Origin of the sequence: Citrobacter sp. Cpo030, from assembly GCF_030333005.1 — a bacterium.
Classification (GTDB): Bacteria; Pseudomonadota; Gammaproteobacteria; order Enterobacterales; family Enterobacteriaceae; genus Citrobacter; species Citrobacter portucalensis.
Window position 1 is genome coordinate 55581 of the sequence record NZ_JAOWGT010000066.1, and the last position, 56402, is coordinate 111982.

At 52.6% G+C, this 56402-nt stretch carries 58 protein-coding genes (2 of these 58 cut by a window edge); 18 read left to right on the forward strand and 40 right to left on the reverse strand.

The annotated features are described in order from the left end of the window. Positions 1-73, forward strand: the final stretch of a protein-coding gene (gene fbp / locus OGY37_RS12420) for a class 1 fructose-bisphosphatase (RefSeq protein ID WP_148362529.1). 926 nt of this gene lie to the left of the window's left edge; only the last 73 of its 999 coding nucleotides appear in the window; its start codon lies off the left edge, out of view; it ends in the stop codon at positions 71-73. A 76-nt stretch (positions 74-149) separates the two neighbouring features. On the opposite strand, the gene OGY37_RS12425 is transcribed toward fbp, so the two are convergent. The 5 genes from OGY37_RS12425 to ytfQ all read right to left on the reverse strand — a co-directional run bounded on the left by OGY37_RS12425 (position 150) and on the right by ytfQ (position 5970). Further along, positions 150-1262 (reverse strand): methyl-accepting chemotaxis protein, encoded by a 1113-nt coding sequence (locus tag OGY37_RS12425; RefSeq protein ID WP_126319429.1) that lies wholly within the window; start codon positions 1260-1262, stop codon positions 150-152. 103 nt (positions 1263-1365) lie between these two features. Continuing rightward, complete coding sequence (yjfF, locus tag OGY37_RS12430) at positions 1366-2367, reverse strand: galactofuranose ABC transporter, permease protein YjfF (RefSeq protein WP_063941641.1); 1002 nt, start codon at positions 2365-2367, stop codon at positions 1366-1368. Next, complete coding sequence (gene ytfT / locus OGY37_RS12435; protein WP_003830397.1) at positions 2354-3376, reverse strand: galactofuranose ABC transporter, ATP-binding protein YtfT; 1023 nt, start codon at positions 3374-3376, stop codon at positions 2354-2356. The genes yjfF and ytfT overlap by 14 nt, the downstream gene beginning before the upstream one ends. Before the next feature lie 13 nt (positions 3377-3389). Next, positions 3390-4892, reverse strand: coding sequence for a galactofuranose ABC transporter, ATP-binding protein YtfR (gene ytfR, locus OGY37_RS12440; protein WP_286620949.1), 1503 nt, complete (start codon positions 4890-4892; stop codon positions 3390-3392). A gap of 121 nt (positions 4893-5013) precedes the next feature. After that, positions 5014-5970 (reverse strand): galactofuranose ABC transporter substrate-binding protein YtfQ, encoded by a 957-nt coding sequence (gene ytfQ / locus OGY37_RS12445; RefSeq protein ID WP_003025728.1) that lies wholly within the window; start codon positions 5968-5970, stop codon positions 5014-5016. A 309-nt stretch (positions 5971-6279) separates the two neighbouring features. Between ytfQ and ppa the strand changes: the two genes are divergently transcribed. The 3 genes from ppa (at position 6280) to OGY37_RS12460 (ending at position 10171) form a co-directional block, all read left to right on the forward strand. After that, on the forward strand, positions 6280-6807 hold the full coding sequence (ppa, locus tag OGY37_RS12450; RefSeq protein WP_003025726.1) for an inorganic diphosphatase: 528 nt from the start codon (positions 6280-6282) through the stop codon (positions 6805-6807). Positions 6808-7006: 199 nt separating this feature from the next. Beyond that, the gene (gene yncE, locus OGY37_RS12455; RefSeq protein WP_126319433.1) at positions 7007-8077 is read left to right on the forward strand and encodes a 7-bladed beta-propeller protein YncE; all 1071 of its coding nucleotides are present in this window, start codon (positions 7007-7009) and stop codon (positions 8075-8077) included. Between the two features lie 84 nt (positions 8078-8161). Beyond that, a complete protein-coding gene (locus OGY37_RS12460) occupies positions 8162-10171 on the forward strand; it encodes a TonB-dependent receptor domain-containing protein (protein ID WP_286620951.1) in 2010 nt (669 codons plus the stop codon). A 57-nt stretch (positions 10172-10228) separates the two neighbouring features. Here the strand turns inward: OGY37_RS12460 and OGY37_RS12465 are convergent, their stop codons facing one another. From OGY37_RS12465 to tamA, 3 genes are read right to left on the reverse strand one after another with little or no spacing between them, the layout of a single operon-like run. After that, positions 10229-10573, reverse strand: coding sequence for a gamma-glutamylcyclotransferase family protein (locus tag OGY37_RS12465; RefSeq protein WP_003025723.1), 345 nt, complete (start codon positions 10571-10573; stop codon positions 10229-10231). A 2-nt stretch (positions 10574-10575) separates the two neighbouring features. Next, on the reverse strand, positions 10576-14352 hold the full coding sequence (gene tamB, locus OGY37_RS12470; RefSeq protein WP_286620953.1) for an autotransporter assembly complex protein TamB: 3777 nt from the start codon (positions 14350-14352) through the stop codon (positions 10576-10578). Next, positions 14349-16082, reverse strand: a complete 1734-nt coding sequence (gene tamA, locus OGY37_RS12475; protein WP_003025718.1) for an autotransporter assembly complex protein TamA — start codon at positions 16080-16082, stop codon at positions 14349-14351. Before tamA ends, tamB begins: the two co-directional genes overlap by 4 nt. 212 nt (positions 16083-16294) lie before the next feature. Between tamA and msrA the strand changes: the two genes are divergently transcribed. Then, entirely contained in the window at positions 16295-16933 is a 639-nt protein-coding gene (gene msrA, locus OGY37_RS12480; protein ID WP_003830412.1) for a peptide-methionine (S)-S-oxide reductase MsrA, read from the forward strand. A 150-nt stretch (positions 16934-17083) separates the two neighbouring features. Continuing rightward, positions 17084-18424: a polyamine export protein PaeA gene (gene paeA, locus OGY37_RS12485; RefSeq protein WP_003830418.1), complete on the forward strand. Its 1341-nt coding sequence runs from the start codon at positions 17084-17086 to the stop codon at positions 18422-18424. Positions 18425-18490: 66 nt separating this feature from the next. Here paeA and OGY37_RS12490 read toward each other — a convergent pair whose 3' ends face one another. After that, a complete protein-coding gene (locus OGY37_RS12490; RefSeq protein WP_003025710.1) occupies positions 18491-18697 on the reverse strand; it encodes a DUF1107 domain-containing protein in 207 nt (68 codons plus the stop codon). A gap of 328 nt (positions 18698-19025) precedes the next feature. Here OGY37_RS12490 and OGY37_RS12495 point away from each other — a divergent pair, with 328 nt between their 5' ends. Then, positions 19026-19583 (forward strand): YtfJ family protein, encoded by a 558-nt coding sequence (locus tag OGY37_RS12495; RefSeq protein WP_003830421.1) that lies wholly within the window; start codon positions 19026-19028, stop codon positions 19581-19583. Here the strand turns inward: OGY37_RS12495 and cysQ are convergent. Continuing rightward, positions 19573-20313: a 3'(2'),5'-bisphosphate nucleotidase CysQ gene (cysQ, locus tag OGY37_RS12500; protein WP_286620954.1), complete on the reverse strand. Its 741-nt coding sequence runs from the start codon at positions 20311-20313 to the stop codon at positions 19573-19575. The two genes, OGY37_RS12495 and cysQ, sit on opposite strands and share 11 nt — an antisense overlap. A gap of 188 nt (positions 20314-20501) precedes the next feature. On the opposite strand from cysQ, the gene cpdB reads away from it, so the two are divergent. Continuing rightward, the gene (gene cpdB, locus OGY37_RS12505; protein ID WP_286620955.1) at positions 20502-22445 is read left to right on the forward strand and encodes a 2',3'-cyclic-nucleotide 2'-phosphodiesterase; all 1944 of its coding nucleotides are present in this window, start codon (positions 20502-20504) and stop codon (positions 22443-22445) included. A gap of 47 nt (positions 22446-22492) precedes the next feature. Here the strand turns inward: cpdB and OGY37_RS12510 are convergent, their stop codons facing one another. Further along, positions 22493-22873 carry a winged helix-turn-helix transcriptional regulator gene (locus tag OGY37_RS12510; protein WP_032934267.1) on the reverse strand — a complete coding sequence of 127 codons (381 nt, stop codon included), beginning with the start codon at positions 22871-22873 and terminating at the stop codon, positions 22493-22495. 90 nt (positions 22874-22963) lie between these two features. Between OGY37_RS12510 and OGY37_RS12515 the strand changes: the two genes are divergently transcribed. The 3 genes from OGY37_RS12515 (at position 22964) to OGY37_RS12525 (ending at position 25760) form a co-directional block, all read left to right on the forward strand. Further along, positions 22964-23812: an SDR family oxidoreductase gene (locus tag OGY37_RS12515; protein WP_286620956.1), complete on the forward strand. Its 849-nt coding sequence runs from the start codon at positions 22964-22966 to the stop codon at positions 23810-23812. Positions 23813-23893: 81 nt separating this feature from the next. Then, on the forward strand, positions 23894-24718 hold the full coding sequence (locus OGY37_RS12520) for an AraC family transcriptional regulator (protein ID WP_126319443.1): 825 nt from the start codon (positions 23894-23896) through the stop codon (positions 24716-24718). Between the two features lie 76 nt (positions 24719-24794). Beyond that, positions 24795-25760 carry a DMT family transporter gene (locus tag OGY37_RS12525; RefSeq protein ID WP_063941648.1) on the forward strand — a complete coding sequence of 322 codons (966 nt, stop codon included), beginning with the start codon at positions 24795-24797 and terminating at the stop codon, positions 25758-25760. Between the two features lie 68 nt (positions 25761-25828). On the opposite strand, the gene OGY37_RS12530 is transcribed toward OGY37_RS12525, so the two are convergent. Beyond that, a complete protein-coding gene (locus OGY37_RS12530; protein WP_286620958.1) occupies positions 25829-27400 on the reverse strand; it encodes a methyl-accepting chemotaxis protein in 1572 nt (523 codons plus the stop codon). 244 nt (positions 27401-27644) lie between these two features. Here OGY37_RS12530 and ytfE point away from each other — a divergent pair, with 244 nt between their 5' ends. Beyond that, positions 27645-28307: an iron-sulfur cluster repair protein YtfE gene (gene ytfE / locus OGY37_RS12535; protein ID WP_003025690.1), complete on the forward strand. Its 663-nt coding sequence runs from the start codon at positions 27645-27647 to the stop codon at positions 28305-28307. Between the two features lie 158 nt (positions 28308-28465). Here the strand turns inward: ytfE and cycA are convergent, their stop codons facing one another. Further along, positions 28466-29875 carry a D-serine/D-alanine/glycine transporter gene (gene cycA / locus OGY37_RS12540; RefSeq protein WP_003830438.1) on the reverse strand — a complete coding sequence of 470 codons (1410 nt, stop codon included), beginning with the start codon at positions 29873-29875 and terminating at the stop codon, positions 28466-28468. A 308-nt stretch (positions 29876-30183) separates the two neighbouring features. Next, a complete protein-coding gene (gene bamJ / locus OGY37_RS12545; protein ID WP_032934269.1) occupies positions 30184-30804 on the reverse strand; it encodes a BamJ family beta-barrel-assembly machinery protein in 621 nt (206 codons plus the stop codon). A gap of 219 nt (positions 30805-31023) precedes the next feature. Between bamJ and OGY37_RS12550 the strand changes: the two genes are divergently transcribed. After that, complete coding sequence (locus tag OGY37_RS12550) at positions 31024-31674, forward strand: LysM-like peptidoglycan-binding domain-containing protein (protein WP_003830442.1); 651 nt, start codon at positions 31024-31026, stop codon at positions 31672-31674. A 64-nt stretch (positions 31675-31738) separates the two neighbouring features. Here the strand turns inward: OGY37_RS12550 and OGY37_RS12555 are convergent, their stop codons facing one another. The 6 genes from OGY37_RS12555 to OGY37_RS12585 form a co-directional block, all read right to left on the reverse strand. Next, positions 31739-32662, reverse strand: a complete 924-nt coding sequence (locus OGY37_RS12555) for a DMT family transporter (protein WP_008786017.1) — start codon at positions 32660-32662, stop codon at positions 31739-31741. A gap of 142 nt (positions 32663-32804) precedes the next feature. Further along, positions 32805-33254 carry a 50S ribosomal protein L9 gene (rplI, locus tag OGY37_RS12560; protein WP_003025676.1) on the reverse strand — a complete coding sequence of 150 codons (450 nt, stop codon included), beginning with the start codon at positions 33252-33254 and terminating at the stop codon, positions 32805-32807. A gap of 41 nt (positions 33255-33295) precedes the next feature. Then, positions 33296-33523, reverse strand: a complete 228-nt coding sequence (gene rpsR, locus OGY37_RS12565) for a 30S ribosomal protein S18 (RefSeq protein WP_000135199.1) — start codon at positions 33521-33523, stop codon at positions 33296-33298. Between the two features lie 4 nt (positions 33524-33527). Next, positions 33528-33842, reverse strand: a complete 315-nt coding sequence (priB, locus tag OGY37_RS12570) for a primosomal replication protein N (protein WP_003025674.1) — start codon at positions 33840-33842, stop codon at positions 33528-33530. Positions 33843-33848: 6 nt separating this feature from the next. Beyond that, entirely contained in the window at positions 33849-34244 is a 396-nt protein-coding gene (gene rpsF, locus OGY37_RS12575) for a 30S ribosomal protein S6 (RefSeq protein ID WP_003025672.1), read from the reverse strand. 158 nt (positions 34245-34402) lie between these two features. Continuing rightward, positions 34403-35167, reverse strand: a complete 765-nt coding sequence (locus tag OGY37_RS12585) for a TSUP family transporter (RefSeq protein ID WP_003830447.1) — start codon at positions 35165-35167, stop codon at positions 34403-34405. Positions 35168-35466: 299 nt separating this feature from the next. On the opposite strand from OGY37_RS12585, the gene yjfY reads away from it, so the two are divergent. Beyond that, positions 35467-35742 (forward strand): DUF1471 family protein YjfY, encoded by a 276-nt coding sequence (yjfY, locus tag OGY37_RS12590; RefSeq protein ID WP_003025668.1) that lies wholly within the window; start codon positions 35467-35469, stop codon positions 35740-35742. A 131-nt stretch (positions 35743-35873) separates the two neighbouring features. On the opposite strand, the gene OGY37_RS12595 is transcribed toward yjfY, so the two are convergent. From OGY37_RS12595 to ulaA, 6 genes are read right to left on the reverse strand one after another with little or no spacing between them, the layout of a single operon-like run. Further along, on the reverse strand, positions 35874-36560 hold the full coding sequence (locus OGY37_RS12595; RefSeq protein ID WP_286620960.1) for an L-ribulose-5-phosphate 4-epimerase: 687 nt from the start codon (positions 36558-36560) through the stop codon (positions 35874-35876). After that, on the reverse strand, positions 36560-37414 hold the full coding sequence (locus OGY37_RS12600; RefSeq protein ID WP_003830452.1) for an L-ribulose-5-phosphate 3-epimerase: 855 nt from the start codon (positions 37412-37414) through the stop codon (positions 36560-36562). The genes OGY37_RS12595 and OGY37_RS12600 overlap by 1 nt, the downstream gene beginning before the upstream one ends. Positions 37415-37423: 9 nt before the next feature. Then, positions 37424-38074: a 3-keto-L-gulonate-6-phosphate decarboxylase UlaD gene (gene ulaD / locus OGY37_RS12605; protein WP_218659603.1), complete on the reverse strand. Its 651-nt coding sequence runs from the start codon at positions 38072-38074 to the stop codon at positions 37424-37426. Between the two features lie 12 nt (positions 38075-38086). Then, the gene (ulaC, locus tag OGY37_RS12610; RefSeq protein ID WP_003830454.1) at positions 38087-38554 is read right to left on the reverse strand and encodes a PTS ascorbate transporter subunit IIA; all 468 of its coding nucleotides are present in this window, start codon (positions 38552-38554) and stop codon (positions 38087-38089) included. A gap of 10 nt (positions 38555-38564) precedes the next feature. Beyond that, entirely contained in the window at positions 38565-38870 is a 306-nt protein-coding gene (gene ulaB / locus OGY37_RS12615; protein ID WP_003025655.1) for a PTS ascorbate transporter subunit IIB, read from the reverse strand. 15 nt (positions 38871-38885) lie between these two features. Further along, entirely contained in the window at positions 38886-40283 is a 1398-nt protein-coding gene (ulaA, locus tag OGY37_RS12620) for a PTS ascorbate transporter subunit IIC (protein WP_003830456.1), read from the reverse strand. A gap of 367 nt (positions 40284-40650) precedes the next feature. Between ulaA and ulaG the strand changes: the two genes are divergently transcribed. Together ulaG and ulaR are read left to right on the forward strand one after the other, a co-directional pair. After that, positions 40651-41715 (forward strand): L-ascorbate 6-phosphate lactonase, encoded by a 1065-nt coding sequence (gene ulaG / locus OGY37_RS12625; RefSeq protein WP_003025649.1) that lies wholly within the window; start codon positions 40651-40653, stop codon positions 41713-41715. A 106-nt stretch (positions 41716-41821) separates the two neighbouring features. Then, positions 41822-42577, forward strand: a complete 756-nt coding sequence (ulaR, locus tag OGY37_RS12630; RefSeq protein WP_003025646.1) for an HTH-type transcriptional regulator UlaR — start codon at positions 41822-41824, stop codon at positions 42575-42577. Here ulaR and yjfP read toward each other — a convergent pair. Then, positions 42574-43323: an esterase gene (gene yjfP, locus OGY37_RS12635; protein WP_063941654.1), complete on the reverse strand. Its 750-nt coding sequence runs from the start codon at positions 43321-43323 to the stop codon at positions 42574-42576. The genes ulaR and yjfP overlap by 4 nt on opposite strands. A 181-nt stretch (positions 43324-43504) precedes the next feature. Between yjfP and bsmA the strand changes: the two genes are divergently transcribed. Together bsmA and yjfN are read left to right on the forward strand one after the other, a co-directional pair. Beyond that, on the forward strand, positions 43505-43834 hold the full coding sequence (bsmA, locus tag OGY37_RS12640; RefSeq protein WP_057066585.1) for a biofilm peroxide resistance protein BsmA: 330 nt from the start codon (positions 43505-43507) through the stop codon (positions 43832-43834). Positions 43835-43981: 147 nt separating this feature from the next. Beyond that, positions 43982-44257, forward strand: a complete 276-nt coding sequence (yjfN, locus tag OGY37_RS12645; RefSeq protein ID WP_003830465.1) for a DUF1471 family protease activator YjfN — start codon at positions 43982-43984, stop codon at positions 44255-44257. 86 nt (positions 44258-44343) lie between these two features. Here the strand turns inward: yjfN and OGY37_RS12650 are convergent, their stop codons facing one another. The 13 genes from OGY37_RS12650 to hflC all read right to left on the reverse strand — a co-directional run. Next, complete coding sequence (locus OGY37_RS12650) at positions 44344-45966, reverse strand: isovaleryl-CoA dehydrogenase (RefSeq protein WP_149335660.1); 1623 nt, start codon at positions 45964-45966, stop codon at positions 44344-44346. Between the two features lie 84 nt (positions 45967-46050). Beyond that, positions 46051-47217 carry a glutathionylspermidine synthase family protein gene (locus tag OGY37_RS12655; protein WP_286620961.1) on the reverse strand — a complete coding sequence of 389 codons (1167 nt, stop codon included), beginning with the start codon at positions 47215-47217 and terminating at the stop codon, positions 46051-46053. A gap of 2 nt (positions 47218-47219) precedes the next feature. Beyond that, positions 47220-47855, reverse strand: a complete 636-nt coding sequence (locus tag OGY37_RS12660) for a DUF1190 domain-containing protein (protein ID WP_003830472.1) — start codon at positions 47853-47855, stop codon at positions 47220-47222. A 9-nt stretch (positions 47856-47864) separates the two neighbouring features. Further along, entirely contained in the window at positions 47865-48263 is a 399-nt protein-coding gene (locus OGY37_RS12665) for a DUF350 domain-containing protein (RefSeq protein ID WP_003830474.1), read from the reverse strand. Positions 48264-48282: 19 nt separating this feature from the next. After that, on the reverse strand, positions 48283-48942 hold the full coding sequence (locus tag OGY37_RS12670) for a YjfK family protein (RefSeq protein WP_003830476.1): 660 nt from the start codon (positions 48940-48942) through the stop codon (positions 48283-48285). A gap of 56 nt (positions 48943-48998) precedes the next feature. Beyond that, positions 48999-49697 carry a PspA/IM30 family protein gene (locus tag OGY37_RS12675; RefSeq protein ID WP_126957062.1) on the reverse strand — a complete coding sequence of 233 codons (699 nt, stop codon included), beginning with the start codon at positions 49695-49697 and terminating at the stop codon, positions 48999-49001. A gap of 15 nt (positions 49698-49712) precedes the next feature. Continuing rightward, positions 49713-50117, reverse strand: a complete 405-nt coding sequence (locus OGY37_RS12680) for a YjfI family protein (protein ID WP_003830480.1) — start codon at positions 50115-50117, stop codon at positions 49713-49715. A gap of 124 nt (positions 50118-50241) precedes the next feature. After that, the gene (gene rlmB / locus OGY37_RS12685) at positions 50242-50973 is read right to left on the reverse strand and encodes a 23S rRNA (guanosine(2251)-2'-O)-methyltransferase RlmB (RefSeq protein WP_126319449.1); all 732 of its coding nucleotides are present in this window, start codon (positions 50971-50973) and stop codon (positions 50242-50244) included. Between the two features lie 72 nt (positions 50974-51045). After that, positions 51046-53508 (reverse strand): ribonuclease R, encoded by a 2463-nt coding sequence (gene rnr, locus OGY37_RS12690; protein WP_126319451.1) that lies wholly within the window; start codon positions 53506-53508, stop codon positions 51046-51048. 38 nt (positions 53509-53546) lie between these two features. After that, on the reverse strand, positions 53547-53972 hold the full coding sequence (nsrR, locus tag OGY37_RS12695; RefSeq protein WP_003830485.1) for a nitric oxide-sensing transcriptional repressor NsrR: 426 nt from the start codon (positions 53970-53972) through the stop codon (positions 53547-53549). Between the two features lie 216 nt (positions 53973-54188). Continuing rightward, the gene (gene purA, locus OGY37_RS12700) at positions 54189-55487 is read right to left on the reverse strand and encodes an adenylosuccinate synthase (protein ID WP_003025606.1); all 1299 of its coding nucleotides are present in this window, start codon (positions 55485-55487) and stop codon (positions 54189-54191) included. 102 nt (positions 55488-55589) lie between these two features. Further along, the gene (locus OGY37_RS12705; protein WP_003025602.1) at positions 55590-55787 is read right to left on the reverse strand and encodes a DUF2065 domain-containing protein; all 198 of its coding nucleotides are present in this window, start codon (positions 55785-55787) and stop codon (positions 55590-55592) included. 82 nt (positions 55788-55869) lie between these two features. After that, positions 55870-56402: the 3' portion of a protease modulator HflC gene (gene hflC, locus OGY37_RS12710; protein ID WP_003830491.1), read on the reverse strand. 472 nt of this gene lie beyond the right edge of the window; 533 of the gene's 1005 nt are visible here — the last part of the coding sequence; its start codon lies beyond the right edge, outside the window; the stop codon is at positions 55870-55872.

Genomic DNA, 56402 nt, shown 5'->3' on the forward strand with positions numbered 1-56402 from the left:
CTCCTTCTTCGTGGGTAACGACCACATGGTTGAAGATGTAGAACGCTTTATCCGCGAGTTCCCGGACGCGTAAGTATTATTCATCGCACGGACGTAGGCCGGATAAAGGCGTTTACGCCGCCATCCGGCCTACAAAATCCATCGTCCGGTTACGCTTTCTGTAGCTTAAATACGGCCATGGCTTCGATTAGCGCTGAAGACTGTTCTTCCAGCGAGCGGGTAGCCGCTGAAGACTGCTGTACCAGCGCCGCGTTTTGCTGCGCCGTTTCATCCATCTGAATCACCGCGATATTCACCTGCTCTATGCCGCGACTCTGTTCCTGGGACGCACTGGCAATTTCACGCATCAGTTTGGTCATGCGCATCACTTCATTGGCAATCTCATCCATGGTTTCGCCCGCCTGCTGCGCAAGCTCACTACCTTCCCCTACGTGGGTGTGTGAATCACTGATTAACGTGCGGATCTCTTTGGCCGCCTCGGCGCTGCGGCTGGCCAGATTACGCACTTCACCGGCGACAACCGCAAAGCCCCGCCCCTGCTCACCAGCTCGCGCCGCTTCAACGGAAGCATTGAGCGCCAGGATATTGGTCTGGAAAGCAATACCGTCGATTACGCTGAGTATGTCGGCGATTCGGCTGGAACTGCCGGAAATATCGCGCATTTTCTCGATCACATAGCACACCATTTCGCTGCCGCGATCGGCGGTATCCGACACCGATTTTGCCAGCTGGTGCGCCTGTTCCGCGTTCTGCGCATTCTGTTTCACCGTCGCCGTGAGTTCTTCCATGCTGGCGGCGGTCTGCTCCAGCGAAGTGGCTGTCGATTCAGTGCGTTGCGCCAGATGCTGGTTCCCGGCCGTCAGTTCACGACTGCCAATATCAATTTGCGAACTGGCATCGCGTACGCGCTGTACCGAGTCGCCCAGCGCATGGCGCATTTCATCCATTGCCGTGTTCAGGCGGTTAAATTCAGCGCTGGCCGACAACGCGGTAACCGGTGATAAATCCCCCGTTGCCAGACGTTCCAGTTGCTCAACCATGTTATCCAACGGTTTGAGAAACTTATTTCGCAGCATAAACCAAATGACCGCCAGCAATGCGATAGCAGCCAACATCGCAGAGCTCATAATACCGTGATAAATCAACGATGTAATGACACGGGTAGAAGCATATAGCCCCATACCACCGGTCAGTAACAGAAGGAACGTCAGCAAAGACAATAACACCAACAAACTTGATCGAATTGAAAGGGATTTTGGCATCGTTATATTTCCGGTTGTAGGGTTAAAACAGACCTGTACAGAACCTATCGACTACAACCGGAAAAAGTTTAGGTATTTAAATGTTTTGTGCAAAATCAGGATGTTACTTTGGTGTTGCCGCCGTACCCACTCGGGTCACCGGCGAGCTTTGACGATTTTCCCAAAGCACCGTCAGACCGCGTTGTAACGCTATAAAAATAAACAATAAAATACCAATCGCGATCTTCGTCCACCAGGAACTTAATGTGCCATCAAAATTAATGTAGGTCTGGATCAGCCCCTGAATGGCGACGCCAAACAATGTCCCTAACACCGTACCGACCCCGCCACTAAGTAGCGTTCCGCCAATCACGACGGAGGCTATCGCATCCAGTTCGACGCCAACGCCCGCCAGCGCATAGCCCGCCTGGGTATAAATGGAAAAGACAATGCCGGCAAGCGTCGCCAGCCCGGTAGACAGCATATAAATGCGGATGGTGGTGCTGCGAGTTGAGATGCCCATCAGGTTGGCAGAGGTGGCGTTGCCGCCAATCGCGTAAACCTGATTACCAAAGCGCGTACGGTGCGCCAGGAATATGCCGATGACGACAACCGCCAGCATCAGCAATCCCATCGCGCTCAGGCGACCACCGCCGGGAATTTTCCATGCCAGGCTTGAGAGCGTGTCATAAACCGGATGATTAATTGGGATAGATTCTTCAGAGACCAGATAGCTGACGCCGCGCAGGAAGAACATTCCCGCCAGGGTGATAATAAATGCCGGGATCTTCAGCGCATCAATCAGTAACCCCATAAACGCACCAAACGCGCAGCCCATCAGCAAAACCAATGGGAACGCCAGCAGCGGGGAAATGCCCCAAAAACCAATGGCCTTTGCCAGAAATACGCCGGTAAAGGCGATCACCGAGCCAACGGAAAGGTCGATCCCGCCAGAGAGGATCACGAAGGTCATGCCTACGGCAATGATGCCCAGAAAGGCGTTATCGGTCAGGATATTGCAAATGACCCGGGTGGAAGCAAAAGCGGGAAACTGCGTCAGGCAGTAGAGATAACCCAGCACAAACACGCCGAGGGTGATCATCAGCGGTAAATTACGTTTTATCATGACCACGCACTCCTTTTATCAGGCTGATAAAGCGTTGCGACTGCACGACCAGCACACACAACACCACCACGGCTTTGACCACCTGATTCAGTTCCGGCTGGAAGCCCGACAGCAAAATCCCGGTATTCATGCCCTGAATAATCAACGCGCCTACCACCGACAGCAGCAGGTTAAAGCGCCCGCCCATCAGCGAACCGCCGCCGATAACCACCGCCAGGATGGCATCCAGCTCCAGCCATAATCCGGCGTTATTGGCATCTGCCCCCCGGATATCCGCCGTGACGATAATGCCAGCAATAGCCGCGCACAGGCCGCTCAGCACATAGGTGAGCATCACGATAATGCGGGTGTTCACCCCGGCGTTTTTTGCCGCACGAATGTTGATACCCACCGCTTCGATAAACATACCCAGCGCCGTTTTCCGCGTCAGCAGCCAGAACACCACCAGCGTGAGCAGTGCAATAATTACCGGCGTGGGGAATAGTAAAAGCGAGCCGCTGCCAAACCATGACAGTTCGGGCGAGTTAAAGGTGACAATCTGCCCGGAAGTGATAAGCTGCGCCACCCCGCGCCCGGCCACCATCAGGATTAGCGTGGCGACGAACGGTTGAATCTTGAGGATGGCCACCAGAATCCCGTTCCACAGCCCAGCCAGAATGCCGGAGCCTAAGGCGGCAAGCAGAACCACCGGCAGACTGTGCCCGGCCACCGTCATCGCCGCAGTAGTGGCACCGGCAATAGCCATGACGGCCCCCACGGAAAGGTCGATACCGCCGGTGGCAATCACCAGCGTCATACCAATCGCCAACAGCGCCACGGGAGCGGCGCGGTTGAGAATATCAATCGGGCTACCGAACAGCCGACCATCCTGCAAAATCACCTGGTAGAAATGCGGGGCGACCAGGCTATCCACCAGCAGCACCAGCAGTAACGCCACCAGCTGTGGCATCCCCTTTGGCCAACGGAACCGCCGTTTAGACGGATTGGATTGAGGGAGAGATTGAGGCATCACCATAGTCTCCTTAGGCCGCAATGGCGTTCATGATTGCCGGTACGGACAGTTCAGCCAGTGGGATCTCTGCCACCTGTTTGCGATCGCGCATAATAATGACCCGATCGGCATAGCCCACTAACTCTTCCAGTTCGGATGAAATGACCAGCAGCGCCAGACCATCCGCGCACAGCGTTTCGATCAGGCGGATGATCTCCGCATGCGCGCCAACGTCGATCCCACGCGTGGGTTCATCGAGGATCAGGAACTGCGGTTTGGTCAGTAACCAGCGCGAGAGCAATACTTTTTGCTGATTGCCGCCGGAGAGAAATTCGATCGGTTGCTCCGCGTTTGGAGTACGAATACCAAGCTGGCGGATAAACCGATCGGCAATCTCGTTTTGCTCTTTACGGGGAATAGGCCGCAGCCAGCCGCGCTGTGCCTGCAATGCCAGAATGATGTTTTCCCGCACCGAAGCGGCAGCAATAATGCCATCCGTTTTGCGATCCTCCGGACAGAAACCGATCCCCAGACACGAAGCCTGATGCGGCGATCGCAAAGTCTGCGGTTTGCCTTTGATCAGCGCACTTCCGCTGTCGGCGGGTTTAATACCAAAGATCACCTCCGCCGTTTCCGTTCGCCCGGATCCCAGCAGTCCGGCGAGACCGACGATCTCACCGGGACGCACCTGTAGATCAAACGGCGCGATGGTGCCTTTTTTGCCAAAATCACTGAATGCCGCCACCGGTTTATCACTCAGCAAGGTGCGGCCCGCACGCTGTAGCGCATGGGTATCCAGTTCGCGGCCCAGCATCATTTTGACCAGTTCGATCTGAGGCAGCTCGCGGGTTTCACGGCAGCCAACGAAGCCGCCGTTACGCAGGACGGTAATGCGATCGCTGACCTGATAAACCTGATCGAGAAAGTGGGTGACGAAGATCAGACTGACGCCGCGATCGCGCAGATGTCGCATCAGACCAAACAGCATTTCAACTTCCTGGGTATCAAGGCTGGCAGTCGGCTCATCGAGGATCAGCACTTTCGCGGAGAGATCGATCGCCCGACAGATGGCGACGATTTGTTGCATCGCCACGGAAAAGCGGTTCAGCGGCTCGCGCACGTCGAGGGAAAAACCGTATGACGCCATCAGCTCCGTCGCGCGTTTTTCCATCTGTTTGCGCTGGAGCAGGCCAAAGCGCCGCGGTTCACGACCAATAAATAAGTTATCGGCAACCGACATATTGGGCAGCAGGTTCACTTCCTGGTACACGGTGCCAATCCCCAGTTGCTGGGCATGGGCGGTGTTTTTGGGGGAAATCGGTTGGCCTTCGAGCCAGATAGTGCCACGATCGGCATGGTAAACGCCGGTCAGCGCTTTGATGAGCGTCGATTTGCCGGCTCCGTTTTCTCCCAGCAGCGCCATAATTTCACCGCGACGCAAACTGAAATCCACGTTATCCAACGCTTTGACGCCGGGAAAGAATTTGCTTAATCCTTCGGTGCGGAGGATTTCCTGATGTTGGTCGGTGGTCATGGCATTCCTCCGGTACGAGGTCACGGCGTTTCGTAGGCCTGATAAGCGCAGCGCCATCAGGCAACAAATGCCGGATGGCGGCGTAACGCCTTATCCGGCCTACGGAAGACCGACAGAAAAACTAGTAGCCCATGTTTTTCTTCTTCTCTAACTCTTCTTTCGCCGTATCCGGCAGATAGAGGATCGACTTGGTAATGGTCAGCTTCTCAGGCATCGTGCCGTCTTTTTTGAATTTCTCCAGCGCGTCGAATGCCGGGCCGGCCATATTCGGCGTCAGTTCGACGCTAGCGTTGGCTTCGCCGTCAATCATCGCTTTGTAGATATCCGGTACGCCATCGATAGAACCGGTGAGAATATCTTTGCCAGGTTTCAGGCCCGCTTCTTTGATCGCCTGAATCGCACCGATCACCATGTCATCGTTGTGGGCGTAAACCATACAGATGTTCTTGCCGTTGTTTTCCGCTTTGATAAAGCTCTCCATCACTTCTTTCCCTTTACTGCGGGTGAAGTCACCGGACTGAGAGCGAATAATTTTGATGTTTGGCGCACTGGCAATGGCTTCAGCAAAGCCTTTCTTACGATCGATCGCCACGCTGGCCCCAACGGTCCCTTGCAGCTCAACGACGTTACACGGCTTGCCGTCCACTTGTTTAATCAGCCAGTCGCCGATCAATTTACCTTCCAACACGTTGTCGGCGGTGACGGTGGTCATATAGAGAGATTTGTCTTTTACATCGATGGAACGATCGAGCAAAAAGACCGGAATGTCGGCATCTTTAGCTTCTTTTAAAACCGGCTCCCAACCCGTTGCCACGACCGGCGCAATAAAGATGGCGTCGACGCCCTGCGCAACAAATGAGCGGACTGCTTTAATCTGGTTTTCCTGCTTTTGCTGGCCATCAGCGATTTTCAGCGTAATTCCCCGCTTTTCGGCCTCGCTTTTCGCGACGTTGGTTTCTGCGGCGCGCCAGCCGGATTCAGAGCCAACCTGCGAAAATCCTACGGTTAAAGGGGCTGCCATTGCCATAGACGACATGGCTGCCGAAACTGCTGTGACTAAAAGTAAGCGCTTCCACATAAGTGCGTCCTCGTAGGGTGATTATTGTTGGTTAATTAACCGTTGCGAAAAAACTATAGACAATTGAGCATGTAACGGATTGCGTTACATCACACTTCAAAAAAGTAAATAAAACGTTAATCACAACTTTGTAATCGCTTTCATCTCACTATGAAAAATGCGGCTAAAGATATGGATTTTTCTGTCACGAGAGAGAGGTAAAAAGAAGAAAATGCACGCAGAGAAAGCGAAAACAAGCGGAGACATTCCGCGCGAGTTGGCTATAATACCCGCCACTTGTTTGCCATAGCTTATTTAAAGGAAACAGACATGAGCTTACTCAACGTCCCTGCCGGTAAAGACCTGCCGGAAGATATCTACGTTGTTATCGAGATCCCTGCCAACGCAGATCCGATCAAATACGAAGTTGACAAAGAGAGCGGCGCCCTGTTCGTTGACCGCTTCATGTCCACCGCGATGTTCTATCCGTGCAACTACGGTTACATCAACCACACCCTGTCTCTGGACGGTGACCCGGTAGACGTTCTGGTCCCGACTCCGTACCCGCTGGAGCCAGGTTCAGTGATCCGCTGCCGTCCGGTTGGCGTACTGAAAATGACCGACGAATCCGGTGAAGATGCGAAACTGGTTGCGGTACCGCACACCAAGCTGAGCAAAGAATACGATCACATCAAAGATGTGACCGATCTGCCGGAACTGCTGAAAGCGCAGATCACCCACTTCTTCGAACACTACAAAGATCTCGAAGCGGGCAAATGGGTGAAAGTTGACGGTTGGGACAACGCTGAAGCTGCTAAAGCTGAAATCGTTGCTTCCTTCGAGCGCGCGAAGAAGTAAGTTCGCGTTAGCGTAAAGCCCTGAACGCCAGCCCCTGGTTAGTAAGGGTTTTTTAATTTCTACTTTCTTTTCCCCCTCCCCTTCGCTGTTTTCTTTTTGACCTACCAGATTGGGTAGTCACATTTCATTTATGTTAATTGCGAATGAGATTAGATCTCATTATCATTCTCGGCATGTAAATAAATGTGAATAAAAGTCAATGAACCTCCACAATGTGAAGTCCCTGAAACGCTATTCCTGCGTGGCTCTCGCCATAGCACTGTTATTTACCAGCCTGTCCAGCGGGGCGCAGACGCTACCTGAGCAAGATTTTCTGACCCGCGACGTTGGCAACGGCGTGTATGAACTGGCGGTTGATAGCCAGCAGAATGCGCTTTTTGCTGCCTCGTCGCCGTCGTTTGATAAAGATAAAACCAGCGGGCTTATCTATAAACTCGATCTGGAGAAACTCACCACGACTGAAGTTATCGAAACCAGCCGTCGTGCCTTTGCCACTGCCCTGGATGAAGAAAATCAGGTGCTGTACGTGGGTAACACGCTGGAGGGTTCCGTCACGCTCATTGATACCCGCAGCGGTAAAGAGCTGGCGATACTGCAACTGAGCGAAGCCAAAAACCCGAAAGAAATTGTCCATACCCGCGAAATGGTGCTCGATAAACAGCATCACCGCCTGTACGTTTCCGGCGTGGCTGAAAAAGGCATTGTCTGGGTGGTGGATACGCAAAAGCGCGAGAAAATCGCTACCCTTGAAAACATGGGCCAGTATCCGACCGGCATGGCCGTCGATGCAAATAAGAACCGCCTGTATGTCGTAAATGGCCGCAACGAACTTATTACACTGGATACCACCAACCATCAAATTATTAGCCGCTTTAGCATTGAGCCAGGCAAAAAACATTTTTTCCTGAATATTGCTTTGGATGCAAAAAATAATCGCGCATTCCTGACCGATCCTGATTTAGCGGATGTACTGGTTGTTGATATTAATACCGGTAAGGTTATTGCCCCCATTAAGGTTATCAACTCGCTGGCGGTGATATATAACGAAAAACGCCAGGAAGTGTATATCACCCACCGAAATGCAAAACGCATCAGCATTGTGGACAGCAAGACTTATCAGGTAAAACAAAGCATTGAAACCAATGCGTTACCTAACAGCCTGGCGCTCTCGTCTGATGCCAACACCCTGTATGTCAGCGTCAAACAGCCGGAAAAAATGGCAGGTGTGAAGCCCGACTACGTGCTGAAAATCGACCTCTCCAAATATTAATAATTAAAAACGCTTCTGACACCTTGCAGCTTTTCTGGGCTGCAAGGTGATGCTTTTATTTTTTACTTTTCAGGTGTCTATATTATGAAAACGCGTCAACTTATTACGCTGACAGGGATCGTTGCATTCTCAGGCGGTGTTATTTTCCCCACTCAGGCAGAAGAACTCACCGAAACCTCACGCAATAGCGAAGATGAAATGGTGATCACCGCATCCGGGTTCTCGCAGCAAAAGCGCGAAGCGCCAGCCACCATTTCCGTTATCGATCGTAAAACGCTGGATATTCAGCCGGACCGTAGCATTGGTGAAGCGATTAAAAACCTTCCTGGCGTCTCGGTCACTAACAGCAGCGGCATGAACGCTGGCAGCATTATGATCCGCGGCATGGACCCGTCCTATACCGCGTTTATGGTCAACAGCGTCAAACAAAATACCGGTGAATCTCGCCCTTACGGGCATGACATCGGTACTGAAGCCAACTTCTTACCGCCGATGGAGGCCATTGAGCGTATCGAAGTTATCCGCGGGCCCATGTCCTCGCTGTACGGCTCAGATGCCATCGGCGGTGTGGTCAACGTGATTACCAAAAAACCGTACGGCGCAAAAGAGTGGACGACGGCAATTGCCGCCAATACCTGGCTTCAGGAGCACCAGTATTTGGGTAATACCAGCCAGATGAACTTGTTTACCATGGGACCGATTGTGCCCGATGTTCTCGGCCTTAGCGTAGCGGCCGACTGGCTCGACCGTCGCGATGACGATCGCAATAACTATTTCGGCAAACACAACCGTAAATCCGTTGATATGACGCTGGGCCTGGCCGCTAGCGAAAATAACCTGTTCGACCTCAATGTGGTCACCGGTGAGCAGGAGAAAAACCGTACCCAGAAGCGCGGCGCGCCGTGGTCATGGCTGTTCGATCGTAACGCCGCCACCCTAACGCATACCGGCTGGTATGCCGACGACACCATCGCAACGACCAACTACATAAACTATGAAAAAGGCCGTTCGAAGTACGTTTATGACAGCCAGTCGCCGCAGTATGTGCAGATGGAGAACTACGTCGCCAATTCGCAAACCACCTTCACGCTCGACAACCATAAACTGACCGTTGGGGCGAATTTCACCCGCGAAGAGCTGAATGACCGCTTTGATGTGGCCAACAAAACGCTGCCCGGATCTGAGCCAGTGACAAAAATCAGCCGTAACGGTTGGGCATTGTTTGCTGAAGACGGCTGGAGCATTGACGACTTCATCCTGACCACATCAGCGCGTATGGACCAGGATGATAACTTTGGCACACATATTACGCCGAAAATGTACGGTAACTGGGCCTTCAGCAATGACTGGGCGCTGAAGGGCGGCGTTTCCGCAGGTTATAAAAAACCTGAGCTGCGTGCGACTTCCAGCGACTTTGTCACCCCATACGGCTCGACTGTACCTTATCCCTTCCTGGCCGTCGGTAACGACGATCTGAAACCAGAACAAAGCGTTAACTCTGAGCTGGGCCTCTACTGGACGGGGAATGCGCTGTCACTGGATAGCACCGTCTTCTATACGCAGTTCAAAGACAAAATTGCTGAACAAACCATTTGCGAAACCACATCGACGAATCAGTGCTCCGTGAATGGCTACAAGGCGGACTCCGTCAGTAAATACTTCAACGTCAGCAAGGCGGACGTGTACGGTATAGAACTGAATGCCGACTGGCAGATTAGCGCCGATGTGAAAGCCAACGCTAACTACACCTGGAACCACAGCGAACAGAAAAGCGGCGTAAACAAAGGCTACGCGCTCAACGATTATCCGCGCCATATGGCGAACCTGTCGCTGAACTGGGCGGCAACGCAGAGTCTGGACGTATGGAGTACGGTGAATTACCGCAGCAGTAACCGCAACAGCGGCAATAACTATAAGTACGATGACTACACGATGGTCGACGTAGGCGTACGTTATAAGCTCAATAAGCACACGCAGCTGATGGCAGGGATCTACAACGTGCTGGATGAGGATCCGAAACTGACGACTGCATGGAATGAATCCGCGCAGGTGGAAGGACGCCGCTATAACCTCGGCGCGCGCGTGGAGTTTTAAGCCTTTAATAAACAACGCCACCCGAAGGCGGCGTTGTTTATTCTGGTAGGCGATATATCAGTACTGGTCTCTGTCTAACCAGTTACCGCTTTCAATCAGCGTTAAGCCATCAACCGGACGTTGGTACACGTACATCCATGCACTTCCGTACGGCGTTTGAATTAACTGGCGTGCGTATTCACCGCCGCGGGTACGCAGAGCGTCAAGCTCTGCCAGCGTGGCGTTATCAATACGATAAACTTCCCCGTGTACTGTTCCATTTCCCGGAACCGCGCCTGGATAGTGGCCCAGGCTGTACAACTGGTAGTTATCGATACTGAAATTTCCCAGCAACAGGGCATTGGTCATCCAGTGGCTGTTGCCTTGTTTGGTTCGTAAACTGCCGTAGACAAATATTCGCATTGCTAAAACTCGAACTGATAGAGCAAATCAAGTGCCTGATCTACGCCAGACACTGCTTCCAGATATAGCTTAGGCATCAGACGATAACGTAGCGTGAGTGTCGCTAAGGAGTCAAATATACCCACACCATATTTCACCTGCAGACCTGGCAGTACGTATCCGCTGACAACCACCTGAGATGAGTCGCCCACCCCTTGCGTGTCCAGTGCCAGATTGCTTACGCCAAATGTCTCCCCGATTTTACCCACAACCTGACCACTTTGTGCAACCCCCAGACCAATAAGCATTGAAGTCATCGCTGCGCTATCGCTTTGTTCGCTATCCAGCCCTTGTCCACGTAGCAGGTAGGAAAGCGCCATTTGCTGCGACATTGCCGGGTCGGAGAAGATCTCCGCCTTCGGTTCATCGGCGGTACCGGTGACGCGAACGCCAGCGATCACATCGTCTTCGGTGGCATCTGGGTTACGAATCGCTTCGATGTTGAGCAACGGCTGATCCGGCGGACCGGAGAACAACAGCTCGCCCTTACGCACAATCAGATCCTGACCATAGGCGTGGAAGCGACCGCTCGGGATATTAATTTGCCCGTTAAGCCCCAGACCTTGCTTATCCTGCACCACTTTCAGATCGCCCGTCAGACGCGCTTTCAGACCAAAGGCGTCAAGACGCACGTTGTTACCAACGTGGATGTTCAGGTTGCTGTTGATCGGAATACCGGCGGTCTGCGGTTTCTCGGGCTGCAGATTGTTGTTAAGCATGACCATATCGCTGGAAACCCCAACCGCGCTTTCCGGCAGGTCATGTACCACGATACGCGCCCACGGCACATCCACGTTGCCATCGAGAGTAAACAGGCTTGGTGTAGCTTCAAAGACCACGTCCGGCGATACATCCAGGCGGACCATCGGCGGTACGGTAATACGTACCCTGCTGCCTTTAGCCGCAACGCGCGCCCGCCAGTTGTCTATCTGACTCCAGTCGGCATCGCCGCTCAGGTTAATTTCGCCCTGCTGCGTACGCACCACGCCCGCCAGCGTTGAGCGTGTTCCGGCGAAGTTAACAGCTAACTGGCTTGGCTGCATGTCAAACGGCATGAAGTTACCGTCAATATCCAGACCGCTCAGTTGCAGCTGTCCGAGCAACTGCGGGCTTTGCACATCTCCGCCCAGCCGCAGGTTGGCGTTGATCATCCCTGCCGCTTTTTCACCGCGCGAGAAGATGGGGTTCACCATCGCCAGATTGAAGTTGCGAATATTGACGTTACCGCCCAGATTACGACGCCCTTGCGGGTCCGTTACCTGCACCTGCCCGTCAAACTGCCCGTTGTTGGTCAGACGAATCAGCCAGCCCAACTCGGCACGGTTATTGTGCAGGTCGGCGGTCAGATTCAGCGTTTCAAACGCTACAGGGAGCGGGGCATCATTCACGCTTTGCGTGACCTTGACGTTACGTCCGCTCAGGGTGACCTGCCCCTGTGGCAGCCCCTCTTTGGTGGTGTCCCAGCTCACATCAGCTTTGCCGGTGAACACACCGCTGGCCTGGGTTGTCTCCGGCATAAACGGTTTTAGCATAGCCAGGTCGAAGCGGTTAAGGTTCACCACCGCGCGACCTTCTGCACCGGCATCAATGGTTTGTGGTACGCACAGCTCCGCATTCGGGTTGTTCCAGCAGTGCGGTCCGATACTAATTTTCTGTTCCTGATTACGATAATCCAGCGCGATAGCCCGGTTGAGCGACCACGGACCGACCGGCGTCTGGAAACGGGTATTGCTTAACTCTCCTTTCCAGCGCTGTTCTTTGCGATCAAAGCTCCCGGCAAGATCCAGTTGCCCGGAAACCGGCTCACCCTGAATGCGTAACTGCAGCTCATGCTGCTTTTCACTGCCTTTGACGTTGAGCGTCACCAGACCAATATTCACGTCAGGTTGTACAATCCGCTCTACGCGAACGTTGAGATTACCGGCGATTTGCTCGGCCGATTTCACATCGCCTTCGACGCGCACCTGAGCAACGGAAAGTTCCTGCCAGCGCAGACCACGGGCGGTAATATCCGCCAGCAGCTGTGGTGCTTCAACCGTACCGCGAACTTTTACCAGCCCTTTCGCCGTACCGCCCAGCCCCGGCAGCGCGTTATCCAGGCTTGGGGCATCAATCGTCGCGTCGAGGTTAAGGTCTTTAACCCCCAGTTCGCCTTTTACGTCCGCACTGTTACGTCCCAGCTCCAGATGCAGGCCCGGGATCGTCCACTGCAGGTAGCTATTCCCCTTCAGCGAACCGTTCACATTGACCTTGTTCTGTTTCACGTTGCCGGTCAGCTTCAGCTCCGGAACCTCCATCTGCCAGCTTCCGCCGTACAGACTGCCGCGCGTTTTCACCAGGCCATTCAGTTTTGACGGCCAGTCCGGGATCGCTTTTGCGGTGTTGATGCCATCCAGCGTTAGCTCTCCGCGCCAGCTGATCGCCTGCTGCCAGTCCACCAGCGCTTTCAGCTCAGTTTTCCCTTCCAGCGCCGCAACGCTGAGTTTGTCGAGATTGATCTGTTGCTCGTTGCCTTTGGCGTCCAGCGTGATAGTAGCCGGAGGAATATCCTGACCTTTCACGGCGGTACGCATCGACAGCGTATAGTCGGTCATCTTGCCGGTCAGTTTGAGCTTGATGTCATCGGCCTGGAACTGTTTCTCACCGGTAAACGGCCAGTAAACCTGCTTACTCACCACCTCAATGTTGAGCGGCAATCCGGCTTCCGCCAGACGCGTCTGCGCACGCAGGTCCATATCCACCGGACCAGACAGATTGACGCCGACTTCCAGCTGTTCGCGCAGCGCGCCGCCGACCTTCAGCTTCACCTTTTCGCCTTTTAACGGGTCGATGTTTAGCGTGCTGTTTAACGTAATATCAACCGGCCACGTGTCGGTCAGTTGCGCCGTGCCGCTGGCTTTTACCGTTCCCTGATTCGAGTCGATATCCAGCGCGTCGAGCTTCATGTTGCCGTCTATGCTGCTCACTTTCAGCAGCATGCTATGTACCGTTAAATCCGTATCCCCAGTCACGCGCAGCTGCTCGCCGCGAAACTCTTCAATATTGAGATTGAGCGGCAGATGGACATCGGTCATTTCCGGCAGTACCGGCTTTGAGAACAGATCTTTTAGCGTTTCGCCGAGCGGCTTTTCATCCGGCTGCGGGTTTTGAATCTTCGGTTCGACAACCTCTTCCTGTGCCACTTCCGCCACTTTAGGCAGAGCAATCAGCAGCCCCTGTAATGACGTTGGCTTCAACGTCAGCGTTTTTTCCTGCCAGTTCAGGCCGGAAGTAAAATCCAGCACTGAAACCGTGGTGTCATCGATTTTGATATTGATGTTGTTCAGCGCCACGCGCGAAAGCGTGATGGGGTAAGGCGTGGAAAGATTAAGCGGACCGCTCTCTTCTTCCTCTACCGGCGCGGATGGCGGCATCTTTTTGCTGTCGATCGCCACGTTGATGTTTTTCAGCGCCAGATCGTTGACGCACAGGCTGCTGTCCCACAGACAGTTAAGCCCCACGGCCAGATGCACTTCGCCGGCATTCACCGCCACGCCAGGCTGGTCATAACGAATATTTTTCAGTGATAAATCCCGCCAGCCGCCGGTGACCTGACCAATCTCCAGCCCCGGAACCCAACGATTAGCTGCTTTGAAGATCAGATGCAGGCCCGAGGTGGTACCGACGAGGAACGCCACCGTGCCTAACAACAGCAGGATAAAAATCAGCACGCCGAGGCTTATCTTCTTCCATAAACTCATAATTCAGGCCCCAGACCGATGTAAAACTGTAAACCATGTTCATCTTTGTCGCCGACCGGGACGGCAAAGTCGAGCTTGATAGGTCCCACTGGTGATTGCCAGCGTACGCCGACCCCGGCACCGGTTTTGAAATCGCTTCGACGAATATCGCTGACCGCTTCACCGCTATCGACAAACATCGCGCCCCACCATTTACCGGTCACGTTGTACTGGTATTCCAGCGAGCCAGTTGCCAGCTTAGAGGCCCCTTTCAGCTTGCCGTCGCTGCCTTCCGGCGAAATAGATTTGTATTTGTAGCCGCGAATACTGCGATCGCCCCCGGCAAAGAAACGCAGGTCCGGCGGTACTTTGTCGAAGTCTCCGGTTTCAATCCAGCCGAGGTTGCCGCGCATCACAAAGCGATGCCTGTCGTACAGCGTGCGGATCCAAACGTTTTGCGCCTGGAAGACGGAGAAATCAACGTCTGAACCCCAGGCCGTGTTGGAGTAATCAATGGAATAACGCTGAGAGTCGCCCCAGACAGGCATCAGGCCGCCGCGTGAGCGCGTCCGGCTGATCATCACGCCCGGATAGAGCAGCATAGTGGTGTTGGTGACGTTACCCTGGGTAAAGTGGTCGAGGCTCCAGCGCAGGTTAATCGCGCGCTGCCAGCCGCTGGAGAGGTCCCAGTAGCGGGAAACCGCAAGCGTTGTGGAATCCTGCTCGGTGTCGTTTAAATCGGTACGCTTAAAGCCGCCCTGTACCAGGTAATACTGTTCCAGCGGGTTCTTTAACAGCGGCATTTTATAGCTGAAATCAAGCACCTGCTCTGGCGCCGAGATACTGGCGCTGGTCGTCAGGCTATGGCCGTAGGAGTTCATCCACGGCTTTTTCCACGAGGTCTTCACCCGTGGCCCGACGTCAGTTGAATAGCCGACCCCGGTTTCGATGGTGTTTTCGGTTCGCGGTGAGACCACGCCTTTCAGCGGCAGCACTTTGGTTTTGCGGGCTTTATCAAACTCCGGTGCGACGACCACGGAATTAAACCATCCGGTCGCCGACAGACGACGGTTCAGTTCGCCCAGATCTTTCGACTCGTACTCTTCACCTTCTTTAAAGGGCACCAGATTTTGCAGATACTCATCGCGAATTTGCGAGCCTTCAAAAGTGACATGCCCAAAGCGATAGCGTTCGCCGCTGTTGTAATCGATATCCCAGAACGCCTGGCGACGCTCAAGCGCTATTCCAAGCTGGCTTTTATTAAATTCACTGTCGAAATAACCTTTACGCAGCGCCACGCTGGTGAGTGACTTTTTGAAGTTGTCATAGTCCCCCTGATTCAGCACGGTGCCGATTGCTGGGCGCGTTTTCAGCAGATCCAGATAATCTTTATCCGTACGCGCGCCACCGCGCAAAATCACCTCAGTGCCACCAATCAGCACCGGCTCGCCGGGGGTCACTTTGGCAATCAGCACCTGACGGCCTTTCGCCGGCGGTGGACGCAGTTCAAAATCAATGGTCGGCTCAAAGTAGCCCAGCGCTTTCAGCCCTTCGCGGATGGCATCATCAACGCGCGCACGAAAGCGTCGGTCTGGAGTGACTTCATCACTTTGAATCGTGGACAGCTGCGCACGGACGTTTTTCTCCAGCGGTCCTGATAATCCTTCGACCTGTAAGCGAACATTCGCGGCGGCGGCGGAGCCACTTAAGCACAGTAATCCCACCCAACATAACTGACGGATATGTGGCACATTTTCTCCTGAATATCCTTTTTTCCCACCCCTGGAAAAAAATACTATGCCGTTCCTCGGCTTAACAAAAAATCAACAATAAGAGTTGAAAAACAGACGACAACCCAAATATTTCTTATGTTTAACTCTAGACGTATTCACGCCGTTTATTGTGGGCAAAGACGCGTCTCGTTACAACCTTAACCCAAATGACTGATTTCGGGAGAACGGCCATGAGTTTATTTGATAGAAAGCATCTTGTTACTCAAGCAGATGCGCTACCTGGACGCAACACCCCGATGCCAGTGGCAACGCTGCATGCGGTTAACCAACATTCGATGACCAATGTGCCCGACGGTATGGAGATAGCTTATTTCGCCATGGGATGCTTCTGGGGCGTTGAGCGTTTATTTTGGTCATTGCCAGGGGTCTACAGCACGGCGGCCGGGTACACCGGCGGCTACACCCCAAACCCAACCTATCGGGAAGTGTGTTCTGGCGATACCGGGCATGCCGAAGCGGTACGCATCGTCTATGACCCGCATGTTATCAGCTACGAACAACTGCTGCAGGTGTTCTGGGAAAATCACGACCCGGCTCAAGGCATGCGTCAGGGGAACGACCAGGGCACGCAGTATCGCTCCGCCATTTACCCGTTAACGCCGGAACAAACCGCCGCCGCACAGGCCAGCCTTGAGCGTTTTCAGGCAGCAATGACCGCCGCAGGCGACGAGCGCACCATTACCACGGAAATCACTACGGCAACCCCGTTCTATTATGCCGAGGACGATCACCAGCAGTATCTGCACAAAAATCCTTACGGATATTGTGGCATTGGTGGTATTGGTGTTTGCCTGCCGCCACAAGGATAATTTCCCCCTCTGGCGACTTTACAGTGCCTTACGCTATACTAGCTTCTGAATTTACCGGCTCACTTCCACGAGCCGGTTTTCAATGTGTATTTCACACGGATTTATCAACTTCTCCCTTCCGAGGATCTGACCTGAACGGTCGGATAAGATATGTTAAACAGTATTTTAGTCATTCTCTGCCTGATCGCCGTGAGTGCGTTTTTCTCGATATCTGAGATCTCGCTTGCTGCATCACGCAAAATAAAACTTAAACTGCTTGCCGATGAAGGCAACGTAAACGCACAACGTGTTTTGAAGATGCAGGAAAACCCCGGCATGTTTTTTACCGTCGTGCAAATTGGCCTTAACGCGGTCGCCATTCTCGGCGGTATCGTCGGTGATGCAGCATTCTCCCCGGCGTTTTACAGCCTTTTCTCGAAGTACTTCACTCCAGAGCTGTCCGAACAGTTAAGCTTTATTCTGTCGTTCTCGCTGGTTACTGGCCTGTTCATCCTGTTCGCGGATTTAACCCCGAAACGCATCGGTATGATTGCGCCAGAAGCTGTGGCTTTGCGTATCATCAACCCGATGCGCTTCTGCCTGCTGGTCTTCCGCCCGCTGGTATGGTTCTTTAACGGTCTGGCAAACAACATTTTCCGTCTGTTTAAGATCCCAATGGTGCGTAAAGATGACATCACCTCGGACGACATTTACGCCGTGGTCGAAGCGGGTGCGCTGGCGGGTGTTCTGCGCAAGCAGGAGCATGAGCTGATTGAAAATGTATTCGAACTGGAATCCCGTACCGTCCCGTCTTCAATGACCTCGCGCGAGAATATTATCTGGTTCGATCTCCATGAAGATGAGCAAAGCCTGAAAAACAAGGTGGCGGAACATCCGCACTCCAAATTCCTGGTGTGTAACGAAGATATCGACCACATCATTGGTTATGTTGATTCAAAGGATCTCCTCAACCGCGTACTGGCGAACCAAAGCATGGCGCTGAACAGCGGCGTACAGATCCGCAATACGCTGATCGTCCCGGACACGCTGACGCTCTCTGAAGCGCTGGAAAGCTTCAAAACCGCAGGCGAAGACTTTGCCGTCATCATGAACGAGTACGCGCTGGTGGTGGGGATTATCACCCTCAACGACGTTATGACGACGCTGATGGGCGATCTGGTAGGTCAGGGTCTGGAAGAGCAGATTGTGGCACGTGATGAAAACTCATGGTTAGTCGACGGCGGTACACCGATTGATGACGTGATGCGCGTGCTGGATATCGACGAATTCCCGCAGTCTGGCAACTATGAAACCATTGGTGGTTTTATGATGTTCATGCTGCGTAAAATCCCGAAACGCACCGACTCGGTGAAGTATTCAGGCTACAAATTTGAAGTGGTGGATATCGATAACTACAAGATCGATCAGCTGCTGGTGACGCGTCTGGACAGCAAACCTACTGTTCTGGTACCAAAACTGCCAGATGCAAAAGAAGAGGCAAAGGCGTCTTAACGCCCTACAGAAACATCAACGGCTCCCATCAGGAGCCGTTTTTTTAACTACTGCATAGCACTTTGATCAAGCCATCTCAGTTTGCAGACGCAAGACCTGACGGTTAACTTCGGACATCACGGAAAAATGCAGTTTGTCCTTCACTTTTGGGATAAGAATCTTACCCTTATCAAATTCAAAAGCGCCTACATCCTTGATATATAACCGTCCACGAAACAGGATCTTCACGTACTTCGCCACCTGCAGCGGGTTGTATCGTTGGAAAATTTTCATTGTTGTCTCCTGCTGAGCATTACGCCTTTGCGGTACCACAATCGGTCCGACAATCCTCAGGCGCAAATTTTAATGCCCTATGACTATAGACTATCTCGTTGATGTTTCCAGCGTGTATAAGTTTATTTACCTTCAAGTTACAATTATTCAGAATTATCTTTTCAACGCTTCGCTGTCTTCAGTATAAGCCTTCATTTTTCGCAGGATTTGTGCGCCCGTCCGCAAACTGGCATCGCGCTTGCGGGAAAAAGCATCATTCGCACATATGATTAAATTCCAGACCCAAGTGGTCGGATCACCTGCAAAATAAAAGAGAGAAGGAAAAACTATGACCTTACGAAAACTGCTGGCGCTGTCGTGCCTGCTACTGCCGATGATTGCCTCCGCACATAAGTTTGAGACTGACCAGCGCGTACCGCCGGTGGGGATCGCCGATCGCGGCGAACTGATTCTCGATAACGATAAGTTTAGCTACAAAAGCTGGAATAGCGCGCAGTTGCCAGGCAAAGTGCGAATTGTGCAACACATTGCCGGACGCACCTCCGCCAAAGAGAAAAATGCGACGCTGATCGAGGCAATCAAAGCCGCCAACCTGCCGCACGACAAATACCAGACCACCACTATCGTCAACACGGATGACGCCATTCCCGGCTCAGGTATGTTTGTGCGCAGTAGTCTGGAAAGCAATAAGAAGCTCTACCCGTGGTCGCAATTCATTGTCGACAGTAATGGCATTGCGCGTAAAGCCTGGCAACTGGATGAAGAGAGCTCCGCTATTGTCGTACTCGACAAGGACGGACGCGTGCAGTGGGCAAAAGATGGCGCATTAACGCAGGAAGAGGTGCAGCAGGTGATTGCCCTGCTGCATAAATTACTCAGTAAATAGAGACGCGGAAGCCGGGGTTGAGGAACGATTCACGTGGGGTGTAATCCAGAGTTTTCCCCTGCCAGTCGTGAACGTGCGCTCCGGCTGCGGCGGCAACGGCATGGCCCGCGGCGGTATCCCACACGTTGGTTGGCCCAAAACGCGGATACAGCTGTGCGTGCCCTTCCGCCACCAGGCAGAACTTCAGCGATGAGCCAATCGAGGTGGTCTGGTGCTCACCCAACTGTTGCAGATACTCTTTTAACTCATTGTCAGCATGCGAGCGGCTAATGACCACCAGCGGCGGACGCGCGTCACGAACCTGAATTTGTTTGCGTACGCCGCACTCTTCTTTCCACGCTTTACCTTCTGCTGCGCAGTACATCACTTTCATTACCGGCGCGTAAACCACGCCCAGAACCGGCTTTCCTTTCTCGATTAGCGCAATATTGACGGTAAATTCACCGTTACGCTTAATGAACTCTTTGGTCCCGTCCAGCGGGTCCACCAGCCAGTAGCGCTGCCAGTGCTGGCGAACATCCCAGCCAGGAGGAGCTTCTTCAGACAGAACCGGAATATCTGGCGTCAGCGCCAGTAATCCTTCGAGGATCACCGTATGCGCGGCGATATCCGCCGCCGTGACCGGAGAATCATCCTGCTTGCTGGTAATCTCCATCAGTTTGATTCCATCGTAGACCTGCATAATGGCATCGCCCGCGTTCCGTGCAAGCTGGCATACATGTTCTAGCATTCTCCACCTCGTTTATATCAGTGGTGTTAACTCGTTGTTTTACTTATACCCGATCGACAGGGGATCCGCCAACTGTGATAGCGTCTGCGGTTTTAAACGCTATATTCATGTCATGATTCACAGTTCTGTAAGCAAGAAGATTTATATACATTTTCTTTTGTGGCTTAGATCTTAAAAGGATGCCCCTGATGATTAAGTTTAGTGCAACGCTTCTGGCAACGCTGATTGCAGCCAGCGTCAATGCCGCGACCGTCGATCTGCGTATAATGGAAACCACTGATTTGCATAGCAATATGATGGATTTCGATTATTACAAAGATACACCGACTGAAAAATTCGGTCTGGTACGTACGGCAAGTCTGATCAACGCTGCGCGTGGTGAAGTCAAAAACAGCGTGCTGGTTGATAATGGCGATCTGATTCAGGGCAGCCCGCTCGGGGATTACATGGCGGCCAAGGGGCTGAAAGCGGGCGAAACACACCCGGTATATAAGGCGCTGAATACCCTGGATTACGCGGTGGGTAACCTCGGCAACCATGAATTCAACTACGGTCTGGAGTATCTGCACAACGCGCTGGCCGGGGCGAAATTCCCTTACGTTAACGCCAATATCATCGACGTTAAGACCAAGAAGCCGCTATTTACGCCTTACTTGATCAAAGACACTGAGGTGGTCGACAAGGAAGGGAACAAGCAAACGCTGAAGATTGGCTATATCGGCTTTGTGCCACCGCAGATTATGACCTGGGATAAAGCCAACCTCAGCGGTAAAGTGACGGTGAACGACATTACGGAAACCGCACGCAAATACGTTCCGGAAATGAGAGAAAAAGGCGCCGATGTCGTGGTGGTGGTTGCTCACTCCGGGCTTTCTGCCGACCCATATCAAACGATGGCGGAAAACTCCGTTTATTACCTCAGTGAAGTACCGGGCGTGGATGCCATTATGTTTGGTCACGCTCACGCCGTCTTCCCGGGTAAAGACTTTGCCAATATTAAAGGCGCAGATATCACAAAAGGTACGCTGAATGGGGTTCCTGCGGTGATGCCGGGTATGTGGGGCGATCACCTGGGCGTGGTGGATTTAGTGCTGAATAACGACAGCGGTAAATGGCAGGTCACTCAGGCGAAAGCCGAGGCGCGCCCGATCTATGACACCGTAGCAAAAAAATCACTGGCAGCAGAAGACAAAAAAATCGTTGAGATCCTGAAAGCCGATCACGACGCCACGCGTGAGTTTGTCAGCAAACCGATCGGTAAATCCGCCGACAACATGTACAGCTATCTGGCGCTGGTACAGGATGACCCGACCGTACAGGTGGTGAACAACGCGCAGAAAGCCTATGTGGAACACTTTATTCAGGGCGATCCGGATCTGGCAAAACTGCCGGTACTTTCCGCCGCCGCGCCGTTTAAGGTCGGTGGACGCAAGAACGATCCGGCAAGCTTCGTAGAAGTCGAAAAAGGTCAGTTAACCTTCCGTAACGCCGCTGATTTGTATCTCTATCCCAACACTCTGGTGGTGGTGAAAGCCAGCGGTAAAGAGGTGAAAGAATGGCTGGAATGTTCCGCCGGGCAGTTCAATCAGATTGATATCCACAGCAGCAAACCACAGTCGTTGATTAACTGGGATGGCTTCCGTACCTATAACTTCGACGTGATTGACGGCGTGAATTATCAGATTGATGTTTCACAACCCGCCCGCTACGACGGTGAATGTCAGACCATTAACCCGAAAGCGGAACGTATTAAAAATCTGACCTTTAACGGCAAACCAATCGATCCGAATGCCACCTTCCTCGTCGCGACCAACAACTACCGCGCCTACGGCGGTAAGTTTGCCGGAACCGGCGACAGCCACATCGCGTTTGCCTCTCCGGATGAAAACCGCTCGGTGCTGGCGGCGTGGATTGGTGCAGAGACGAAGCGTACCGGTGAAATTCACCCGGCGGCAGATAACAACTGGCGTCTGGCGCCAATTCATAGCGACACACCACTGGATATTCGCTTTGAAACATCACCGTCTGATAAAGCCGCGGCATTTATTAAAGAGAAAGGCCAGTATCCGCTGAAGAAAGTCGCGACCGATGACATCGGTTTCGCTATTTATCAGCTGGATTTAAGTAAGTAATTTTCGTGCCGGATGCGGCGCAATAGCGTCTTATCCGGCCTACAAAACTACGCAGCCCGTTCGTCCCGCTGCGCTAAAACCTGCGGCAAATTCAGTTCTATCCAGTCCGCCAGCGCGGCAACTTTATCGCTCACCTGCTCACCCAACGGCGTCAGGCTATACTCCACGTGCGGCGGTACCACCGGATACGACACCCGATTGATAAACCCGTCATGCTCTAACGCTTGCAGGGATTGCGCCAGCATCTTTTCACTGACCCCGCCCATCTTACGGCGCAAATCGCTGAAACGGTGCGTACCGTCGCGCAGCGCCACCAGAATCAACACGCCCCAGCGGCTGGTGACATGTTTTAACACCTCGCGGGAGGGACACTGTTCGGCAAACAAGTTGCCATCGCGTAACTGCTGGGAGAGCGTCGAAGCTGTCATTTTCATACTAACCTTTTTGTGCGTACTTACTAAAAGTAAGTTTAGGTGTTAACGTGATTAAACACAAGACCAATACCAAGGAGTCACTCCATGATCGCAATTACCGGCGCCACCGGCCAACTGGGCCAACATGTTATTGAATCTCTGCTGAAAACCGTTCCTGCCAGCCAGATTGTGGCAATTGTGCGTAATCCCGCTAAAGCGACGGCGCTTAGCCAGCAGGGCATTACCGTTCGTCAGGCGGATTACAGCGATGAAGCCGCCTTGACGGCTGCCTTACAGGGTATCGACAAGCTACTGCTAATCTCCTCCAGCGAAGTGGGACAACGCACCTCGCAGCATCGCAACGTGATTAACGCAGCGAAAGCCGCGCACGTGAAATTCATCGCCTACACCAGCCTGCTGCACGCCGACACCTCCCCGCTGGGGCTGGCTGATGAGCATGTGGCAACCGAGAAGATGCTGGCTGAATCCGGTATCGCGTACGCGCTGCTGCGTAACGGCTGGTACACCGAAAACTATCTCGCCAGCGCACCGGCTGCACTGGAACACGGCGTGTTTATCGGGGCTGCAGGTGAAGGCAAAATCGCCTCAGCGACCCGCGCCGACTATGCCGCTGCCGCCGCGCGCGTCATCAGTGAAGACGGTCATTCCGGTAAAACTTATGAGCTGGCGGGCGACGCAGGCTGGACCCTGAGCCAGTTGGCTGCCGAGCTGGCAAAACAGAGTGGTAAAAAAGTGGTGTATCAGAACCTGAGCGAAGCAGATTTTGCCGCCGCACTTAAAGGTATAGGCCTGCCTGCCGGGCTGGCGGACATGCTGGCTGACTCAGACACTGGCGCCTCCAAAGGCGGTCTGTTCGACGACAGCCATACGCTGAGCAAACTGATTGGTCGCCCGACCACCTCGTTGGCTGACAGTGTCAAAGGCATCGTGTAAGTGTTAAAAATTAGTTAATTGTGGTGGCATCCCCGCGCATCCTCTCTGATAATGACAGGATGATGCGTGGGGAGAGAAAACGTGCAAGGTGTACCTGAGCAGTTTATTGATGAGAAAGACAGCGCCCGCTTTCGCCATCTGGCGCAGGTGCCGGGCGTTGAGCTGTATCATGCGCACATCTCGCGTTACGCTTTCGAGCCGCACACCCATGAAGCGTTTGGCATTGGCGCGATAGAAGCCGGAGCCGAACGTTTTCGCTATCGCGGCACGCAGTATGTTGCCCCCGCCCATTCCGTCGTCACCATGAATCCCGATGAGCTGCATACCGGCGAAGCCGAAACCGCCGACGGCTGGCGCTATCGGATGATTTATCTTGAACCCTACCTTCTGGAAGAGGTCACCGGGATCCGCCACTGGTGGTTTCATGACGTAACGCGTCACGATCCGCTGCGCTCGCGCCAGATCTGCTCGCTGATCCACAGCCTGTGGAACACGGAAGATCCGCTGGCGCAAAAAGGACTTCTACTCGATCTGATCGACACGTTCCAGCCACTGGCCCGCCATGCGCCGGTATTGACGGAGGGGGCGCATCGCTTTGAACGGGTACGCGAGTATCTGCACGATAATTATATGCATCCGGTCACGCTCGACGAGCTGGCGCGGGTTGCATCGCTGAGTCCCTGGCATTTTCAGCGCCAGTTTAAATCTCATTTCCACGTCACGCCGCACCAGATGCTGATGGCGATCCGCCTATGGCGAGCCAAAGGTTTTCTCACTTACGGTATGCCCGCCGCAGAGGTCGCCGCCGCAACCGGCCTCACCGACCAGTCGCATCTCACCCGCGCGTTTACCCATCGCTACGGCATTACGCCGGTACGTTATCAGAAACAAGTCGTCCGGCGTTGATCAGCAATCTCATACAATACGGCGGCATTTTTCCTGCCTACACTCGACTCATTGTTAAACGATGTGGATGTCAAAAATGATTAGCGGTGTGTTGTATGCCCTGTTGGCCGGGCTGATGTGGGGATTAATTTTTGTTGGACCGCTGATCGTACCGGAATACCCGGCGGTATTGCAGTCGATGGGGCGTTATCTGGCGCTGGGGCTGATCGCATTGCCGATTGCCTGGCTGGGACGTGCGCGCCTGCGTCAACTTGTGCGGAAAGACTGGGTAACTGCGCTGACGCTAACAATGATGGGGAATCTGATTTATTACGTTTGCCTGGCAAGCGCCATCCAGCGCACCGGCGCACCGGTCTCCACGATGATTATTGGTACATTACCGGTGGTGATCCCGGTCTTCGCTAACCTGCTCTACAGCCAGCGTGACGGCAAATTATCATGGTGGCGTCTGTCGCCTGCGCTGGTATTGATTGGTATAGGACTGCTGTGCGTGAATATCTCGGAGCTGAATCAGGGGTTACCAGACTTTAGTGGCTGGCGTTATGGTTCCGGCATCGCGTTGGCGCTTGTCTCGGTGGTGTGTTGGGCATGGTATGCGCTGCGTAATGCCCGCTGGCTGCGCGAGAATCCGGATAAGCACCCGATGATGTGGGCGACGGCCCAGGCTCTGGTAACGTTGCCTGTTTCTCTGGTCGGTTACATTGCCGCCTGCCTGTGGCTTAACGGGCAAACGCCGGACTTCGCTCTGCCCTTCGGTCCGCGTCCGGGCGTGTTTATCGGTCTGATGATAGCCATTGCGGTATTGTGTTCGTGGGTTGGCGCATTGTGCTGGAACGTCGCCAGCCAAAAATTACCGACGGTGATCCTCGGCCCGCTGATTGTCTTCGAAACGCTGGCTGGCCTGTTGTACACCTTTATTCTGCGCGAGGAATTTCCACCTCTGCTGACGGTTAGCGGAATTGCGCTGCTGATGGTTGGGGTGGTGATAGCCGTCAGAGCCAAGCCACAGAAACCGAGCGTCGTGGTGGTTTCACAATCATAATGTGCCGGATGGCGCTGCTTATCCGGCCTACAAGGATTGTACGATCTCATGTAGGCCGGATAAGGCGTTTACGCCGCCATCCGGCGCGACACTTTAAACACCGCTACCGTCTGGTTCAACCGCGCGGCCTGCTCTTCAAGCGCGGCAGCGGCGGAAGCGGACTCTTCTACCAGCGAGGCGTTTTGCTGGGTCACGCGATCCATTTCGGCAACCGCCTGGCCTACCTGATCGATACCCCGACTTTGTTCATCAGAAGCTGAGGCAATCTCCCCCATGATGTCGGTCACGCGGGTCACGGCGCTAACTATTTCCGCCATCGTTTCGCCCGCTTCATGCACCAGCGCCGTGCCGGCATTGACCCGATTCCCCGAGTCATCAATCAGCGCTTTGATCTCCTTCGCCGCCTGAGCGCTACGCTGCGCCAGCGTCCGAACCTCGCCTGCGACCACGGCAAATCCGCGTCCCTGCTCGCCCGCACGCGCCGCTTCCACCGCCGCGTTTAGCGCAAGGATATTGGTCTGGAAGGCAATGCCGTCGATAACATTGGTAATTTGCGCGATTTTGCTGGAACTGGTGGCGATTTCATCCATCGTACGCACCACACCATCGACCACGTTTCCGCCTTTTTGCGCCGTTTGTGAAGCATTTTTTGCCAGACTGGTCGCCTGACGCGCGTTATCTGCGTTCTGTCTCACGGTTGCGGTAAGTTGTTCCATGCTGGCAGCAGTCTCTTCCAGAGAGGCGGCCTGCTGCTCGGTACGTGAAGAGAGATCGTTACTGCCTGCGGCGATTTCACCCGCGCCGGTATAGATGGTATCGGCCCCGTCACGCACCACGCTGACCGTATTCGCCAGCGCCTGCTGCATGTCACGGACGTTGCTTGCCAGCAGCGCCATTTCATTACTGCCATCGGCGCTGATGGGGTGCGTCAAATCGCCTGCGGCAATGTGGCGAATATGTCCCATCACCTCGTGGAGCGGCTTGAGCAGCACTCGCTGCATCGCCAGCCAACTGGCGATAATCACGGTGACGACAATCAGCATCACCGCGGACAGCAGCCAGATTATCTTCTGGTAATCACTCTCATTGTCCTGCACTCCGGCAGTGGCCAGCGCCGTTTGCGCACTACGCCATTGCCGATAAACTTCCTGCATGGCCGTTTGCTTTTGCTCGGCATTCTGCTTGAACATCTCTTCCAGCTTTCCTTCAGCCAGCAGCACGTTCATTTTTGCCAGCGTCGCAGAATAGATGCCGTACTGCTCTTCCAGTCGATCGGCCAGATGCTCATCCAGCCCAGGCGTTTCCGGCAGAGCGTAGTATTTATCGTAATGATCTTTCGATTCGGCCAACAGGCGATTTGCCGTGTTCACCAGCTCCTGCAACTGACCGCCGTTAATCTCGCCGGCCATCGTTCCCTGTAAACGCAGCATGCCCCGGTTGAGCGTGACGCGAGCCTGGTTCAGGCTAATCCACGCATCGGTAAACTCGGCCACGTTCTGGCTGGAAAGTTGAGACACGTTAAAGTTCTGCTTATCGTTATTGAGTGCGCCAATAAAGACGCCCGCGGAGATGAGCTGCATTGCGCCCAGCGCGAGTAACACGGTGATAAGTAAGGTTATCACTTTGATTCGTTTGAACATCTGTAGCCTTTTATTATGCAGGTATTGTCTGAGGTCTAACTATCGGCAGCGGCGTGCGCTTATTTAATCCTGTCGTGCGGCTTTTTTCACCGTACCTCTCCTTTCCAATAAGATTCAGCATCTTAACGAGATAAGAAATTTTCGTGACGTCCATCACAAAACACCCCACCCCGAAAGGGTTATATCCTTTGCCATAAGTTGCATTTAAAATACATCTTATATTATTGAGAATGAGGTAACGGCAATGTCATATCGCGATCAACCTTTAGGTGAACTGGCGCTCTCTATTCCTCGCGCTTCGGCCCTGTTTCGTAAATACGATATGGATTACTGCTGCGGCGGTAAGCAAACGCTGGCACGCGCTGCCGCGCGTAAAGAGCTGGATTTAGACGTTATTGAGGCGCAGCTTGCGCAGCTGGCTGAACAGCCGCTGGAGAAAGACTGGCGTACCGTGGCTCTGGCTGAAATCATCGACCATATCATCGTGCGTTATCACGACAGACACCGCGAACAGCTGCCGGAGCTGATCCTGCAGGCCACTAAAGTTGAACGCGTTCACGCAGACAAACCGAACGTACCGCGCGGTCTGGCGAAAAACCTGACCATGCTGCATGAAGAGCTGTCCAGCCACATGATGAAAGAAGAACAGATCCTGTTCCCGATGATCAAACAGGGCATGGGTAGCCAGGCGATGGGGCCAATCAGCGTGATGGAAAGCGAACATGACGATGCGGGTGAACTGGTAGAAGTGATCAAACACATCACCCATAACGTAACGCCGCCACCAGAGGCCTGCACTACCTGGAAAGCCATGTATAACGGCATTAACGAGATGATCGACGACCTGATGGAACACATCAGCCTGGAAAACAATGTTTTGTTCCCGCGTGCCCTCGCAGGTGAATAAAAAAAGGCGCCCGAGAGCGCCTTTCTGAAGTCCGAATTCGGCCACTGCATATGTGGCCTTTTTTGTGTCAGAACGTAGACCTGATAAACGCAGCGCCGGCGGCATATGCCGGATGCGGCGTAAACGCCTTATCCGGCCTACATCTCACTGCTTAGCGATTATCGCGTACCTGCCATACGTTTCTTACCGATGAACAACCAGCCCAGACCCAGCGCGATGAACCACAGCGGCGTGACGATCAGCGCCTGACGGGTATCATCTTCCAGCGTCAGCAGTACCAGTACGAAGACGAAGAACGCCATACATACCCAGCACATCAGCTTGCCTAACGGCATCTTGTAGATTGATTTTTCATGCAGGTGAGGACGCTGCTTGCGGTACACCAGGTATGAGCAAAGAATGATGGTCCAGACGAACATGAACAGAATCGCCGATACGGTGGTGATCATGGTGAAGGCGCCAATCACGCTCGGGTTCACGTACAGCATCACCACGCCGCCCAGCAGACAGATACAGGAGAAGGTTAAACCCTTCGCCGGAACTGCGCGTTTAGACAGCTTGGCAAACGCTTTAGGCGCAACGCCTTCCTGCGCCAGACCGAACAGCATACGGCTGGTAGAGAACACGCCGCTGTTTGCAGAAGAGGCCGCTGAAGTCAGCACCACAAAGTTGATCAGGCTCGCCGCAGCAGGCAGACCAACCAGCACAAACAGTTCAACGAATGGGCTCTTGGTTGGCACTACCGAGCTCCATGGCGTTACGGACATAATCACGATCAGCGCAAAAACGTAGAACATGATGATACGGATTGGAATCGAGTTAATGGCGCGCGGCAGCGATTTTTCCGGATCCTTGGTTTCCGCTGCGGTCGTACCCACCAGCTCAATACCCACAAACGCGAACACCGCTATCTGGAAGCCGGCAAAGAAGCCGCTCAGACCTTTCGGGAACCAGCCACCGTCATTCCACAAGTGCGTGAACGATGCCTGAACGCCGGTTGGCGACTGGAAGTGCGTCAACACCATCACCAGACCGACGACAATCAGGCCGATGATGGCAACGATTTTGATCATCGCAAACCAGAACTCCATCTCACCGAACATTTTTACGGTGGCGAGGTTGAGGCTCAGCAGCAGCACGATCACCGCCAGCGAGGCGACCCAGTCTGACAGTTCGGGGAACCAGAATTGCGCATACGCGGTAATCGCGACCACGTCTGCCATCCCGGTAACGACCCAGCAAAACCAGTAGGTCCAACCGGTAAAATACCCGGCCCATGGCCCGAGCAGGTCAGAGGCGAAATCACTAAACGATTTGTACTCCAGATTCGAGAGCAGCAATTCACCCATTGCACGCATCACGAAAAACAGCATAAAACCGATGATCATATACACAAAGATGATCGACGGTCCGGCGAGACTGATGGTTTTACCGGAGCCCATAAACAGGCCAGTACCGATAGCGCCACCAATAGCAATAAGTTGAATATGACGGTTTGTGAGATTGCGCCGTAGCGACTGTTCAGACGACGCCTCTTCAGCGGTGTCGACTTTTACCTGATCTACCATGTTTTTTCTTCCTGTACCTGTCTGTGTTGTTCAGGCTCTACGGCCTTTAGTGTGTCTATGATACGACGATCCTGTTATCAGGACTCATCGATATTAGGTAAGAATTGGCGGGATGAATACTAAGATTTAGATATAATGTTAATTTAATGTTTAAAGTGAGTGTCATATCACTCTGATAGCGCGAACCAGCTCACAAAAATACACGCTGATGGGGCATTTGCAAGATAAAATATCGACAACGACGTAACTATAGCTTTTCACGCTATTTTTTTGTTCCCCCCGGCCTTGGGGGGAACAGAAGTCACTGCTTACAGGATCTCAAGCAGCTCAACTTCGAACACCAACGTGCTGAACGGAGGAATGGACGCGCCAGCGCCACGCTCGCCGTAAGCCAGTTCCTGAGGAATAGTCAGTTCCCATTTGGAACCTACCGGCATCAGGGTCAGCGCTTCAATCCAGCCTGGGATTACGCCGTTAACTGGGAATTCAGCTGGTTCGCCACGTGCGACAGAGCTGTCAAACACGGTACCGTCGATCAGTTTACCGGTGTAGTGCACGCGAACGCGGTCAGTACGTGCCGGAATAGCACCTTCACCCTGGGTCAGAACACGGAACTGCAAACCAGATTCAGTGCTGTTCACACCGTCTTTCTCACGGTTTTCTTCCAGATATTTGACGCCATCAGCCGCCATAGCCTGGAAACGCTCGCGACGTACTGCGTCAGCGCGTTCGTGGATTTCACGCAGTGCGCGATGCACAACATCAACCGGCACTGCCGGGTGCTTACCTTCCAGCGCGTCAGCGATACCCGCTACCAGCGCTTCAGGCAACAGTCCTTCCAGTCCGGATTCGCTCAGCTGTTGTCCTACCTGCAAACCAATGCCGTAGCTTGCTTGCGCTTCGATAGTGTCAAAAGTCGGGTTAGCCATCATATTTCCTTTCATCGGATGTAAAGTAGCGGGCAGCATATCAGCCATGCCGCATCCGGTAAAACTTTGTCTCGGGAACAGATGACAAATCGCGAGGAAACATAAACAATAGGAATATCCCGCGTTGACGTCACGAAAGCGGGTAATATGACGAACATCATAGCGTTAGCCATCTATACTCTATGATCGAGGAACGAGACGCGGAGCAGGAGGAAAGCCATGCCCGGGCGCTTTGAATTAAAACCAACCCTGGCGAAAATCTGGCATGCACCGGACAATTTTCGCATTATGGACCCGCTACCGCCTATGCACCGCCGCGGCATTATTATTGCCGCTATTGTGTTGGTGATAGGTTTCCTGCTCCCTTCCAGTGACACCAGCGATGCCCCTGTGGTGACGCGTACTGCCCAGCTGGATTTACAGTCACAGTCGCAGCCACCGACCGAGGCTCAACTGCAGGCACAGCTCGTCGCGCCGCAAAATGATCCCGGCCAGGTCGCTCCGGTTGCGCCAGAGCCAATCCAGGAAGGAGAACCTGATGCGCAGCCTCAGGTCCAGCAATCTCAGCCGCAGACACAACCTTTCCAACAGGATAGCGGAATTGACCAGCAGTGGCGCTCCTACCGCGTAGACTCTGGTAAAACGCTGGCGCAGGTATTCCGTGACCATAACCTCCCGCCAACCGATGTGTATGCGATGGCACAGGTTGAAGGCGCCGGAAAACCACTGAGCAATCTGAAAGACGGTCAGATGATACAGATCAGGCAGAATGCCAATGGCGTGGTGACGGGATTAACCATTGATACCGGGAATGGTCAGCAAGTACTGTTTACCCGCCAGCCTAACGGCAGTTTTATCCGCGCCCGTTAAGCGCTGTGACCCCGCGATTCCAGGCCTGATAAGCGATAGCGCCATCAGGCATCAAGGTGAAACGTCAGCGTTTCACCTTGTTCACCCACCAGATCCCCGAACACACCAGCACCAGCGCTACCGCATATTTCCATTCGAGAATGTTTTCACCGAGGAATATTGCCGACAGTACTGCTCCCGAAACCGGGATCAGGAAGTTAAACGGCGCAATCATCCCCACGCGATTATGCTTGAGCAGAATACTCCACAAGGCGAAAGCGACCGAAGAGAGTAACGTCAGGTAGCCGAGAATCGCCACCGAAGATGCACCGTGTACGGTTAGCGTGCCGCCAAAAGCGTAGCCGCCGATAACCAACGCCAGGCCGCCACCGCCCAACTGGTACCCTGTCATTACCGTCGGGTCCACCGTCTGAGAAATACGTTTTCCATATAGCGTGGCAGCAGAGAGAATAAAAGCTGCCATCACTACTGAGCCGTCACCTAACAGGCTGAAGCTAAAATCCATTCCGCTGCTAAAGTTCACCACCATTACGCCGGTAAAGCCGAGAATACAGCCCAGCGCTTTGTTGTAACTCAGTTTGTCGTTATGGTAGATAAAATGGGCCAGCAGCACGCTGAAGAAGGTCCCGGTCGCATTCATGATGGACCCTTTCACTCCCGTCGTGAACGCCAGGCCAATGTAGAAGAAGATGTATTGCAGCGAGGTTTGCGTTAGCCCCAACAGCGTGAGTTGGCCGTACTGACGCGGACTTAACCGGCCAATCGGTTTACGCTGCGCTACCGCCAGCAGTAGCAGCAATAATCCCGCAAACAGAAAGCGATATCCGGCAAAGACAATCTTTGAGGGAATGTCATCCGTGGCAATCTGGAAGATCTCATATCCGCTTTTGATCGCCGGATAGGCACTCCCCCACAGCAGGCAGCAGAACGCCGCGCTCAGGTAGACAACATTTTTACGCGCAAACAGAGGTTGGTGCGTTGGTTCCATTCCATCACCACTTTGAAATAATGTTTTATTTTTTTGATTATCCCGAAAAGGATAAAGAATAGCCAGAGAGAAAAGCGGGGGAACAGAAAAGCAAAACGCCGGCACAGGGCCGGCGCTTTTACGCGGTCATCAGAATAAAAACTTATTCTGCAACTACGTTTACAGTCAGCTTAGCAAACACTTCGCTGTGAACCTGGAAGCTCACTTCGTGCTCGCCAGTGGTACGCAGAACGCCGTTCGGCAGACGAACTTCGCTCTTAGCTACTTCAACGCCAGCTGCAGTTACAGCGTCAGCGATGTCGCGAGTACCGATGGAACCGAACAGTTTACCTTCGTCGCCAGCTTTAGACGCGATGGTTACGGTTTCCAGTGCGTTGATTTTCTCAGCACGAGCTTCAGCAGCGGACAGAACGTCAGCCAATTTAGCTTCCAGCTCAGCGCGACGCGCTTCGAAAAATTCAACGTTTTTCTTGGTAGCAGGAACAGCTTTACCCTGTGGTACCAGGAAGTTACGAGCATAGCCCGCTTTAACGTTAACCTGATCACCCAGGCTACCCAGGTTTGCTACTTTATCAAGCAGAATAACTTGCATTACCTTATCCTCTCAAAGTCGTATTAATGGACCGTGACCGATTACTGATGACGATCAGTGTACGGCAGCAGGGACAGGTAGCGAGCGCGTTTGATAGCGCGAGCCAGCTGACGCTGGTATTTTGCACGGGTACCGGTGATACGGCTTGGGACAATCTTACCGCTTTCGGTGATGTAGTTTTTCAGCGTAGCGATATCTTTATAGTCGATCTCTTGAACGCCTTCCGCGGTGAAACGGCAGAACTTGCGACGACGGAAATAACGTGCCATATGGCTAGTCTCCAGAATCTATCAATTCAATCTGCTCGGCATGCAGAACCATTTTGCTCAGGCCGTTCTTTGCTTTGTGGCAAGAGATGAACCCCTGAACGGTCACTGCGCTACCGACCGTTATACTGTGAGTAATGGCCTGGTTTTCGTGTCCGCTAATAATAACGGGCATTTGGCACCACGCCTGCCGGTGAAACCCGGCTTCCTCCTGCACAGAACGATGCTCAAGCACGAACTGGCAATGAGGAATTCCTGATGGACTGACCTTTCGAAGGGGGGCCCTGCACACAGTGCCGGACAACGCCAGACGGTTGGTCATCAGAAATTACTCTTCAGAATCCCCAGCTTCAGCATCATCTGCGGTTTCGTTAGCGAAATCATCGCGACGTTCACGACGCTCGTCTTTCGCTTTAACCATCGGAGATGCTTCGGTAACAGCGTGTTTAGTACGCATAACCATGCTGCGGATAACGGCATCGTTGAAGCGGAAGGTAGTTTCCAGCTCATCGATCACTTCCTGCGGCGCTTCAACGTTCATCAGAACGTAGTGAGCTTTGTGCAGTTTGTTGATCGGGTAAGCCAGCTGACGGCGGCCCCAGTCTTCCAGACGGTGGATCGTGCCTTCTGCACCAGTGATGGCAGCAGTGTAGCGTTCGATCATACCCGGAACCTGTTCGCTCTGGTCAGGATGGACCATAAAAACGATTTCGTAATGACGCATCGAATTGCTCCTTACGGATTATTCAGCCTCCTGTCTGGGTCAGCCGAGGCCCATGGAGGCAAGGAACGTGTTAAAGGTCGGCTGAAAAATGACGCGTCATAATACTGGGGTCAGCAGGTAAACTCAAGGTGCTTGTACGATTATTTATCATGTCGCTATTAATACATATCCAGCAGCATTTTGATGCTGATGCAAATGGAGACAATGACAATCATGGGTCGGATGACTTTCTTACCGCGCGTCAGTACGACTGTCGCACCAAGACGTGCGCCAAGGGATTGCCCTGCAAACATCACCAGCCCAAGCGACCAGATCATTTTACCACCGAAAATGAAGAACAAAATCGAGGCGATGTTCGACGCCAGGTTAATAAAATTCGAGTGGATTTGCGCTTTATCAATACTGTATCCCCACAGCAGAATATAGCTGAGGGTATAAAAGGAACCAGCCCCAGCACCGAGAAAGCCATCATAAAAACCAATACATCCCCCACCGATCAACGAGAAGAGAAACAGGGATACCTGCTGCTTTCTTTTCGGTTCGCTAAGGTTTGGCGCAAAAATAAAGTAAATGGCGACTGCGATAATCAGGATTGGGAGCAGTTTCTTCAGCAGTTCCGGTTCAATGAACTGGATAAGCGTCGTTCCCAGCGCAGAACCGATAAAGGCAGATAAAAACACATACTTGTGCTCCTGCACGTTGATATGTCCCCGGCGTAAAAAGTAAATTCCAGAGGTCAGAGAGCTACCCAGAGCCTGAATTTTATTGGTTGCCAGCGCATTAGCCGGGGGTAAACCAGAAATTAAGAGTGCGCCAATAGAGAGAAATCCACCACCGCCCGACACCACGTTAATAAAGCCAGCCACCAGCGCGACCATAAACATAACCACGAAATAGCTGAAATCCATGAATGAAGTATCCATAAGTTTTTGCCTTATTATCATAAAGTTATATTACTTATCCGGCTCACTATAAACGGCGTACTCACCCGATTAAATTGACTATTTGGTAAGAGCTTATGCGCGAAAGGCAGGTATTTTTTCACCGCAGCGGTATACACCAGCAGACTGTTAATTAAAGAAAAGATGGCTATGCGGTAATTTTTTGAACAACTGCATCAGAAATGGTCGCTATCGACTGCGCTGGTAGCGGTTAAAATTACATCAGAAGTTAATCACTCACAGGAGAGAGGCAACCAGAGACCGCAGTCGAGGAGGTACATATGCGAGCCCGTGTTTTGACCCTTCTGGCTGTGCTTTTGCTCAGTGCAAATGCAACGGCAGCCATCAAAATTGATAACCATCAGGCCAGGAACATGGATGATGTGCAGAGCTTAGGCGTCATTTACATAAATCATAACTTCGCCACTGAAAGTGAAGCCACTCAGGCCCTGAATGAAGAGACCGATGCGCAAGGCGCAACCTACTACCACGTGATCCTCACCAGGGAACCCGGTAGTAACGGAAATATGCACGCCAGTGCAGATATTTATCGTTAACACCAGAAATAACCAACGAGAACATTGCCACAGTTTGACTTGCCCCCTTCACTGGGGGCTTTTTTTGCAAAACAATCCCGAAGCCAGACCGATCTCATCCCCATGAAGAGTTGGCTCCGGAACGTTTATTCCTACTTCTGCCCGTAATAGGCATTTGGGCCGTGCTTACGCATGAAGTGCTTATTCATCAGATAACTGTCGATGGGGCTGAGCGCCGGATTAATACCGCGCGCAATCCATGCCATTTTTGCCACTTCTTCCATCACCACCGCGTTATGTACCGCGTCGTGAGCATCTTTGCCCCAGGCAAACGGGCCATGCTGGTACACCACTACGCCTGGCGTATGCAAAGGTTCCACCTCCCCCACCGTTTCAACAATCACCCTGCCGGTATTTAGCTCATACTCATCCTGAACTTCCGCTTCAGTTAACGCCCGGGTGCAGGGAATATCACCAAAGAAGTAGTCCGCATGCGTCGTACCGAGCGCGGGTATTGCCAGACCTGCCTGCGCCCATGCCGTCGCGTGGGTTGAGTGAGTATGCACCACGCCGCCAAGAGAGGAATAGCGACGATACAGCGCCAGATGGGTGGCGGTATCGGAAGAAGGACGATAGCGTCCTTCCACCACGTTGCCGTACAGATCCACAACTACCATGTCGTCCACTGTCATTGTATGGTAGTCGACGCCGCTGGGCTTAATCACCACCAGCCCGCGTTCGCGGTCGATGGCGCTGACATTACCCCAAGTAAACGTCACCAGCCCGTAGCGCGGCAGATCCATATTGGCCTCAAAAACCTGCTGTTTGAGTTTTTGCATTATACCGCCTCCACCAGACCGGCGCTGGCCATACGCGCTTTCACCCAGTCGCGCGCCTTCACCACTTCACGTGCCGGGTCGTCCGACGTTTCGCTCCACATCTCAATCAGGTATGGCCCGCAATACCCACTCTGTTTGAGCGTCGCAAAACAACGTTCGAAATCGACAACCCCTTCACCAAACGGCACATTCTTGAATACACCGGGTTTGGTATCTTTCACGTGTACGGCAACGATATGACCCATTCCCGCCTGCAGCTCCATCTGCACATCGTTGTCCCACGCCGACAAATTGCCGATATCGGGATACAGCTGGAACCACGGATTGTTGAGATAGTGGGCGTACCCCAGCGCCTTACTGATCGAATTCATCAGTGGATAATCCATGATTTCCATCGCCAGCGTCACCTGTGCACGGCTCGCCATCTCTACGCTTTCTTTCAGCCCATCGCGAAACCGACGACGCGTTTCGTTATTGGCCTGCTGGTAATAAACGTCGTAACCCGCCAGTTGAATAACGCGAATACCGATATCCTGCGCAAACTGAATGGCTTTACGCATGATCTCCAGCCCTTGTTCACGTACCGCATCATCTTCACTACCCAGCGGGAAACGACGATGAGCGCTCAGGCACATGGACGGTACCCGTATCCCTGTCTCAGCGATAGCGGCCACCAGCGCCAGTCGCTGCTCGCGGTTCCAGTCAAGACGCGCCAGGCGAGCGTCGGTTTCATCAACCGACATTTCGACAAAGTCAAAGCCCAGTTCCTTCGCCAGCTGCAAACGCTCCAGCCAGCACTCCCCGCCGGGGAGTGCCTTTTCATAAATACCGAGCGGGACCTGTTTCGACAACATAGTCGCTCCTTATCCCCACAGCTGGGCGATAGAACGTTTGAACTGACGGGCCGCTTCCACCGGAGAGGCGGCATCGCGAATGCTGCGACCGGCAATAAATACGTGAATCGGAATTCCCTGAAACAGCGGCAGATCTTCCAGCGCCAGACCGCCGGTGACGGTGACTTTAAAGCCCATCTCGGACAGGCGTTTGATCGCGCTGATATCCGCTTCTCCCCACGCCACGCCCGCCGCCTGCGCATCACGGCTGCGGTGATACACAACTTGCCCAATCCCTGCGTCACGCCATTCCTGGGCCTGCTCCCAGGTCCAGTAACCGGTCAGTTCAATCTGCACGTCGCCGTTAAATTCTTTCGCTACCTCCAGTGCCCCCTTAGTGGTGTTGATATCCGCACAGCAGATGACGGTGACCCAGTCAGCGTTGGCTTCGAAACACATGCGGGAGAGGATTTTTCCCGCATCGGCAATTTTGGCGTCCGCCAGCACAATTTTATGCGGGTAAAGCGCCTTCAGATCGCGAACGGCGCACACACCCTCTGCCACGCAAAGAATAGTTCCCACCTCAATGATATCGACCTCTTCGGCAATCAGACGCGTCGTTTCATACGCAGAAGACATTGATTGGTTATCCAGCGCAACCTGCAACATAGGTAATGACATTTTGGTATCCTTTTAAACAGCCGCCGCAGTGGCGTTATCAATTAAATCCAACACTTCCTGCGCGGTGCGACAGGCGCGTAAACGGTCGAAATTGGCTTCGTCATCAAAGAGATTCACGATCTGCATGATGCCCACTTCCTGATGTGTGTTGGCGTCAACTGCCGCCATCGTTATCAGAATATCGACCGGGTCGTTATCTTCGTGGTTAAACACCAGCGGTGATTTCAGCGTCACCAGCGCAAAACCGGTTTTCTTGACCCCTTCCTCCGGACGGCCGTGCGGCATTGCCAGGCCAGGCGCAATCACAAAGTACGGGCCAAACTGCTCAACGCCATCAAGGATGGCCTGGTAGTAGCGTGGTTCAACCACATCGGCCTTAACCAACAGATCCACACCAAGCTTTACCGCTTCCTGCCAGGTACTGGCCTCGGCTTGCAAAAGGATGGAATTATTGTCTGTTAGCGAGTCACGTAATTTCATATGCCGCCCCTTACTTCACGTCCTGCGGGAAATGCGCTTTGATCACTTCCAGCAGTTTTGGCCCAAAATCGGCAGGAGACAGCATGTTGCGTACGCCAACGACATATTTATTGCCAGAAACGGTAATCTCACCGGCGATATGCGTAGAGGCGATGATGATATCCGCGCCGCTCAGTTCACTTTTGTATTCACCCACGGCGCAGCTGTTTACCGTATGGTCAATATTTGACTGGGTTAAAAACTGGTCCACCTTCATTTTCATGATCATGGAACTGCCCTGCCCATTGCCACACACAGCCAGAATACGTACGGTCATAATCGGAACTCCTTATTAAGCAGAGTGTTCTGCCAGTTGTTTTTCTGCGTCTTCCTCAGCGCGCAACGTGCGTCCTGCGAAAAACATATAAGCCAGTGCAATCAGAATAATGACGGCCATAAACACAATGCCGATGGAGGCAAAGCCTTGCATCATCGGCGGTGCCAGAATTGACCAGTCCGCCATGCCCATCCAGGCGCTCATACCGGTGAGTTTCACCGCCCAAACGCAGCCGAAGATTTCGATCATCCCCATCACCAGGCAAATCTTGAGCGCCGCGCGCCAGCCGCCAAAGTGGTTAGCAAATACGCCAATGGTGGCGTTCGAGAAGAACATCGGGATAAAGCCAGGGATAATCAGGATGGAAGAGCCGCAGGCAACCAGAATACCTACCGCAATCAGTTGGCCGATGGTGCCCCACATAAAGCCCCAGACCACCGCGTTGGGGGCAAAGCTGTAAATGGCTGCGCAGTCGATAGCCAACACCGCGCCGGGGATCAGACGTTGAGAGATACCGTTGAACGCCTCTGAAAGTTCAGCAACGAACATACGTACACCCTGGGTGATGATGAAGATAGCGACAGCAAACGAAAAACCGGTTTGCAGGATATACACCGTCCAGTGGGTTTTACCCGCCATCGCCTGAACCACATCAATGCCGAAAGAGAGCAGGATCGCCCCGAAAAAGATGGTCATCACAATCGCGGTGGAAACGATGTTGTCATGGAAGATATTCAGCCAGCCTGGCAGCTTGAGATCTTCTACGCTCTCCTCTTTCTTACCCAGATACGGCGCGACTTTGTAAGCAATCCAGGAGGCGAACTGCTGCTGGTGACCGATGGAAAAACCGCAACCGTCAGTTACTTCCTGCGTCGGTTTGTACATCATATTGGAGGTAATGCCCCAGTAGAGCGACACCAGCACCGCGGTACAGATGATGGTGGTCCACATCGGGTAACCAAAGATGTAGAAAGAGACAGCAATCAGCCCCGCCTGCTGGAACATGATGTGCCCAGTCAGCATGATGGTTCGAATGCCGGTAATACGCCGTAGCAGTACGTAACAAATGTTCAGCGCCAGCGCTAACAGTACGGCGTACCCTACCCAACTGTATGCATCGCCCATTCGTTCGATGGTTGCCATCATGGAGGCATAGGTATCGGAGATCGCGCCATTGATACCGTAAACCTCAGACATCTTCGCCACCACCGGTTTAAACGTGCTGGTCAGAATGCCCGACCCTGCCTGCAATAACATAAAACCGATAATCGTTTTGATCGTGCCTTTGATAATGACGCTGACACTTTTACGCAACAGGATGTAGCCGAGGCAGGTCACAATACCCAACAGCAACGGTGCATTGGTCATGACCTGATTAAAAAAGACGGTAAAGATGTTGTAGAGGATCTCCATAACGATCTCCAGTAGACGAAGTTGCTGAACATTCATTACAGATGCCCAGGATGTTGTGCCCTCACTCTAATTTTCAAAAGTAATCACAACAAGATTGAATTTGATTAAATGTGATGAAGTACGCAAATAATTCTCTTACTTGCAGAGTGGATTTACTTCAAATTCATACTCGTCAAAATAAATTCATTTAAAACAATAAAATACAAAAATACATTTCATATAAACCATCTTGTCACGTTGTAACTTGTTCACATTTTCCCATTCAACACCAAAAATCAGCGCATTGCCTTCTTGAAAAAATGATGTCAGTATCAATCAAAACAAATCATAATTTGATTCAACTTGAACAAACATGAAGGTAATTGCGATGAGTAAAGTAAAAAGCATCACGCGTGAATCATGGATTCTGAGCACATTCCCGGAGTGGGGAAGCTGGCTCAATGAAGAGATCGAGCAGGAACAGGTCGCACCTGGCACTTTCGCTATGTGGTGGCTTGGCTGTACCGGTATTTGGCTAAAGTCTGAAGGCGGAACTAACGTCTGCGTCGATTTCTGGTGCGGTACGGGTAAACAGAGTCACGGTAACCCGCTGATGAAAACCGGTCACCAGATGCAACGCATGGCGGGCGTGAAGAAGCTGCAGCCAAACCTGCGCACCACGCCGTTTGTTCTTGATCCGTTTGCCATTCGTCAGATCGATGCGGTGCTGGCCACGCACGATCATAACGATCACATCGACGTAAATGTTGCGGCAGCCGTCATGCAGAACTGTGCCGACGACGTGCCGTTTATTGGACCGCAGACTTGTGTGGATCTGTGGATCGGTTGGGGTGTACCAAAAGAGCGCTGCATCGTGGTAAAACCTGGCGATGTGGTGAAAGTGAAAGATATTGAAATTCATGCGCTTGATGCGTTTGATCGTACGGCATTGATCACGCTTCCTGCCGATCAAAAAGCGGCAGGCGTGCTGCCGGATGGTATGGATGCCCGCGCCGTAAACTATCTGTTCAAAACGCCGGGCGGTACGCTTTATCACAGTGGTGATTCACACTACTCCAACTACTATGCAAAGCATGGCAATGAGCACCAGATCGACGTCGCGCTCGGATCCTACGGCGAGAACCCACGGGGTATTACGGACAAAATGACCAGTTCCGACATGCTGCGTATGGCGGAGGCCCTGAATACAAAAGTGGTGATCCCTTTCCATCACGATATCTGGTCAAACTTCCAGGCCGATCCTCAGGAGATCCGCGTACTTTGGGAGATGAAAAAAGATCGGCTGAAGTATGGCTTTAAGCCTTTTATCTGGCAGGTGGGTGGCAAGTTCACCTGGCCGCTGGACAAAGATAACTTTGAATATCACTATCCGCGCGGCTTTGACGACTGCTTCACGATTGAACCGGATTTACCGTTTAAATCGTTCTTGTGATCCACACAAAATGCCGGGCCATCCCGGCATTTTTTCCCATTTACTTTAGTATTTCCAGGCTATTTCAAATATCATCTTTTCAAATCAATTTGTATCGGAATAGCTCATGACTGAAGCACAAAGACATCAAATACTGCTGGATATGCTGGCGCAGTTGGGCTTTGTTACCGTTGAGAACGTGATTGAGCGTCTGGGGATTTCACCCGCCACAGCACGCCGGGACATCAACAAACTCGATGAAAGCGGCAAACTCAAGAAAGTCCGCAACGGCGCAGAAGCTATTACCCAGCAGCGACCGCGCTGGACGCCAATGAATCTGCACCAGGCACAGAACCACGATGAAAAAGTTCGCATTGCCAAGGCGGCATCCCAGCTTGTGAATGCAGGTGAAAGCGTGGTGATCAACTGCGGATCGACCGCCTTTCTGCTGGGTCGCGAAATGTGCGGCAAGCCGGTGCAGATCATCACTAATTATCTGCCGCTGGCGAACTATCTGATCGACCAGGAGCATGACAGCGTGATCATCATGGGAGGGCAATATAACAAAAGCCAATCCATCACGCTTAGCCCGCAAGGCAGTGAAAATAGCCTGTATGCCGGGCACTGGATGTTCACCAGTGGCAAAGGGTTGACCGCGGACGGACTGTATAAAACGGATATGCTGACCGCGATGGCCGAGCAGAAGATGCTTAACGTGGTGGGCAAACTGGTGGTACTGGTCGATAGCAGTAAAGTCGGTGAACGTGCGGGAATGCTGTTCAGTCGCGCCGACCAAATCGACATGCTGATTACTGGCAAAAATGCAAACCCTGAGATTCTGCAACAGCTTGAAGCTCAGGGCGTGAGCATTATGCGCGTTTAAAGGTGCTGGCGGAAAAACGTCACTGTTGCGGCCAACGCTTCTGGCGTGATGCGATGTCGTACGCCCGCTTCCCACAGGCAGGTCAGATTGTTGTCCAAACCTGCCTGAATCAGCGCTTGCTGTAAGCGGAAGGTTTCAACAGCCGGTACAACATCATCATCCTGTCCATGCCACAGCAGCAACGGCCTGTCAGCGAGGCGTGGTAACTGATGCGTAACATCCCATTCGGCAAGCGGGGCGATAACGGCATCAAATTCCGCCTGCTGCTCTGGGGTCTGAACCAGTAAAGGGGGAAAAAGCGTCTGCGCAAGCCGGGTAAAATAGCCTGAACCCATCAGGCTGGCTACACATTTAACCTCAGGATGGCGCGCCATTATGCCCAATGCTGTCATTCCCCCCATCGACGCCCCACCGACGGCAAGCCGCTCATCTGAAAGCCAATTTTCCGCCTCCAGCGCCGCACGTAACGTCGTAAACTCCTGCATATTTTGCTGCAAAATATGCCAGAAGCGGCGCATTCGCACCCTGGCATCGCTTTTGAAGCGAGCGCCATGGTCGGGCGCATCTGGCATGACGACACGGAACCCGGCCTGAGCCAGCGCAACGGCAAAATAGCTGTAAACCAGGCTTGAAGAGGTAAACCCGTGATAGAAGATAACACAAGGGAGTGAACATTCGCGTTTGCCAGCCGGAACGGCGTGCAGGACAGGTATACCCGCCAACTGTCGTGTTTCAATTTCGATCATTTGTCGCCTCTTTCTTTCTGGTATGCCATGCAGCAATACTTAACGCAAGCGAATGTGTTCGGCAATGATTCATAATGTTGAGAACTGGGTTACGCTTTCGCAACATTTTCATTCGAAAATCGCGTGAGAGATAACAATTCGGGAACATTCCCCTAAAGGGAAATTAATAAGGCACTACACTATGGCTATCAGGAAACGAGATAGAGTTATGCGTCGGTTTGCCTCTTTGTTGTTGGTTATGTTTTTAAGCGCCTGTAGCGTGCTACAGGGAACGCCGCAACCCGCACCGCCCGTTGCCGACCACCCGCAGGAGATCCGCCGTGACCAGAGTAATGGGTTACAGCGATTAGGGACGGTTAGCGCGCTGGTAAGAGGCTCTCCGGATGATGCGCTGGCAGAGATCCGTGCCAAAGCCGCCGCGGCTAAAGCTGATTACTACGTGGTTTTATTAGTGGATGAAACTATCGTGACAGGCCAATGGTATTCACAGGCTATTTTGTATCGTAAATAACATTGGGTTGAAATTTAGTCAGCTTTACATTGCTTTGCGCCCCTATGCGTTTACCTGTGCACAATAAACCAACAGCAGGAAGCTTGAGGTTTATTATCGCGATGGAATGCCCTGCCGTGTGTAGGGGTACGAATAATGGAGCTGACGATGAAACAATCACTTGCCTTATCCTCACTGCTGCTTTCTGCCGGACTGGTAGGTACTACGGCGCAGTCTGCCGAATTCGCCAGTGCTGACTGTGTTACTGGCCTGAACGAAATTGGCCAGATATCTGTCAGTAACATTGCAGGAAATCCGCAGGATGTAGAACGTGTTGTCGCGTTAAAAGCGGATGAACAAGGTGCCTCATGGTATCGGATCATTCAAATGTACGAAGATCAGCAACCCGACAACTGGCGCGTACAGGCCATACTCTATGCTTAACACATTGCCGGATGGCGTAAACTTATCTGACCTACAGTGAACTGTAGACATGATAAGACGCGAAAGCGTCGCCATCAGGCATATTATTACCGTAATCCCCCCGTTGCCCGCAGAAGCAAATCGTTCAGCACCTGCTCAGACAATCGTAGTCCCCCCCGCGTATCAAGCATAATTTGGCACCAGGCCTGCGCCACTGGTGGAGAGGCATAGCGCAACATCTGCGCTCCGCAACCAAGCAGGAAAAGCTGCTGCGTAATCTCCCGCCCCAATGCCTCGCTGGGTTTACGTAAACGCTGCTGGAGCTGACGCACCATTCGATCGTAATGTCGGTCTTGCCCTTTGACTTCCGCAAAGGCTTCACTGAGCATCTCGTATATGCCGGGTTGTTTGGTTAGTACCCGCAATACATCAAGGCACATAATGTTGCCAGAGCCTTCCCAGATACTGTTTACCGGCATTTCACGATACAAACGCGGCAGCTCGCTCTCCTCGCAATAGCCAATCCCACCCAGCACTTCCATCGCTTCTGCCACAAATGGCATACCGCTTTTGCAAACGGAGAATTTCGCCGCTGGCGTGAACAACCTGGCCCACAGCGCTTCTTTAGCATCAGCACGACGGTCCCAGGCCCGCGCCAGTCGAAACAGTAACGCCGTTTGACCTTCCAGTTGGAGCGCCATCCGACCTAACACTTGGCGCATCATCGGTTGTTCAATCAATGGCTTGCCAAAAACTTGCCGCTGGTGAGCATGGTAAATCGCGACGGAAAAAGCACGTCGCATCATACCGTGACTGCCGAGCGCACAGTCAAAACGCGTCATCCCCCCCATTTTCAGGATATGGCGTATACCTTCCCCTTCTTCACCCAATAGCCAGCCAATCGCATCGTGGAATTCAACCTCGCAGCTGGCGTTGGAGCGGTTGCCTAACTTATCTTTCAATCGCTCAAGACGGATAGCATTACGCTGCCCGTCAGGTAAAAATCGCGGCACAAAAAAGCAGGATAATCCTCCCTTAGCCTGGGCCAGCACTAAATGGGCATCGCTTTGCGGCACGGAGAAAAACCACTTATGTCCCACCAGCCGATACGAGCCGTCAGCAAGACGTTCTGCCTGAGTGGTATTGCTCAGCACATCTGAACCACCCTGCTTCTCGGTCATGCCCATGCCGATAAGCAGCCCACGCTTTTGCCCTCCGGGCAGTAAATGCGAGTCATAACGGTCGCTTAGCAGCGGCGTAAGCCAGTCGTGAAAGGGGGCGGGTAACATTTGAAGTAACAGCGGCGTGGCGGCAAAAGTCATGGTCACCGGACACAACGTGCCAGCTTCAACCTGCGCATGCAGCATGAAACGCGCGGCCCGTGCAACAAATGTTCCCTGCCTCGCATCTTCTTCCCAGGCCAGATTATGTACGCGGTTGGCGCACAATCCCTGCATCAGCAAATGCCAGGCTGGATGAAAACGCACATCATCCAGCCGCTGCCCCTGCGGGTCGTAGCGCAACAGTTCAGGTGGAAAAGCATTGGCCAGACGGCCCAGTTCGAGCGACTCGGCAGTCCCTAGCTGCTGACCAATACTGGCGAGAAGATCGCTGTCCCAACCAGCGCCTTCGCGGATAACCGCTTCGCACAGCGCGCCATCGGACAAATATAAGTTACTGTTATTGAGCGGTACAGGTTGGTTAAAAACGGTATGCGTTTGCCAGTGCATTGTGTCTCCCTCCGTCAATGGCCGTCGCTTTAAGTATGGTCAGAACCACATTATTCGCGACGGAGGGAGATCACAAAAGTACGGTTAGCCAGCAATATAATGAGGAATAAAACGAGAAGTATCTTTAGTGATCAAAGTATTATCCTCGCGGATCCCCATACCACAGGCTTCATCATCCACGATCCAGCTACCGATCAACGTGTAGCTGTCGCCAAAGCGCGGTAATGGCTGAAATGCCTGATAGATCATCGGTTCTTCGGCGTAATCACCCTCGGCATGCTCAACGACCTGCTGCTGACCATCAAAAATGGTGACATTTCCCCCTTCACGGGAAAATATCGGTTTGCGTACATAGCTTTCACCAGCTGCAATTTGTGGTGTTTCACCGTCAAACCAGGCGGGCAGCAGGTTGGGATGGTTGGGAAAAAATCGCCACAGCAATGGCATCAGCCCTTTATTGCTGAGTACGCTCTTCCATAACGGCTCAACCCACTGTTCGCGGCGATGGCGCAGCAAGGGGCCATTTTCATCTCGCATCATCCACTCCAGGGGATAGAGCTTAAAGGCGCGACGAATGACGTTATCATCCAGGTCCGTGAGAACACCGCCAACGCCAAGCCCCAGATCTTCGACGTAAATAAACCGTGACTCTTGCCCCGCCTGCTGTGCGCAATCCTGTAAATACAGCACCGTGGTACGATCTTCGTCAGTATCTTCGCAGCAGCAAAAATAGAAGGGCTCCGGGCTATAAAGCTCAGCAAAACGGGAGATTAGCCGCTCCTGAATGGCGTTGTACTGGTCGGCGTCGCGTGTGATCACCCCGCTGCGACGCGCATCTTCCAGCCATAGCCACTGGAAATACGCTGACTCATAAAGCGACGTTGGTGTATCCGCGTTGTACTCCAGCAGCTTGACCGGGGCGTTATTTCCGCACCAGACAAAATCCATGCGGCCGTACAGGGAGGGATCGCGATTGCGCCAGCTTTCGGCAATAACGTCCCAATACAGCGGCGGGATCGCCAGTTGCTGCATAATCTGTTCGTCGTTAACTGCTCGTTCGACGACATCCAGACACATCTGGTGCAGTTCCGCAGTGGGTTTTTCGATCTGCTCTTCCACTTGCCGGAGCGTAAAGCGGTAAGCCCGGCTCTCATCCCAGTAAATCTCGTTATCGATAAGATGAAAATCAAAGCCGTGATCGTAGGCGATCCGGTCCAAATCCTGACGAACAGGGACATCATGTCGCAGCATCGTTAACCTCCCCAGTGCCCACGCGCGCTGGACGAACGCCCGTAGCCGCCGCGTGAAACCGTCGAGACTTTCTTCGTCGTATAACTATGGCTGGTTGCAGTATCATGTTTTCCACTACCGGAACGCCAACTGTAATCCCCGGAAGTTGTACGCCAGACCGGGCGCGAAGCATAGGAAGAACCGCCGCTGCTATAAACATATTGTTCGTCGCGATTTTTGCGAATGACGCGGCTGAGTAAAAAACCGGAGAATATCGGCACCCAGCTTTGATCGATGCTGTCGAGATAACAGTCGCCAAACTGTGTCTGACAGCTCTGCTTGCTCATTTGCTTTGGCAGGTTAGAGTAGAACTCTGCTTTCGCATTGTTCCAGCCATCGGCACAAACGGTGGCGCTATTGCCATCGTCAATACATTCACTCACCGCGGAGTAAAAGGTACCATCACCATCGTTATTGCCGTCATCAGCACATCCTTTGAGGACAAAAAATGCCGCTCCGCCCATAATGGCCAGCGTCAGGTATTTTCCACTGTAACGGCTGCGTTTTCTTGCAAAGGGGTTCGCCGGACGCCCAATTCGCGTGATGGCAGAATGCCCTTGCCCCCTGTTTTTGTTTCCGGATTTACGTTTTCTTGCCATGATCGTCCATTACCATGTCATGCAGGCGGCGTTAAAAATACCCCCCGCCAGGGCAGCGGTCCCCATAAATAATCCCGCTGCAGTATTATGATTAATAATTTTTTCACTCAGTGCCGGCATGTATAAACGCACACCGCCGTAAATGACGAGTTGTATCACCAGCGCGATGCCGCCCCAGGCGAAATAATCCGGAATACTGACGGCGTTAATTGCCGCGCTGGATAACGGAATAACGTAGCCCAGCAACGTGCCGCTAAAGGCCAGTGACGCTGCTGTATTATTATTTTTAATCAGTTGCCATTCATTGTGCGGCGTAATTTTTGAGTATATAAACAGAAAAACGATCACCATGGCTGCGCCAATAAAAAAATAGGCGCAAAAAGCCAGCAATGAATCCAGTATGTGCATTGTGTAACCTTCCCTGAAATTAACCAATTACATTAAGTGATGTTAATGGAATATCTACACCCAGCGCCCGCGAGAATACCCATTCAGGCTCTCCCAGCTCATTAAACGATTCTTCACCGTTCAACAGCAGGTATTCCCAGGTATCATCTGTAACCTGCCGCTGATAGCCCATGGTAAAATTATGTACATTCCATATGGCATGCTGATGATTTTCTACTTTTTCCAGCATATAAACCGGCTCAATATTCCCCGGTTCTTCCTCGTTAAAAAAGCGTTGCCAGCGCTCTTCCTGCCAGCTCAGCGTCGGCGTCCCTATTACGGACGGGCTAATGGCAGACTGCCAGTGTTTTTTCTGCGAAATCCCGTAACTTTCCGCATAAACAAAGAATTTGATATCGTCGATATCATCGATGTCTGAGCCGCCCGTGGTATTGATTTGCAGAAACTCTTCTCCGGACGTGTAGTAGCGAAAAATCTGGCTTCCGCCGCCTAAATCAATGTGGCTGGCGGCTGCAACGGTGTACTCCTCACCAGGCAATTCGATCAATAGTGACTCTTCAAGCAGACGAAATGCCAGCGTGTTAAGCGTAAAACCAGCATTCAGATGTAACCCTAACGGCCCGCGAGCTGGCGCAACAGCAGCCTCTTTACCGAATAAGCGCTGGAAAAAACTCATCATGATTTTCCCTTAATGATCTGCCAGCCTTCTTTCGAGGCTGGCGCATTTCACGACGTTTACTCGCCTTGCTGACGCTGCAGTCGTGCCAGTACATCCTGAGCCGAACTTTTATTGCTCGCCCCAATGCCGGCTTCGGCCAGCTTCTCATCCAGGTCACGCCCATCCGCAACCTTTTCCAGCTGCGCAGCGGCATCCAGACGGGCCTGACGCTCAGCCTGTCGCGTTTGCAAACGCTTGAGCGACTCTGCGGCTGTAGACACACTCGAAGACGCGCCTACGGTCGAGGTAGTCACTGCCTGCTGGGCGCGCTGCATCGCTTCCGTCGCCTTTACCACCTCAAGCTGCTGTTCAAACTGTGCAATCCGTTGTGCGGTTGCACTCACCGCTTTTTCAACGCCATCCCGCGACACTTCAAGGTTAGCGAGTACTTGCTCTTCTGCAGCAATGACATTCTCTAAGCGGGCAATTTCTTCTGCAACTTCGTTGATTAGTGACGGGTTAGCGTTTTTACTCAGCGCTTCCAACACTCGTGTTTCCAGACTAGATTTACGCTCACGCAGATCGTTCAACTTGTCATTACTCAGCCTCACGCGCGCCAGCAAGTCTACTCGTGATTTTCCGGCTTTATCCAGCTCACCTTTCGCATCACGGATATGCTGCTCCAGCATGCGGACCCCCTGCGCTTCTTCAATTGACTCTTCCGCCTGAGAAAGTACGGACTTGCCGAGGGTAAACAGGCTTTTTAAAATTCCCATAAATAGCGTTCCTTGTTATTCGTGAGTGTATTCTTCAGTGATTTCAGCCAGATCTAGCGCGTTTTCCGCAAGCGTAGTCATCTCCAGCACTACATCATCCAGTGATGAATTAAGCGAAAGTGCTCCAAATGCGACGTAATATTCATCCTGCTGAACGCGAGAAATCCCCACGGAAGACAGAGGAAGGAGTTTCTGATTACGTAATAAGAAAATATTGAATTCATTTTGCTGATTAATACTGCAGACAGGACAAATAACTGTTTCAATAATTATCTGGCGGGATGTGAATAAAATACCGAGTGATAAATCACCATAATCATTCATTTTGATAATTAATGATTGCTCGTTATATTCAATATCTATATTTAATTCAGGAAGAGTTTGTACTGCTTCAGCAAGCAACTGCGGAGTCCATGCCATATATTATCCATATATAATTTAATTAGAAATAAATGAAATGAATATCATTTTCTACCCTTTATCATACTCGTTTAAAATAAAAAAAAGCCACCCGAATCCGGGTGACTTAGTCTGAAAAATAAGTTTAACCGCGCTGGCGGACGGCTTCAAACAGGCAGATACCCGTCGCAACTGAAACGTTCAATGACGAAACGCTCCCTGCCATCGGGATGCTGATCAGTTCGTCACAGTGTTCGCGGGTCAGACGGCGCATACCTTCACCCTCTGCGCCCATCACCAGCGCCAGACGACCGGTCATTTTGCTCTGATAGAGAGTATGGTCGGCTTCACCTGCGGTTCCGACGATCCAGATATTCTCTTCCTGCAGCATACGCATGGTGCGCGCCAGGTTGGTCACGCGGATCAGCGGTACGCTTTCTGCCGCACCACAGGCCACTTTTTTCGCCGTCGCATTCAACTGTGCGGAACGATCCTTCGGTACGATTACAGCATGTACGCCAGCGGCATCGGCGCTACGCAGGCATGCGCCCAGGTTATGCGGATCGGTGACGCCATCGAGGATCAATAAGAACGGCTGATCGAGCGTAGCAATCAGATCCGGCAGATCGTTTTCCTGATACTGACGGCCCGGCTTCACGCGAGCAATAATCCCCTGATGTACCGCACCCTCGCTTTTCTCATCCAGAAACTGACGGTTAGCCAGTTGAATGACAACACCCTGTGCTTCCAGTGCGTGGATCAGCGGCAGCAGGCGTTTATCTTCACGACCTTTGAGAATAAAGACGTCCTGGAAGCGCTCAGGCGCACGTTCCAGCAGGGCCTGCACCGCATGGATGCCGTAAATCATTTCACTCATGAATGTACTCGTTAATAGTTTATGCGTAACGCCGGGCAACGCGAAGGTTGCCCGACTTACAGTCTATGGCTGTTATTGTGCGACTTTCTTTTTCGCCGCACGTTTAGCTTTAGTGGCGGCAGCAATTTTAAGCGTTTTTGCCGAGGGCTTTTTCGCTTTTTTATCGCCTTTCTTCTCAGCCGCATTCTTTTCCGCCTGAGGTTTGGCTCTGCCTTTCTTCTCGCCGCGGAAAGCGCTGTCCGGCTCGAAATTCACCTTTTTGCCCATCTGACGACGTTTACCGGTATTTTTACCCGCATCGCCTTTTTTGGCTTTTTCGCGGGCGGTTTTACCTTCATTACGCGGCGCACGTTCGCTGGAGATCAAGCTGAAGTCGATCTTACGCTCGTCCATGTTGACTGCTTCCACGCGAACTTCCACGCGATCGCCCAGGCGATACATCTGGCCGCTGGATTCCCCCGTCAGGCGCTGCCCAACCTGGTCGAAACGATAGTAGTCGTTATCCAGAGAGGAGACATGCACCAGACCATCGATAAACAGTTCATCGAGACGGACAAAGAAACCAAATCCGGTCACGCTGGCAATCACGCCTTTGAAGACATTACCCACCTGGTCCAGCATGAAGTCGCACTTCAGCCAGTCAGAGACATCGCGCGTGGCTTCATCAGCACGGCGCTCGGCCATCGAACAGTGCTGACCCAGTTGCAGCATCTCTTCCATCGAATAATGGTAGCCACCGGTTTCCGTGGTGTTGCCCTTATGGCCCTGCTCCTGCGCCAGCAGATACTTAATCGCCCGGTGCAAGGAGAGATCCGGGTAACGACGGATCGGTGAAGTAAAGTGCGCATAAGATTGCAACGCCAGGCCAAAGTGACCACGGTTTTCCGGATCGTAAATCGCCTGCTTCATCGAACGCAGCAGCATGGTTTGCAGCATTTCTGCGTCAGGACGGTCAGCAATCGACTCCAGCAGTTCAGCGTAATCACGCGGCTCAGGTTTGTTGCCACCAGGCAGCTCCAGCCCCAGCTCTGCCAGGACGGAACGGAACGAGTTAATCGCTTCGGTCGTCGGCTTATCGTGAATACGGAACAGCGCTGGCTCTTTGGCTTTCTCAACGAATCGTGCCGCGGAGATGTTCGCCATGATCATGCACTCTTCAATCAGCTTGTGCGCGTCGTTACGCTGCGTCTGCTCGATACGCTCGATACGGCGTTCAGCATTGAAGATAAACTTCGCTTCTTCACTCTCAAACGAGATACCGCCACGCTCTTCACGGGCTTTATCCAGCACTTTGTAGAGGTTATGCAGCTCTTCAATGTGTTTAACCAGCGGTGCGTACTGCTCACGCAGCTCCTGGTCGCCCTGCAGCATGTGCCAGACCTTAGTGTAGGTCAGACGTGCGTGGGAACTCATGACCGCTTCGTAGAATTTAAAGCCGGTTAAACGGCCTTTCGACGAAATGGTCATTTCACAGACCATACACAACCTGTCCACCTGCGGGTTGAGTGAACACAATCCGTTAGACAGCACTTCCGGCAGCATCGGAACAACCTGCGACGGGAAGTAAACGGATGTGCCACGGCTACGAGCTTCCTGGTCCAGCGGAGTCGGCGGGCGAACGTAATAGCTTACGTCAGCAATCGCCACCCATAAACGCCAACCACCGCCGCGTTTCTTCTCGCAATAAACCGCATCGTCGAAGTCGCGCGCATCTTCGCCATCGATAGTCACCAGCGGCAGATCGCGCAGATCGACACGTCCTACTTTCGCCTCTTCCGGCACTTCTTCTTTCAGTCCGGCGACCTGTTTCTCAACCGCCTGAGGCCAGATATATGGGATTTCATGAGTACGCAGGGCCATATCAACGGCCATGCTGGTTCCCATGTTGTCACCCAGCACTTCAACAATTTTACCCACCGCTTTGGTGCGGCGAGTCGGGCGCTGGGTCAGCTCAACCACGACCACAAAACCCATACGAGCGCCCATTACCTCTTCCGGCGGGATCAGGATATCGAAGCTCAGGCGGCTGTCGTCTGGGACGACAAACCCAACACCAGCATCGGTGAAGTAGCGGCCGACAATCTGGCTGGTTTTCGGCACCAGTACGCGCACAATACGCGCTTCGCGGCGACCTTTACGGTCCGCGCCCAACGGCTGCGCCAGCACCTGATCGCCATGAATGCAGGTTTTCATCTGCTCGCTGGACAGATACAGGTCATCTTTGCGGCCTTCAACGCGCAGAAAGCCGTAGCCATCACGGTGGCCAATAACGGTACCTTTCAGCAGGTCGAGACGCTCCGGCAGCGCATAGCATTGACGACGGGTGAAGACCAGTTGTCCGTCACGCTCCATCGCGCGCAGGCGACGACGCAGCGCTTCTTGCTGCTCTTCACCTTCAATATTGAGTTCAGCGGCCAGCTCATCGCGGTTGGCCGGCTTTTCACGTTTAGTTAAATGTTCGAGGATAAATTCCCGGCTCGGGATAGGATTCGCGTATTTTTCTGCTTCGCGTTCCTGGAAAGGATCTTGTGACATGTCGGTTCCTCCGTCATCATCGCTGCTGGCGGGAGTCGTTACTCCACCAGCAATAATTTATAAAGCGGTTGATTCTTTTCAACCAAATCAGCAAGTGTGTAGTTGTCCAGTTCCGTGAGAAAACTTTGCACTGCTTTAGAAAGCGCCTGTTTGAGTCTACAGGCTGGGGTAATATGGCAAAACTCGCTGCTACAGTTGACCAACGATAAGGGTTCCAGCTCGCGAACCACATCACCAATACCAATATCCTTAGCGGGTTTACCCAGGCGGATACCGCCATTTTTTCCTCGAATAGCAGTAACAAAGCCCGCCCGGCTAAGTTGATTGATTATTTTGACCATATGATTACGGGACACGCCGTAGACTTCTGTCACCTCAGAAATACTGGTCATACGTCCTTCGGGAAGTGACGCCATGTAGATTAGCGCACGTAATCCGTAATCGGTGAAACTTGTTAACTGCACATCAACCTCAGGAAAAGGGATAAAACGGATAAACCTGGTAGTATTAATTACATTGATGATAAACCAGCCACCAGCCAGGTCGCTAATTTATTTCAGTTCGGGAAGGAAAAAAGCGAGGAACTTACGTGATTTTAAGCCGGATTCTGATGCAAAGCACCTTATCCGGCCTAAATTAGTGCAAGCGCAGCGCCGTTTGACGCTACGCTATAACCAGAATTATGCGTCGAACGGGTCGCGCAGGATCATGGTTTCAGTACGGTCTGGGCCAGTTGAGATAATATCAATCGGCACACCGGTCAGTTCTTCAATACGCTTGATGTAGTTCAGCGCTGCCTGCGGCAGACCGCTACGTTCCTTCACGCCGAAGGTGGATTCAGACCAACCCGGCATGGTTTCGTAAATCGGCTCGATACCTTTCCAGTCGTCAGCTGCCAGCGGAGTAGTCGTTACTTCGCGGCCATCCGGCATACGGTAAGCAACACAGATTTTCACCTCTTTCAAACCGTCCAGTACGTCCAGTTTGGTCAGGCAGAAGCCAGACAGGGAGTTAATCTGTACTGCACGGCGTACAGCAACGGAATCCAGCCAACCGGTACGACGACGACGACCGGTGGTCGCGCCATACTCGTTACCTTGTTTGCACAGGAACTCGCCAACGTCATCAAACAGCTCTGTCGGGAACGGACCCGCACCTACACGAGTAGAGTAAGCTTTGATGATACCCAGAACGTAGTCCACATAACGTGGACCCAGGCCGGAGCCGGTTGCCACGCCACCTGCGGTGGTGTTGGAGGACGTTACGTACGGATAGGTACCGTGGTCGATATCCAGCAGCGTACCCTGCGCACCTTCAAACATGACGAAATCGCCACGCTTACGCGCCTGGTCCAGCAGATCGGAAACATCAACAACCATTGAGGTCAGGATGTCGGCGATAGCCATCACATCATCCAGCACTTTCTGGTAGTCAACTGCTTCAACTTTATAGAAATTCACCAGCTGGAAGTTGTGATATTCCATCACTTCTTTCAGTTTTTCAGCGAAAGTTGCTTTATCAAACAGATCGCCAACACGCAGACCGCGACGAGCTACTTTGTCTTCATAAGCTGGACCGATACCACGACCGGTAGTACCGATCGCTTTCTCGCCACGCGCTTTCTCACGAGCGTTATCCAACGCAACGTGATAATCAAGGATCAGCGGACAAGCTTCAGACAGCAGCAGGCGCTCGCGAACCGGGATACCACGATCTTCCAGTCCTTTCATTTCTTTCATCAGCGCGGACGGAGACAGAACAACACCGTTACCGATGATGCTGATTACGTTTTCGCGAAGAATGCCTGATGGAATAAGATGGAGGACGGTTTTTTCACCGTTGATTACGAGAGTATGGCCTGCGTTGTGACCACCCTGGTAGCGCACAACATATTTAGCCCGTTCAGTCAGAAGATCGACGATCTTCCCTTTACCTTCGTCACCCCATTGGGTGCCCAGTACGACGACGTTGTTACCCATTTTTCAAAATCACCGTTTGCTTAAAAATGGATTCTACCACCGCTTTTTCAGATATACAGCACTTTTTGCATGCGAAAATCCGCAAATTAGTCTACTTATTGATCAGCCAATCGTTTTCCTCAACATGTAGTAGACCACAACGCCCGCAACCACAAGACCTCCACCAAAACGACGCAAAATATTTTCGGGAAGTTGCGCCATTGCGGAGATCATTTTCTTCCATGCGCTGGGATAAAGCATCGGACCCAGCCCTTCCAGCACCAAAACCAGCGCGAGCGCCAGCAAAATTGTTGAATTCATCCATCGCCCTTATATAAAAAGAAAACCACCGCATCCCTGGAGATGCCGGTGGTTTTGCTGCTTTAAAACCGCTGGAACGCGATTAGCGTGTCGCGGTATTTGGTGTCTTCATGTAGCGGAAGAAATCGCTGTCCGGGCTCATGACCATCACGTCCTGATTCCCTTCAAAGCTCTTCTCGTAAGCACGCAGGCTACGGATGAAGGCGTAGAAGTCAGGATCCTGACTGAACGCATCGGCAAACAGCTTAGCGGCTTCTGCATCGCCTTCACCGCGCATAATACGGCCCTGACGCTCAGATTCTGCCAGCGTTTTAGTGACTTCATAGTCAGCCGTTGCACGCAGTTTTTCCGCCTCTTCCTGGCCTTGTGAACGATGGCGACGCGCTACCGCTTCACGCTCAGCGCGCATACGGTTGTAGATAGCCTCGGACACTTCAGCAGGCAGGTTGATTTGCTTAATACGCACGTCAACCACTTCGATGCCCAATGCCGCCATACTGTTCGGATTGATGACCGGTACTTTACCGTTCGTTTCAGCCTGAACACGTTCAGCCGCTTCGGCAATCGCGCTATCTGCTGCCGGAGTTGCCACTTCATCTTCCGTGCCAGCAGAAC

Excerpts from the sequence above, each read along its gene's own strand:
- bamJ (WP_032934269.1), bottom strand. The coding sequence starts at position 30,804 with ATGGCTAACCCGACTTTTGACACTATCGAAGCGCAAGCAAGCTACGGC.
- yjfN (WP_003830465.1), top strand. The coding sequence starts at position 43,982 with ATGAAACAATCACTTGCCTTATCCTCACTGCTGCTTTCTGCCGGACTG.
- OGY37_RS12530 (WP_286620958.1), bottom strand. The coding sequence starts at position 27,400 with ATGTTCAAACGAATCAAAGTGATAACCTTACTTATCACCGTGTTACTC.
- OGY37_RS12555 (WP_008786017.1), bottom strand. The coding sequence starts at position 32,662 with ATGGAACCAACGCACCAACCTCTGTTTGCGCGTAAAAATGTTGTCTAC.
- OGY37_RS12460 (WP_286620951.1), top strand. The coding sequence starts at position 8,162 with ATGAAAACGCGTCAACTTATTACGCTGACAGGGATCGTTGCATTCTCA.
- yjfY (WP_003025668.1), top strand. The coding sequence starts at position 35,467 with ATGCGAGCCCGTGTTTTGACCCTTCTGGCTGTGCTTTTGCTCAGTGCA.
- OGY37_RS12655 (WP_286620961.1), bottom strand. The coding sequence starts at position 47,217 with ATGCTGCGACATGATGTCCCTGTTCGTCAGGATTTGGACCGGATCGCC.
- OGY37_RS12660 (WP_003830472.1), bottom strand. The coding sequence starts at position 47,855 with ATGGCAAGAAAACGTAAATCCGGAAACAAAAACAGGGGGCAAGGGCAT.
- yjfF (WP_063941641.1), bottom strand. The coding sequence starts at position 2,367 with ATGATAAAACGTAATTTACCGCTGATGATCACCCTCGGCGTGTTTGTG.
- OGY37_RS12585 (WP_003830447.1), bottom strand. The coding sequence starts at position 35,167 with ATGGATACTTCATTCATGGATTTCAGCTATTTCGTGGTTATGTTTATG.
- ulaA (WP_003830456.1), bottom strand. The coding sequence starts at position 40,283 with ATGGAGATCCTCTACAACATCTTTACCGTCTTTTTTAATCAGGTCATG.
- cysQ (WP_286620954.1), bottom strand. The coding sequence starts at position 20,313 with ATGCTAGAACATGTATGCCAGCTTGCACGGAACGCGGGCGATGCCATT.
- cpdB (WP_286620955.1), top strand. The coding sequence starts at position 20,502 with ATGATTAAGTTTAGTGCAACGCTTCTGGCAACGCTGATTGCAGCCAGC.
- ulaB (WP_003025655.1), bottom strand. The coding sequence starts at position 38,870 with ATGACCGTACGTATTCTGGCTGTGTGTGGCAATGGGCAGGGCAGTTCC.
- cycA (WP_003830438.1), bottom strand. The coding sequence starts at position 29,875 with ATGGTAGATCAGGTAAAAGTCGACACCGCTGAAGAGGCGTCGTCTGAA.
- priB (WP_003025674.1), bottom strand. The coding sequence starts at position 33,842 with ATGACCAACCGTCTGGCGTTGTCCGGCACTGTGTGCAGGGCCCCCCTT.
- rplI (WP_003025676.1), bottom strand. The coding sequence starts at position 33,254 with ATGCAAGTTATTCTGCTTGATAAAGTAGCAAACCTGGGTAGCCTGGGT.
- OGY37_RS12595 (WP_286620960.1), bottom strand. The coding sequence starts at position 36,560 with ATGCAAAAACTCAAACAGCAGGTTTTTGAGGCCAATATGGATCTGCCG.
- paeA (WP_003830418.1), top strand. The coding sequence starts at position 17,084 with ATGTTAAACAGTATTTTAGTCATTCTCTGCCTGATCGCCGTGAGTGCG.
- OGY37_RS12600 (WP_003830452.1), bottom strand. The coding sequence starts at position 37,414 with ATGTTGTCGAAACAGGTCCCGCTCGGTATTTATGAAAAGGCACTCCCC.
- rpsR (WP_000135199.1), bottom strand. The coding sequence starts at position 33,523 with ATGGCACGTTATTTCCGTCGTCGCAAGTTCTGCCGTTTCACCGCGGAA.
- bsmA (WP_057066585.1), top strand. The coding sequence starts at position 43,505 with ATGGCTATCAGGAAACGAGATAGAGTTATGCGTCGGTTTGCCTCTTTG.
- OGY37_RS12425 (WP_126319429.1), bottom strand. The coding sequence starts at position 1,262 with ATGCCAAAATCCCTTTCAATTCGATCAAGTTTGTTGGTGTTATTGTCT.
- OGY37_RS12670 (WP_003830476.1), bottom strand. The coding sequence starts at position 48,942 with ATGATGAGTTTTTTCCAGCGCTTATTCGGTAAAGAGGCTGCTGTTGCG.
- ulaG (WP_003025649.1), top strand. The coding sequence starts at position 40,651 with ATGAGTAAAGTAAAAAGCATCACGCGTGAATCATGGATTCTGAGCACA.
- rnr (WP_126319451.1), bottom strand. The coding sequence starts at position 53,508 with ATGTCACAAGATCCTTTCCAGGAACGCGAAGCAGAAAAATACGCGAAT.
- ytfR (WP_286620949.1), bottom strand. The coding sequence starts at position 4,892 with ATGACCACCGACCAACATCAGGAAATCCTCCGCACCGAAGGATTAAGC.
- OGY37_RS12490 (WP_003025710.1), bottom strand. The coding sequence starts at position 18,697 with ATGAAAATTTTCCAACGATACAACCCGCTGCAGGTGGCGAAGTACGTG.
- OGY37_RS12680 (WP_003830480.1), bottom strand. The coding sequence starts at position 50,117 with ATGGCATGGACTCCGCAGTTGCTTGCTGAAGCAGTACAAACTCTTCCT.
- rlmB (WP_126319449.1), bottom strand. The coding sequence starts at position 50,973 with ATGAGTGAAATGATTTACGGCATCCATGCGGTGCAGGCCCTGCTGGAA.
- OGY37_RS12515 (WP_286620956.1), top strand. The coding sequence starts at position 22,964 with ATGATCGCAATTACCGGCGCCACCGGCCAACTGGGCCAACATGTTATT.
- purA (WP_003025606.1), bottom strand. The coding sequence starts at position 55,487 with ATGGGTAACAACGTCGTCGTACTGGGCACCCAATGGGGTGACGAAGGT.
- ulaR (WP_003025646.1), top strand. The coding sequence starts at position 41,822 with ATGACTGAAGCACAAAGACATCAAATACTGCTGGATATGCTGGCGCAG.
- yjfP (WP_063941654.1), bottom strand. The coding sequence starts at position 43,323 with ATGATCGAAATTGAAACACGACAGTTGGCGGGTATACCTGTCCTGCAC.
- OGY37_RS12665 (WP_003830474.1), bottom strand. The coding sequence starts at position 48,263 with ATGCACATACTGGATTCATTGCTGGCTTTTTGCGCCTATTTTTTTATT.
- OGY37_RS12675 (WP_126957062.1), bottom strand. The coding sequence starts at position 49,697 with ATGGGAATTTTAAAAAGCCTGTTTACCCTCGGCAAGTCCGTACTTTCT.
- ulaC (WP_003830454.1), bottom strand. The coding sequence starts at position 38,554 with ATGAAATTACGTGACTCGCTAACAGACAATAATTCCATCCTTTTGCAA.
- OGY37_RS12705 (WP_003025602.1), bottom strand. The coding sequence starts at position 55,787 with ATGAATTCAACAATTTTGCTGGCGCTCGCGCTGGTTTTGGTGCTGGAA.
- ppa (WP_003025726.1), top strand. The coding sequence starts at position 6,280 with ATGAGCTTACTCAACGTCCCTGCCGGTAAAGACCTGCCGGAAGATATC.
- ulaD (WP_218659603.1), bottom strand. The coding sequence starts at position 38,074 with ATGTCATTACCTATGTTGCAGGTTGCGCTGGATAACCAATCAATGTCT.
- ytfQ (WP_003025728.1), bottom strand. The coding sequence starts at position 5,970 with ATGTGGAAGCGCTTACTTTTAGTCACAGCAGTTTCGGCAGCCATGTCG.
- OGY37_RS12525 (WP_063941648.1), top strand. The coding sequence starts at position 24,795 with ATGATTAGCGGTGTGTTGTATGCCCTGTTGGCCGGGCTGATGTGGGGA.
- OGY37_RS12495 (WP_003830421.1), top strand. The coding sequence starts at position 19,026 with ATGACCTTACGAAAACTGCTGGCGCTGTCGTGCCTGCTACTGCCGATG.
- OGY37_RS12550 (WP_003830442.1), top strand. The coding sequence starts at position 31,024 with ATGCCCGGGCGCTTTGAATTAAAACCAACCCTGGCGAAAATCTGGCAT.
- OGY37_RS12650 (WP_149335660.1), bottom strand. The coding sequence starts at position 45,966 with ATGCACTGGCAAACGCATACCGTTTTTAACCAACCTGTACCGCTCAAT.
- OGY37_RS12510 (WP_032934267.1), bottom strand. The coding sequence starts at position 22,873 with ATGACAGCTTCGACGCTCTCCCAGCAGTTACGCGATGGCAACTTGTTT.
- msrA (WP_003830412.1), top strand. The coding sequence starts at position 16,295 with ATGAGTTTATTTGATAGAAAGCATCTTGTTACTCAAGCAGATGCGCTA.
- OGY37_RS12465 (WP_003025723.1), bottom strand. The coding sequence starts at position 10,573 with ATGCGAATATTTGTCTACGGCAGTTTACGAACCAAACAAGGCAACAGC.
- ytfT (WP_003830397.1), bottom strand. The coding sequence starts at position 3,376 with ATGCCTCAATCTCTCCCTCAATCCAATCCGTCTAAACGGCGGTTCCGT.
- ytfE (WP_003025690.1), top strand. The coding sequence starts at position 27,645 with ATGTCATATCGCGATCAACCTTTAGGTGAACTGGCGCTCTCTATTCCT.
- rpsF (WP_003025672.1), bottom strand. The coding sequence starts at position 34,244 with ATGCGTCATTACGAAATCGTTTTTATGGTCCATCCTGACCAGAGCGAA.
- tamB (WP_286620953.1), bottom strand. The coding sequence starts at position 14,352 with ATGAGTTTATGGAAGAAGATAAGCCTCGGCGTGCTGATTTTTATCCTG.
- yncE (WP_126319433.1), top strand. The coding sequence starts at position 7,007 with ATGAACCTCCACAATGTGAAGTCCCTGAAACGCTATTCCTGCGTGGCT.